Annotated in this window: 58 protein-coding genes (1 of these 58 cut by a window edge); 25 read left to right on the top strand and 33 right to left on the bottom strand. The window is 61.3% G+C overall.

Features of this window, described 5'->3' with window-relative positions; all coding sequences use genetic code 11:
• The 5 genes from pyrC to ACXAC3_RS01355 all read left to right on the top strand — a co-directional run.
• Positions 1–375: the 3' end of a dihydroorotase gene (gene pyrC / locus ACXAC3_RS01335; RefSeq protein ID WP_475154822.1), read on the top strand. It extends 906 nt beyond the left edge of the window; the window shows 375 of its 1,281 coding nt (coding positions 907–1,281); its start codon lies beyond the left edge, outside the window; the stop codon is at positions 373–375.
• Positions 375–980, top strand: a complete 606-nt coding sequence (gene plsY / locus ACXAC3_RS01340) for a glycerol-3-phosphate 1-O-acyltransferase PlsY (protein ID WP_475154827.1) — start codon at positions 375–377, stop codon at positions 978–980. The genes pyrC and plsY overlap by 1 nt, the downstream gene beginning before the upstream one ends.
• Positions 977–1,267, top strand: coding sequence for a hypothetical protein (locus tag ACXAC3_RS01345; protein ID WP_475154832.1), 291 nt, complete (start codon positions 977–979; stop codon positions 1,265–1,267). Before plsY ends, ACXAC3_RS01345 begins: the two co-directional genes overlap by 4 nt.
• A 174-nt stretch (positions 1,268–1,441) precedes the next feature.
• Positions 1,442–1,918, top strand: coding sequence for a YHS domain-containing (seleno)protein (locus ACXAC3_RS01350; RefSeq protein WP_475154838.1), 477 nt, complete (start codon positions 1,442–1,444; stop codon positions 1,916–1,918).
• Between the two features lie 271 nt (positions 1,919–2,189).
• Positions 2,190–2,723 carry an outer membrane protein gene (locus ACXAC3_RS01355; RefSeq protein ID WP_475154840.1) on the top strand — a complete coding sequence of 178 codons (534 nt, stop codon included), beginning with the start codon at positions 2,190–2,192 and terminating at the stop codon, positions 2,721–2,723.
• A gap of 50 nt (positions 2,724–2,773) precedes the next feature.
• On the opposite strand, the gene ACXAC3_RS01360 is transcribed toward ACXAC3_RS01355, so the two are convergent.
• Positions 2,774–3,760: a quinone oxidoreductase family protein gene (locus ACXAC3_RS01360; RefSeq protein ID WP_475154843.1), complete on the bottom strand. Its 987-nt coding sequence runs from the start codon at positions 3,758–3,760 to the stop codon at positions 2,774–2,776.
• 192 nt (positions 3,761–3,952) lie between these two features.
• Here ACXAC3_RS01360 and ACXAC3_RS01365 point away from each other — a divergent pair, with 192 nt between their 5' ends.
• On the top strand, positions 3,953–4,810 hold the full coding sequence (locus ACXAC3_RS01365) for a DUF2189 domain-containing protein (protein WP_475154848.1): 858 nt from the start codon (positions 3,953–3,955) through the stop codon (positions 4,808–4,810).
• 34 nt (positions 4,811–4,844) lie between these two features.
• Here ACXAC3_RS01365 and ACXAC3_RS01370 read toward each other — a convergent pair whose 3' ends face one another.
• Positions 4,845–5,831, bottom strand: coding sequence for an NAD(P)H-quinone oxidoreductase (locus ACXAC3_RS01370; protein WP_475154852.1), 987 nt, complete (start codon positions 5,829–5,831; stop codon positions 4,845–4,847).
• 64 nt (positions 5,832–5,895) lie between these two features.
• Entirely contained in the window at positions 5,896–6,588 is a 693-nt protein-coding gene (locus ACXAC3_RS01375) for a COQ9 family protein (RefSeq protein WP_475154856.1), read from the bottom strand.
• A 111-nt stretch (positions 6,589–6,699) separates the two neighbouring features.
• On the opposite strand from ACXAC3_RS01375, the gene rpsU reads away from it, so the two are divergent.
• The 3 genes from rpsU to ACXAC3_RS01390 all read left to right on the top strand — a co-directional run bounded on the left by rpsU (position 6,700) and on the right by ACXAC3_RS01390 (position 9,687).
• Positions 6,700–6,906: a 30S ribosomal protein S21 gene (gene rpsU, locus ACXAC3_RS01380; RefSeq protein ID WP_005614280.1), complete on the top strand. Its 207-nt coding sequence runs from the start codon at positions 6,700–6,702 to the stop codon at positions 6,904–6,906.
• A gap of 300 nt (positions 6,907–7,206) precedes the next feature.
• Positions 7,207–8,310, top strand: a complete 1,104-nt coding sequence (locus ACXAC3_RS01385; protein WP_475154863.1) for a CAP domain-containing protein — start codon at positions 7,207–7,209, stop codon at positions 8,308–8,310.
• A 231-nt stretch (positions 8,311–8,541) separates the two neighbouring features.
• Positions 8,542–9,687 carry a CAP domain-containing protein gene (locus tag ACXAC3_RS01390; protein WP_475154867.1) on the top strand — a complete coding sequence of 382 codons (1,146 nt, stop codon included), beginning with the start codon at positions 8,542–8,544 and terminating at the stop codon, positions 9,685–9,687.
• Positions 9,688–9,744: 57 nt separating this feature from the next.
• Here ACXAC3_RS01390 and ppk2 read toward each other — a convergent pair whose 3' ends face one another.
• Together ppk2 and ACXAC3_RS01400 are read right to left on the bottom strand one after the other, a co-directional pair.
• Positions 9,745–10,662, bottom strand: coding sequence for a polyphosphate kinase 2 (gene ppk2, locus ACXAC3_RS01395; RefSeq protein ID WP_475154871.1), 918 nt, complete (start codon positions 10,660–10,662; stop codon positions 9,745–9,747).
• A 306-nt stretch (positions 10,663–10,968) separates the two neighbouring features.
• Entirely contained in the window at positions 10,969–11,427 is a 459-nt protein-coding gene (locus ACXAC3_RS01400; protein WP_475154876.1) for an Lrp/AsnC family transcriptional regulator, read from the bottom strand.
• Between the two features lie 136 nt (positions 11,428–11,563).
• Here ACXAC3_RS01400 and ald point away from each other — a divergent pair, with 136 nt between their 5' ends.
• Positions 11,564–12,682 (top strand): alanine dehydrogenase, encoded by a 1,119-nt coding sequence (gene ald, locus ACXAC3_RS01405; protein ID WP_475154879.1) that lies wholly within the window; start codon positions 11,564–11,566, stop codon positions 12,680–12,682.
• A gap of 190 nt (positions 12,683–12,872) precedes the next feature.
• Here the strand turns inward: ald and ACXAC3_RS01410 are convergent, their stop codons facing one another.
• Positions 12,873–13,697: a mechanosensitive ion channel family protein gene (locus ACXAC3_RS01410; protein WP_475154883.1), complete on the bottom strand. Its 825-nt coding sequence runs from the start codon at positions 13,695–13,697 to the stop codon at positions 12,873–12,875.
• Between the two features lie 198 nt (positions 13,698–13,895).
• On the opposite strand from ACXAC3_RS01410, the gene ACXAC3_RS01415 reads away from it, so the two are divergent.
• On the top strand, positions 13,896–14,594 hold the full coding sequence (locus ACXAC3_RS01415) for a glutathione S-transferase family protein (RefSeq protein WP_475154887.1): 699 nt from the start codon (positions 13,896–13,898) through the stop codon (positions 14,592–14,594).
• Positions 14,595–14,661: 67 nt separating this feature from the next.
• Here ACXAC3_RS01415 and ACXAC3_RS01420 read toward each other — a convergent pair whose 3' ends face one another.
• Both ACXAC3_RS01420 and ACXAC3_RS01425 read right to left on the bottom strand, forming a co-directional pair.
• Positions 14,662–15,111 (bottom strand): YtoQ family protein, encoded by a 450-nt coding sequence (locus ACXAC3_RS01420; protein ID WP_475154892.1) that lies wholly within the window; start codon positions 15,109–15,111, stop codon positions 14,662–14,664.
• Between the two features lie 88 nt (positions 15,112–15,199).
• Positions 15,200–15,835, bottom strand: a complete 636-nt coding sequence (locus ACXAC3_RS01425; RefSeq protein ID WP_475154896.1) for a class I SAM-dependent methyltransferase — start codon at positions 15,833–15,835, stop codon at positions 15,200–15,202.
• An 84-nt stretch (positions 15,836–15,919) separates the two neighbouring features.
• Here ACXAC3_RS01425 and ACXAC3_RS01430 point away from each other — a divergent pair, with 84 nt between their 5' ends.
• Complete coding sequence (locus ACXAC3_RS01430; protein WP_475154902.1) at positions 15,920–16,804, top strand: LysR family transcriptional regulator; 885 nt, start codon at positions 15,920–15,922, stop codon at positions 16,802–16,804.
• Positions 16,805–16,849: 45 nt separating this feature from the next.
• Here ACXAC3_RS01430 and pheT read toward each other — a convergent pair whose 3' ends face one another.
• The 8 genes from pheT to ACXAC3_RS01470 form a co-directional block, all read right to left on the bottom strand.
• Positions 16,850–19,246 (bottom strand): phenylalanine--tRNA ligase subunit beta, encoded by a 2,397-nt coding sequence (gene pheT, locus ACXAC3_RS01435; protein ID WP_475154907.1) that lies wholly within the window; start codon positions 19,244–19,246, stop codon positions 16,850–16,852.
• Positions 19,247–19,324: 78 nt separating this feature from the next.
• Positions 19,325–20,116: a CE1 family esterase gene (locus ACXAC3_RS01440; RefSeq protein WP_475154910.1), complete on the bottom strand. Its 792-nt coding sequence runs from the start codon at positions 20,114–20,116 to the stop codon at positions 19,325–19,327.
• 251 nt (positions 20,117–20,367) lie between these two features.
• Complete coding sequence (locus ACXAC3_RS01445) at positions 20,368–20,664, bottom strand: hypothetical protein (RefSeq protein WP_475154916.1); 297 nt, start codon at positions 20,662–20,664, stop codon at positions 20,368–20,370.
• A 38-nt stretch (positions 20,665–20,702) separates the two neighbouring features.
• Complete coding sequence (gene pheS / locus ACXAC3_RS01450; protein ID WP_475154921.1) at positions 20,703–21,776, bottom strand: phenylalanine--tRNA ligase subunit alpha; 1,074 nt, start codon at positions 21,774–21,776, stop codon at positions 20,703–20,705.
• Between the two features lie 82 nt (positions 21,777–21,858).
• Complete coding sequence (locus ACXAC3_RS01455; protein ID WP_475154926.1) at positions 21,859–23,229, bottom strand: glutamate--cysteine ligase; 1,371 nt, start codon at positions 23,227–23,229, stop codon at positions 21,859–21,861.
• 64 nt (positions 23,230–23,293) lie between these two features.
• Positions 23,294–23,821, bottom strand: a complete 528-nt coding sequence (locus tag ACXAC3_RS01460) for a hypothetical protein (RefSeq protein WP_475154930.1) — start codon at positions 23,819–23,821, stop codon at positions 23,294–23,296.
• Positions 23,818–24,666 carry a GNAT family N-acetyltransferase gene (locus tag ACXAC3_RS01465; RefSeq protein ID WP_475154934.1) on the bottom strand — a complete coding sequence of 283 codons (849 nt, stop codon included), beginning with the start codon at positions 24,664–24,666 and terminating at the stop codon, positions 23,818–23,820. Before ACXAC3_RS01465 ends, ACXAC3_RS01460 begins: the two co-directional genes overlap by 4 nt.
• The gene (locus ACXAC3_RS01470; RefSeq protein ID WP_475154937.1) at positions 24,663–25,388 is read right to left on the bottom strand and encodes a 16S rRNA (uracil(1498)-N(3))-methyltransferase; all 726 of its coding nucleotides are present in this window, start codon (positions 25,386–25,388) and stop codon (positions 24,663–24,665) included. The genes ACXAC3_RS01465 and ACXAC3_RS01470 overlap by 4 nt, the downstream gene beginning before the upstream one ends.
• Before the next feature lie 12 nt (positions 25,389–25,400).
• On the opposite strand from ACXAC3_RS01470, the gene ubiA reads away from it, so the two are divergent.
• From ubiA to ACXAC3_RS01485, 3 genes are all read left to right on the top strand, one after another.
• Positions 25,401–26,363, top strand: coding sequence for a 4-hydroxybenzoate octaprenyltransferase (ubiA, locus tag ACXAC3_RS01475; RefSeq protein WP_475154940.1), 963 nt, complete (start codon positions 25,401–25,403; stop codon positions 26,361–26,363).
• A 65-nt stretch (positions 26,364–26,428) separates the two neighbouring features.
• Positions 26,429–28,348 (top strand): OmpA family protein, encoded by a 1,920-nt coding sequence (locus ACXAC3_RS01480; protein ID WP_475154943.1) that lies wholly within the window; start codon positions 26,429–26,431, stop codon positions 28,346–28,348.
• A 1-nt stretch (position 28,349) separates the two neighbouring features.
• Entirely contained in the window at positions 28,350–28,670 is a 321-nt protein-coding gene (locus ACXAC3_RS01485) for a hypothetical protein (protein ID WP_170327275.1), read from the top strand.
• Between the two features lie 2 nt (positions 28,671–28,672).
• Here ACXAC3_RS01485 and ACXAC3_RS01490 read toward each other — a convergent pair whose 3' ends face one another.
• Genes ACXAC3_RS01490 through pgsA form a run of 3 tightly spaced genes read right to left on the bottom strand, consistent with a single transcriptional unit; the run spans position 28,673 to position 30,038 of the window.
• A complete protein-coding gene (locus ACXAC3_RS01490) occupies positions 28,673–29,116 on the bottom strand; it encodes a molybdenum cofactor biosynthesis protein MoaE (protein ID WP_475154949.1) in 444 nt (147 codons plus the stop codon).
• A 4-nt stretch (positions 29,117–29,120) separates the two neighbouring features.
• Positions 29,121–29,366 carry a molybdopterin converting factor subunit 1 gene (moaD, locus tag ACXAC3_RS01495; RefSeq protein WP_475154954.1) on the bottom strand — a complete coding sequence of 82 codons (246 nt, stop codon included), beginning with the start codon at positions 29,364–29,366 and terminating at the stop codon, positions 29,121–29,123.
• A gap of 3 nt (positions 29,367–29,369) precedes the next feature.
• On the bottom strand, positions 29,370–30,038 hold the full coding sequence (pgsA, locus tag ACXAC3_RS01500; RefSeq protein ID WP_475154957.1) for a CDP-diacylglycerol--glycerol-3-phosphate 3-phosphatidyltransferase: 669 nt from the start codon (positions 30,036–30,038) through the stop codon (positions 29,370–29,372).
• Between the two features lie 188 nt (positions 30,039–30,226).
• On the opposite strand from pgsA, the gene ACXAC3_RS01505 reads away from it, so the two are divergent.
• The gene (locus ACXAC3_RS01505) at positions 30,227–31,111 is read left to right on the top strand and encodes a DMT family transporter (RefSeq protein WP_475154961.1); all 885 of its coding nucleotides are present in this window, start codon (positions 30,227–30,229) and stop codon (positions 31,109–31,111) included.
• On the opposite strand, the gene uvrC is transcribed toward ACXAC3_RS01505, so the two are convergent.
• The 6 genes from uvrC to ACXAC3_RS01535 all read right to left on the bottom strand — a co-directional run bounded on the left by uvrC (position 31,108) and on the right by ACXAC3_RS01535 (position 37,803).
• Positions 31,108–32,982, bottom strand: coding sequence for an excinuclease ABC subunit UvrC (uvrC, locus tag ACXAC3_RS01510; protein WP_475163318.1), 1,875 nt, complete (start codon positions 32,980–32,982; stop codon positions 31,108–31,110). The two genes, ACXAC3_RS01505 and uvrC, sit on opposite strands and share 4 nt — an antisense overlap.
• A 290-nt stretch (positions 32,983–33,272) precedes the next feature.
• Positions 33,273–34,052: an SDR family oxidoreductase gene (locus ACXAC3_RS01515; RefSeq protein ID WP_475154964.1), complete on the bottom strand. Its 780-nt coding sequence runs from the start codon at positions 34,050–34,052 to the stop codon at positions 33,273–33,275.
• 21 nt (positions 34,053–34,073) lie between these two features.
• Complete coding sequence (locus tag ACXAC3_RS01520) at positions 34,074–35,036, bottom strand: calcium/sodium antiporter (protein ID WP_475154968.1); 963 nt, start codon at positions 35,034–35,036, stop codon at positions 34,074–34,076.
• 168 nt (positions 35,037–35,204) lie between these two features.
• On the bottom strand, positions 35,205–36,002 hold the full coding sequence (locus tag ACXAC3_RS01525; RefSeq protein WP_475154972.1) for a S49 family peptidase: 798 nt from the start codon (positions 36,000–36,002) through the stop codon (positions 35,205–35,207).
• A gap of 113 nt (positions 36,003–36,115) precedes the next feature.
• Positions 36,116–36,877, bottom strand: a complete 762-nt coding sequence (locus tag ACXAC3_RS01530) for an ABC transporter permease (RefSeq protein WP_475154976.1) — start codon at positions 36,875–36,877, stop codon at positions 36,116–36,118.
• Positions 36,874–37,803 (bottom strand): ABC transporter ATP-binding protein, encoded by a 930-nt coding sequence (locus tag ACXAC3_RS01535; RefSeq protein WP_475154980.1) that lies wholly within the window; start codon positions 37,801–37,803, stop codon positions 36,874–36,876. The genes ACXAC3_RS01530 and ACXAC3_RS01535 overlap by 4 nt, the downstream gene beginning before the upstream one ends.
• Positions 37,804–38,107: 304 nt before the next feature.
• On the opposite strand from ACXAC3_RS01535, the gene ACXAC3_RS01540 reads away from it, so the two are divergent.
• Positions 38,108–39,196 carry a CaiB/BaiF CoA transferase family protein gene (locus ACXAC3_RS01540; protein ID WP_475154983.1) on the top strand — a complete coding sequence of 363 codons (1,089 nt, stop codon included), beginning with the start codon at positions 38,108–38,110 and terminating at the stop codon, positions 39,194–39,196.
• A 78-nt stretch (positions 39,197–39,274) separates the two neighbouring features.
• Here the strand turns inward: ACXAC3_RS01540 and hemE are convergent, their stop codons facing one another.
• The gene (gene hemE, locus ACXAC3_RS01545; protein WP_475154988.1) at positions 39,275–40,309 is read right to left on the bottom strand and encodes a uroporphyrinogen decarboxylase; all 1,035 of its coding nucleotides are present in this window, start codon (positions 40,307–40,309) and stop codon (positions 39,275–39,277) included.
• A 107-nt stretch (positions 40,310–40,416) separates the two neighbouring features.
• Between hemE and hemC the strand changes: the two genes are divergently transcribed.
• Positions 40,417–41,376, top strand: coding sequence for a hydroxymethylbilane synthase (gene hemC / locus ACXAC3_RS01550; RefSeq protein WP_475154993.1), 960 nt, complete (start codon positions 40,417–40,419; stop codon positions 41,374–41,376).
• Positions 41,377–41,604: 228 nt separating this feature from the next.
• On the opposite strand, the gene ACXAC3_RS01555 is transcribed toward hemC, so the two are convergent.
• Genes ACXAC3_RS01555 through ACXAC3_RS01585 form a run of 7 tightly spaced genes read right to left on the bottom strand, consistent with a single transcriptional unit; the run spans position 41,605 to position 50,300 of the window.
• Positions 41,605–42,852, bottom strand: a complete 1,248-nt coding sequence (locus ACXAC3_RS01555) for an aspartate aminotransferase family protein (RefSeq protein WP_475163320.1) — start codon at positions 42,850–42,852, stop codon at positions 41,605–41,607.
• Positions 42,853–42,883: 31 nt separating this feature from the next.
• On the bottom strand, positions 42,884–43,987 hold the full coding sequence (locus tag ACXAC3_RS01560; protein WP_475154998.1) for a mandelate racemase/muconate lactonizing enzyme family protein: 1,104 nt from the start codon (positions 43,985–43,987) through the stop codon (positions 42,884–42,886).
• The gene (locus tag ACXAC3_RS01565; RefSeq protein WP_475155002.1) at positions 43,984–45,090 is read right to left on the bottom strand and encodes a mandelate racemase/muconate lactonizing enzyme family protein; all 1,107 of its coding nucleotides are present in this window, start codon (positions 45,088–45,090) and stop codon (positions 43,984–43,986) included. The genes ACXAC3_RS01560 and ACXAC3_RS01565 overlap by 4 nt, the downstream gene beginning before the upstream one ends.
• On the bottom strand, positions 45,087–46,193 hold the full coding sequence (locus tag ACXAC3_RS01570; protein ID WP_475155004.1) for a mandelate racemase/muconate lactonizing enzyme family protein: 1,107 nt from the start codon (positions 46,191–46,193) through the stop codon (positions 45,087–45,089). Before ACXAC3_RS01570 ends, ACXAC3_RS01565 begins: the two co-directional genes overlap by 4 nt.
• Positions 46,190–46,768 (bottom strand): dimethylsulfonioproprionate lyase family protein, encoded by a 579-nt coding sequence (locus ACXAC3_RS01575; protein ID WP_475155008.1) that lies wholly within the window; start codon positions 46,766–46,768, stop codon positions 46,190–46,192. Before ACXAC3_RS01575 ends, ACXAC3_RS01570 begins: the two co-directional genes overlap by 4 nt.
• On the bottom strand, positions 46,765–47,847 hold the full coding sequence (locus tag ACXAC3_RS01580; RefSeq protein WP_475155010.1) for an alcohol dehydrogenase family protein: 1,083 nt from the start codon (positions 47,845–47,847) through the stop codon (positions 46,765–46,767). Before ACXAC3_RS01580 ends, ACXAC3_RS01575 begins: the two co-directional genes overlap by 4 nt.
• Positions 47,847–50,300, bottom strand: a complete 2,454-nt coding sequence (locus ACXAC3_RS01585) for an FAD-dependent oxidoreductase (RefSeq protein WP_475155013.1) — start codon at positions 50,298–50,300, stop codon at positions 47,847–47,849. The genes ACXAC3_RS01580 and ACXAC3_RS01585 overlap by 1 nt, the downstream gene beginning before the upstream one ends.
• Before the next feature lie 68 nt (positions 50,301–50,368).
• Between ACXAC3_RS01585 and ACXAC3_RS01590 the strand changes: the two genes are divergently transcribed.
• From ACXAC3_RS01590 to ACXAC3_RS01620, 7 genes are all read left to right on the top strand, one after another.
• The gene (locus ACXAC3_RS01590) at positions 50,369–51,256 is read left to right on the top strand and encodes a MurR/RpiR family transcriptional regulator (RefSeq protein WP_475155018.1); all 888 of its coding nucleotides are present in this window, start codon (positions 50,369–50,371) and stop codon (positions 51,254–51,256) included.
• Positions 51,253–52,344: an aromatic ring-hydroxylating oxygenase subunit alpha gene (locus tag ACXAC3_RS01595; RefSeq protein ID WP_475155021.1), complete on the top strand. Its 1,092-nt coding sequence runs from the start codon at positions 51,253–51,255 to the stop codon at positions 52,342–52,344. The genes ACXAC3_RS01590 and ACXAC3_RS01595 overlap by 4 nt, the downstream gene beginning before the upstream one ends.
• Positions 52,337–52,741 (top strand): GFA family protein, encoded by a 405-nt coding sequence (locus ACXAC3_RS01600; protein WP_475155026.1) that lies wholly within the window; start codon positions 52,337–52,339, stop codon positions 52,739–52,741. Before ACXAC3_RS01595 ends, ACXAC3_RS01600 begins: the two co-directional genes overlap by 8 nt.
• Before the next feature lie 2 nt (positions 52,742–52,743).
• Entirely contained in the window at positions 52,744–53,559 is an 816-nt protein-coding gene (locus tag ACXAC3_RS01605) for an aspartate racemase/maleate isomerase family protein (RefSeq protein ID WP_475155031.1), read from the top strand.
• Between the two features lie 27 nt (positions 53,560–53,586).
• Complete coding sequence (locus tag ACXAC3_RS01610) at positions 53,587–54,327, top strand: sulfotransferase-like domain-containing protein (protein ID WP_475155037.1); 741 nt, start codon at positions 53,587–53,589, stop codon at positions 54,325–54,327.
• Between the two features lie 17 nt (positions 54,328–54,344).
• The gene (locus tag ACXAC3_RS01615; RefSeq protein WP_475155041.1) at positions 54,345–54,728 is read left to right on the top strand and encodes a carboxymuconolactone decarboxylase family protein; all 384 of its coding nucleotides are present in this window, start codon (positions 54,345–54,347) and stop codon (positions 54,726–54,728) included.
• 525 nt (positions 54,729–55,253) lie between these two features.
• Entirely contained in the window at positions 55,254–55,442 is a 189-nt protein-coding gene (locus ACXAC3_RS01620) for a hypothetical protein (protein ID WP_475155047.1), read from the top strand.
• Positions 55,443–55,504: the final 62 nt, after the last annotated feature.

The raw sequence follows: 55,504 nt of genomic DNA on the forward strand, positions 1-55,504 counted from the left end.
ACGATCAGTTCCATGCACACGCCGCAGGATGAGGAAAGCAAACGCCTGCCGTTTGAAGAGGCCGCCTCGGGCGCGGTGGCGCTGGAAACGCTGCTGCCGGCGGCGTTGCGCCTCTATCATGCGGATCAGCTGGACCTGCCGACGCTGTTCCGCGCCATGGCCCTGAACCCGGCGAAACGGCTGGGTCTGGAAAGTGGCCGCCTGTCCCAAGGTGCGCCTGCCGATCTGGTGCTGTTCGACCCGGATGTGCCCTTTGTGCTGGACCGGTTCTCGTTAAAGTCGAAATCGCAGAACACACCGTTTGACGGCCAGCGGATGCAGGGTAAGGTCACCGCAACCTATGTGGCAGGACAAGAAGTTTACCGGAGACCCTGATGCCGCCCTTTGACAGTTCCATGACCCAGCTGATCCTCTGGGCTGCGATTGGCTATCTGATGGGATCGATCCCCTTTGGCATGATCATTGCCAGGGTCATGGGGCTGGGCAATCTGCGCAAGATCGGATCGGGCAATATCGGTGCCACCAACGTGCTGCGGACCGGCAACAAGGCCGCCGCCGCGCTGACCCTGATATTTGACGCCGCCAAAGGCGCGGTCGCTGTTCTGCTGGCGCGCGCGCTGGCCGGGGAAGATGCCACCCAGATCGCCGCGCTGGCCGCGTTTCTAGGCCATTGCTTTCCGGTCTGGCTGGGGTTCAGGGGCGGCAAGGGCGTTGCCACCTTTCTGGGCCTGTGGCTGGCGCTGGACTGGCACGTGGGCGTGGCCTGCTGCCTGACATGGCTGGTGGCGGCGGCGATCTGGCGGATCTCTTCACTGGCCGCGCTGGCGGCAGCGGCGCTATCAACCATCTGGGTCATGATCCTGACGAACAGTTCAACCTTTGTGCTGGGGATCATCCTGACCCTGCTGGTCTATTGGCGGCACAGTGAAAACGTCGCGCGCATCCGGGCCGGAACCGAACCGAAAATCGGACAGTCTTGAGTCTGCCCCAACCGTTCCTGCCGGCGTTTTTCGCCATCCCGCCGGGCACATCCACCGGGCGCACCGGGCAAAGGCGATACATTGTCTCGCGCACGGAACTGGCCGGCGGCAAATCCCACAAGCTGGTTGCGCAGGAACTGGGTGGCGGTGATTACATCAGCCTGAACCTGTATCTGACAGAAAACAGCGGCGCGGTCCTGCGCCCGTGCGAGATGCCGGTGCAGAAGGTGATAGATTTCGTCATCGCGTTCCGGAGCGACCGCGACGGCCACACTCTGCAAATCTGAACACGACCTATTCACCCCCGCACAATCACGATTGATTGTTTTGAACGTGAATGGCGGTCTGCCCACTTCGGTGTCGTGACGACCAATTGCCGGTCGCACGGACCAAAATCACTAGGGTCGGCTGGGCGTAATTACGGCGTCGTTGGGTGGCCCGTTTCACGAAAGGTGAAAACAATGAACAAGATCAAATCCCTTATTGGCGGCGTCGCGCTGTCCGTCGCAATCGCAAGCTCGGCCATCGCTGCGGGCGTAGAACTGAACACCTCGACCACTGGCCTGGCGCTGCAGGGCTATGACCCGGTCGCCTATTTCACCGAAGGCGCGCCGACCAAGGGTGACTGGCAGATCACCACGATCCACGATGACGCGATGTACCGCTTTGCCAACGAGGAAAACAAAGCCGCGTTTGAAGAAAATCCCGAAGCCTACCTGCCCGCATATGGTGGCTATTGTGCCTTTGGTGCCGCAATGGGCTTCAAGTTCGACGGTGACCCGAATTACTGGAAGATCGTCGACAACAAGCTGTACCTGAACCTGTCGGAAGGCATCCAGAAACGTTGGGAAGGTGACATCCCCGGCTTTATCGAGCAGGCCAGCACCAACTGGGAAACCATCGCCGAAAAAACACCGGCGGAACTGCAAGCGCAATAATTCGCTCACACAAACTCCCGGGTCGGCGGCAGATCACTCTGCCGCCGATTGCCGTTTGAAACACCCTGCGGGGAATCCTACATTTTCAGGAAACAAAGTGTCCGGACTTCACGGACCGGTGCTGCCGGATGTCATGCCGGGGCACGTCATTTCGGGTCGGAATGTGCAAAGGAACTGTGATCCGGTCGTCAGGCCGGGCCGTAGTGCTCAGTAATAACAACAAGGGCAGCACGGGTCTGCTGCAGACCATTTCGATCGAAAGGAAAATAGGATGACAGGTAAAATTATTCTCGCCTCTGCTATCGCAACCTTGGCCGCAGGGACCGCGATGGCGCAATCGTCAGGCAACTGGACCGGGTTTTATGGCGGTCTGCAGTTCGGCTACGCCGATATCGACACCAACGTATCGGGTGTCGACGGCGATGGCGCGATTGGCGGTATCATCCTCGGATATGACTACGACCTGGGCGACTGGGTCGTTGGTGCAGGGCTGGATTATGACTGGACCGGCATCGAGCTGACCCCCGGTGTCGAGGTCGAGGATGTCTGGCGCATCAAGGCACGCGCCGGTTACAAGGTCACATCACAGGGGCTGCTATACGGTATCGGCGGATTTGCCGACGCCGGAACCGACAACCTCGGCAGTGACGATGGCTGGTTTATCGGCGCAGGCTATGAACAGATCGTGGCCCCCAATATTAGCGTCGGCGGTGAAATCCTGTATCACGAGTTCAACAACTTCAATTCCACCGGCATCGACGTGGATGCGACCACCGTTCAGCTGCGCGCGGCCTATCGGTTCTGAACGGACGAAACTGCAATCAGGCGGACCCGGCGCAATACCGGGTCCGACCGTCAGGCAAGTTCCAGAACAGTGCTGCCGGTTGTTTGGCGGGCCTCAAGCGCCCGGTGCGCATCGGCCACCTGGTCCAGCGGAAAGCGCTGGTCGATATGGATCTTGACCTCGCCGCCCTCGACCTTGCCGAACAACCGCCGCGCCATGGCCTGACAGACGGTGTGATCCGAGATATGGGTAAACAGTGTCGGCCGGGTAATCTTGAGCGAGCCTTTCTTGGCCAGAATCCCGATATCCATGAGTGGCACCATCCCCGACGCATTGCCGAATGAGATCATCATGCCCAGCGGAGCAAGGCTGTCCAGCGAACCCTCAAACGTATCCGCGCCAATCGAATCCATCACCACATCCACGCCCCGGCCCTTGGTGATTTCGGCGACGCGTTCGGCGAAATTCTCGGTCCGGTAGTTGATGCAATGCGCCGCGCCGTTGAATTGGGCCAGACTGCATTTTTCATCTGTTCCCGCGGTTCCGATCAACGTGATCCCCTCGGATTTCGCCCATTGGCAGGCGATCAGGCCAACGCCGCCGGCGGCCGCGTGAAACAGCACGATATCGCCGCGTTTCAGAGGCGTGGTGCGGTGAAACAGATACTCAACCGTCATCCCCTTGAGCATCATCGCAGCCGCCGCATCAAAGGAAATCCCGTCCGGCAACGGGCATACCTGCGCCGCCGGCATCACCCGGGCTTCGGAATACGCCCCGGCGGGCGCCGTGGCATAGGCGGCGCGCTGGCCGGGTTCCAGATGGGTCACGCCTTCGCCGACGGCTTCGATCACGCCTGCGGCCTCCATGCCCAGCGCATGCGGCAGGTCCATCGGGTAAAGCCCGGTGCGCTGATAGACATCGATGAAATTCAGCCCGCAGGCATGATGTCGGATGCGAACCTCGCCCGGCCCCGGATCGCCAAGAGGGCGGTCTTCGATCTTCAGAACTTCGGGGCCGCCGTGTTCATGGATGACGACGGTTCGTGCCATTTGCTGCATGCTGACCTCCTGTTGCCTGACGCCAAGCTAACACGCCTGAAAATAAGGGCAATCGGCACGATTCGGCGTGGCGCAACCACAACGCGAAAATTTGTGCTATACTGCTGTTCGGGCGTTGCCGGCTGGTCCGGCCAAGGGCAACCAAAGCCGGATTTACTCCGCTGCGCTGATACGCAAAGGGAGGGGAAGAAGATGGCCAAGACTATAGGAAATCCGATCAGCTGGGCGGCCCGGAATATCGGCGCGACCAGCGATCATGTCGCCGAAAGCGTCACCCGAATCGGCAGTGCGGACACACGGCACCTGCCGATGGTGCAAACGCTGACCCTGAATGATCTGCGTGCCTGTTTGCGGGCCGGATATCAGGATTTTCTGGAAACGCGGGCCGACGCAATATTCATAGTGCTGATTTACCCGATTGCTGGGTTGCTGATGTTCGGCTTCGGGCTGAACCGGAACATGGTGCCGCTGCTGGCGCCGCTGATCGCGGGTTTTGCCCTGATTGGTCCGGTCGCCGCGGTGGGCCTTTATGAAATCAGCCGCAAACGCGAAAAAGGGGACGAGGTGCACTGGCTGGACGCTTTCGGCGTGTTCCGGTCGCCGTCATTCGGCGCGATTCTGGCGCTTGGCTTCTATTTGGTGATGCTGCTGCTCATCTGGCTGATGGCCGCGCAGAGTATCTACGAACACACGCTTGGACCCGAACTGCCCACCTCATTCGGTGCCTTCGTCACGCAGGTGTTCACGACCGGCGCAGGCTGGACGATGATCATCTTCGGAAACGCCGTAGGGTTCCTGTTTGCCCTTGTCGCACTTGCGATCAGCGTCGTCAGTTTTCCGCTGCTGCTGGACCGCAAGGTTGGGCTGCCGGTCGCCGTGGTGACCTCGGTGCGGGTGCTGCGTCACAACCCCGGCGTCATCCTGGCCTGGGGGTTCATCGTGGCGGCGATGCTGGTTATCGGTGCGATCCCGATGCTGCTGGGCCTGATCGTCGTCATGCCGGTTCTTGGCCACGCAACCTGGCACCTGTACCGCCGCGCGGTTGCCTGATCGGCACAGCGCGGACCGGGCCCGCGCAGATGTCCTAACCGGCCACGTTCAGGACGATCTTGCCGATATGACCCGAGCTTTCCATCCGCGCGTGCGCCGCCGCAGCATCTGCCAGAGCGAACTCGCTGTCCATGACGGGGGCAACCTTCCCGGCCTCCAGTAACGGCCAGACCGCCTCGTGCAGATCCTGCGCAATCTTCGCCTTGGCCAGATCGCTTTGCGGGCGCAGCGTGCTGCCGGTCAGGGTCAGGCGCTTGACCATCATCAGGGCAAAGTTCAGTTCGACCACCGGACCCTGCAGGAAGGCGATCTGAACCAGACGCCCATCCTCGGCCAGAGCTTTGACGTTGCGCGGGATATAGTCGCCGCCGACCATATCGAGGATCAGGTTCGCGCCCCCTTCGGCGCGCAGGACACCGACAAAATCCTCGTCCCGGTAGTTGATCGCCTTCTCGGCCCCCAATTTAACGCAGGCCTCGCATTTCTCATCCGACCCGGCCGTCGCAAAGACGCGGGCCCCGAACGCATTGGCCAGCTGGATCGCCGTGGTGCCAATACCGCTGGACCCGCCATGCACCAGAAACCGCTCACCAGCCTTCAGCCCGCCGCGCGTGAACACGTTGGACCAGACCGTAAAGAAGGTCTCCGGCAGGCAGGCGGCCTCTTTCATCCCCATGTCCTTTGGAACCGGCAGGCAATGCGCGGCGGGCGTCGCCACGTATTCGGCATAGCCACCACCCGGCAGCAAGGCACAGACCCGATCGCCGGGTGTCAGCCCTTCGACCCCCGGCCCGACGGCGACAACCTCGCCCGAAGCCTCCAGACCCGGCAGATCGCTGGCACCCGGAGGCGGGTCATACGCCCCGGCCCGCTGCAACGCGTCCGGACGATTCACCCCTGCATAGGCCACTTTAAGCACCACCTGACCCAATTGTGGTTCGGGCATCGGGCGTTCGGTCAGTTGCAGAACGTCCGGGCCGCCGGGCTGGGTGATTTCAACGGCGCGCATCATCTGGGTCATGGGCAAATCTCCTTTGCGCAAGGCCTAACAGGCAATCCGCCAAAGGCCCAGCGGCAAGACGGGTCTACTTTCGCGGGTTCAATACACCGGGCAGATCGCCCCGCATTTTCATCGGTGGTTTGACCTGACCGGCCAGCCAGTTCGGCACCGCCAGAAACGGTTTCAGCAACGGGTTGCCGTTGACCTGCGCCTTGAGCTTCTCGAACAGCATGACGTCACCGATGCGGCGGTCCAGAAACTCCCATGTCTTCTGATGACCCGGCGAATCGTCGCCCAGCCAGAACAGCAGGGTCGAAGAATAGACCCCCGACAAAGTCGCCCGCTTTGTGTACCAGTTCACATCGTCCGAAGTGTCGCCCAGCGTATCCCAGATCAGGTCGCAGGTCTGCCACAGCGCCCTGGCCCCGTCGGCCGCATGCGTTGGCAGGGAAAACAGGGTCATGCCCCGGCGCACCAGTTCCTTGTCCGGAACGGCCTCAAGACGGAACCGCACAGCCGTCGCGATGCGGTCGCGGAATTTCAGATCGCTCAGGTCGGCAGAATCTAGGCGCTCTGCCATGGCGGCATCCCCTTGCGCATGAAACACCAGCGCCAGATCCACCGCGCCGCGCGGGCAGATCGCACGCGCCAGCGCCGCATCCATGGCGCAATCATCAATGGCGGCACGAAAGCTGGTTTCCGACCAGCCGTCAAACGGCACATGCGTCAGCATCGCGTCCAAAAGCTGCTGTTTGGCGTCTTCATAAGTGGTGGTCATGGCGGTCCTCCGGTTCTCGGGGCCAGTACTAGACAAGATAGAGACGCTTTGCTATACGGCCAACTCCTGCAATTTCCTTGCAACTCTATCTAGAAAGGTGGTGACAACCACATGCAGGTTAGTGTTCGCGACAACAATGTCGATCAGGCGCTTCGTGCCCTGAAGAAAAAGCTGCAGCGCGAAGGCGTGTTCCGTGAAATGAAGCTGAAGCAACATTTCGAGAAACCGTCCGAGAAAAAAGCGCGCGAGAAAGCTGAAGCGATCCGCCGTGCCCGTAAACTGGCACGTAAGAAAGCACAGCGCGAAGGTTTGCTCTAAGAGCTTACCAAGTCTCGTCCAGCTTTGGATGACACTATTTGACGACCCCCGAGGCCCCGCCCGGGGGTTTGTCGTTTTCAGGGCCGGTTGCATTCCGCCGACACGAAGGCGCCCCTGTGCGACAAGCCGCCATTTCCGCCTTAGCAACATTTTGCCCGGCATTTTGCAGCGCAGCGAATCCCGTACAGGTAGCGCGGCACTGCCAGAATTCGCCTGATGTTCGTCAGCCTCTATCAGCCCTGCCGATGCCCCCTGTAACTGGCCCCGTCTACACAGACGACCACTCAAAACGGAGGCATCATGTCCACTGCAAGTACATACGAACAGGAAATGCTGGCGCTGATCAATGCAGAGCGTACAGCACGGGGGCTGAACCCGCTGCAGCTTGAAACCCGCCTGAACGATTCGTCCGAAGATCACAGCACCTGGATGCTGGACACCGACAGGTTCAGCCACACCGGAGCAAATGGATCAAGCGCAACAGAGCGCATGGAAGATGCCGAGTTTGATTTCTCGGGCAACTGGCGATCCGGCGAAAACATCGCCTGGCAATCGGAACGCGGCGCACCGGGCATCAGCGACGATGTCGAGCAGTTGCACCAGAGCCTGATGAACAGCCCCGGCCACCGCGCAAACATTCTGAACCCCGATTACGAATATATCGGGATCGGGATCGAGGAAGGCAACTATAACGGCTGGGATGCCGTGATGGTGACCCAGAACTTTGCCGCAACGGACGCAGCGGTTGTTTTGGACAACGGCAATACGCCCACCCCGCCCGCGGATGTCGTTGAAGACCCTGTGTCGGAAGACCCGGATACCGACGTAACCGACACCGAGGACTCGACACCGGATACCACTGAACCCGATGTCACCGATACTGCAGAGCCGGATACGGACACGCCAGACACCGACGTCACCGAGACCGAAGACCCGGATACGCAAATGCCGGACACGGTTGTCACCGAGACCGAAGACCCTGACACGGAAGCACCGGAAACGGACGTAACTGAGACTGAGGAGCCTGATGCAGAGACACCCGATGTCGACGAAACCGACACGGACGAGACGGACACGGATACGCCTGAAACAGAGGTGACCGACACCGACGAAACGGAAACGCCCGATACCGACGTGACGGACGCCGGCACGCCCGGCAGTGAATGCTTCGACGTCGCAGATTTTCTTGCGGCGATCGAGGACTTCGTGAACGATCTGCTGGTTCTGGTGGACGATTTCAGGATGGACGACTCACCGGTGACGGATGACTTCATGCTGGCCTGGGACGGTTGCAGCGACGCCCCGGACGAATCCGAGACCCCTTTGGATTCGGGTACCGACCCGGTCGACACCAACCTCTACTTTGGGTTTGTCGATGACGGGTGCGCGATCGACTTTGTCTAAGCCCACCCACCGCCGCGGAGCGCCATCCCGGTGCCCCGCGGCACCTACGCCCATGTCTGCGCAAGTTTTCGCACATATGGGGTGAATCCGGCGGTGACAATTCGCCTAAAAGGCCAGTGGCGTCCAGATTGCGGCTATATCCCGCCAAATTCTCGCCATTAATGTCGCCCCAAAATTACACAACCTTTTGGAGGCAGAATCATGTCAACGGCCAGCGACCTTGAAAGGCAAATGCTCGCATTGATTAATGCAGAGCGCGCGCAAGTCGGGCTCCCCCCTGTACATTTGGAACTCCGGCTCAACGATGCAGCCGAAGACCACAGTCAATGGATGTTGAACGTAGATCAGTTCAGTCACACCGGGGCCAGCGGATCCCAACCCTGGGACCGTATGGAAGACGCCGGGTTCAATTTTAGCGGCAGTTGGCGCGCGACTGAAAATATTGCGTGGCAAAGCGTTCGCGGAGCACCCGGTCTGTCCGACGATGTCCAGGATCTGCATAACAGCCTGATGAACAGCCCTGGACACAGGGCCAACATTCTGGACCCGAATGTCACAGTCGTCGGAATCGGAATCGAGGTTGGCAACTTCGACGGCTGGAACGCGATCATCGTGACGCAGAACTTTGCCAAGACTTCGGCGCCGTTGCAGTTGGACACCGGTGGATCGAATCAGGGTGGCGGCGGCGCAAATAACACCGGACCAGAGGTAGTCACTGCGGGCACAATTGGAACCGCGGCGGATGACTGGTTCGTTCTGCAAGCGGGACAAGCCGGCAAGCTGGAAGGTAAGGGCGGCGACGATATTCTTGTCGGCCAGAACCTGCGGGACATCCTGATTGGCGGCGGCGGAGAGGATGAGCTTACCGGGCGTGGCGGCAACGACTCCCTTCGCGGCGGAACCGGCAACGATACGATTAACGGCGGCGGCGGAAACGATGTCGTCAAAGGCCAGGGTGATAATGACCGGCTGATCGGCGCGGGTGGAAATGACCGCGCGTATGGCGGCTCGGGCGACGACTATGCGCATGGCGGCGCAGGCCGGGATATTCTGGCCGGTCAGGATGGCAATGACCGTCTGGTTGGCGCTGACGGCAATGACCGACTGATTGGCGGTAACGGAAATGATACCATGACCGGCGGCCAAGGCGCGGACGATTTTGTGTTTGCAACCGGCACCGACCTTGTAACCGATTTCTCGGGCAGGGATCAGATCAACTTGCGGTCCGCGCAGGGCATTACGGACTTTGCCGACCTGATGCAAAACCACATCACCCAGTCGGGCAGCGATGTCCATATTAGCGACAGTCTGGGAAATACGATGATCCTGGAAGACACTTTGCTAGCCAGCCTGGATAGCAACAGCTTTATCTTCTAAGGCAAACGCCCAATCAGAAATTCAGCAAATGCCCCCGATCCGGGGGCATTTTCCGTTTCAGAATATCTTTGGCACATGCAGTTCATCCGGCAGGATGCGCCGTTCGTATTCCGGGTTGTACCTGCGATCCGGCAGGTTGACCTTTTCCTGCGGCACATCCGTATAGGGGATCATGGTCAGCAAATGCTCGATACAGTTCAGGCGTTCACGTTTCTTGTCGTTGCCTTCAACAATGTACCAGGGCGCCTCAGGAATGTTGGTGCGGAAGAACATGTCTTCCTTCGCCTTGGTATAGGCCTCCCAGCGAATGCGCGATTCCAGATCCATCGGGGACAGTTTCCACTGTTTCATCGGGTCGTGAATGCGCATGAGGAATCGCAGCTGCTGTTCTTCATCGGTGATCGAGAACCAGTATTTCAGCAGGATGATGCCCGAACGGACCAGCATGCGTTCAAATTCGGGAACGTCCTGAAAGAACTGCTCAACCTGATCTTCGCTGGCAAATCCCATCACTCTTTCGACCCCGGCCCGGTTGTACCAGGACCGGTCGAACAGAACGATCTCGCCTGCTGCCGGCAGGTGCGGGACGTAGCGCTGGAAATACCACTGGCTCTGTTCCCGGCGGCTCGGTGCCGGCAGCGCCACCACGCGGGCAACCCGCGGATTCAGGCGCTGGGTGATACGTTTGATCACGCCCCCCTTACCGGCACTGTCGCGGCCCTCGAACAGGATGCAGACCTTGGCGCCGGTATGCTGCACCCAATCCTGCACCTTGATCAGTTCGGCCTGAAGGCGCAGCAGATTTCGAAAGTAGACCTTGCGGTCCAGCATGTCGGGATGCTGATCCTTGTAAATCTTGCGGATTTCCATTGAAAGCATGGGTTCGCTGAACTCGATTTCGAAATCCTCGTCCAGCGTGTCTTCCAACTCGGCTTCCAGCCAGTCTTTGGGGACGTCGTCGTTTTCGTAAGCCAAGGTCTTTTCCTTATCGTCTACCGGGTCCGGACCGTACAGGGCGAGTGTAACCGCCTGATGTCATCGGAAAAATTGATGACAACCCATTCCAACAGGAATCCGCCCAGAGCCGCAAAGTCAGGGCGATGCAAAACAGAGTTCGGTCGTCCCCCATATTTGGACCCGCAGGCGACAGGATACAACCGTCAGAATTGCCGCATTGCCAACGGGTTGGCGTTATTCCGCCTTGGCCCGGCACCTCATTGCACGCGTTGTCACGGTTCCGGAGCTCGCCGGACACCCAGCCATCAGAACGTCAGGGGCAGGTCACACAGGCAAAGCCGTGGTCTTGAACACCGTGCGCAATGCAAAGGAACTTTGCATTTGCGCCACCCCCGGCAGGCGCGACAGGTACTGGCGATGGATGCGAGCAAAATCCTCGGTGTTTTCGGCGACGACCTTCAGGATATAGTCCGCGGTTCCGGCCATCAGGTGGCATTCCAGAACGTCCGGAATGCGCGCGACCGCCTTTTCGAACGCATCCAGAACCTCTTCGGCCTGCCCCTGCAACGTGATCTCGACAAACACAGTTGTCGGCACGTTCATCTTGCGCGCGTCCAGCAGCGCGACATAGTTCCGGATAAACCCATCGGCTTCAAGCCGCTGCACCCGCCGATGACAGGCAGAGGGTGACAGATTCACCTGTTCGGACAGTTCCGCGTTTGACATTCGCCCGTTTCGCTGAAGGGCGGCCAAAATCTTTCTATCTGTCGTGTCGACGCTCATGCGCGCAAGTCCATTGCAAGTTCTTCACATTCTATCGAAGATTATCCCGAAGAAAAGCCTGTTTCCGGGCAGAGTTTCACAGAAATTGCACTGCCAATTGCACATAATTTGAGCAGTTTATAAACGGAGAGCCAAAATGAAAATCGGTTGCCCCAAGGAAATCAAGCCACAGGAATTCCGCGTCGGCATGACCCCCAATGCGGCTCAGGAGGCCGTTGCCCGCGGCCACGAGGTCATCATCGAGACCGGAGCCGGGCAAGGGTCCGGCTTTGACAACGATGCCTATATCGCCGCAGGCGCGCAGATCGTGGACACCGCGGCCGAAGTGTTCGCCACCGCGGACATGATCGTGAAGGTCAAGGAACCTCAGGCGGTCGAGCGCAAGATGCTGCGCGAAGGTCAACTACTGTTTACCTACCTGCACCTGGCACCGGATCCGGACCAAACTCACGATCTGCTGGCCTCGGGCTGTACCGCGATTGCCTATGAGACGGTGACCGACGAAACCGGCGGTCTGCCTTTGCTGGCGCCGATGTCCGAGGTTGCGGGCCGGCTGGCCCCGCAGGTCGGGTCGTGGACCTTGCAAAAGGCCAATGGCGGGCGCGGTGTCCTGATGGGCGGTGTGCCCGGTGTCGGGCCTGCGAAGGTTGTTGTCATCGGCGGCGGCGTCGTCGGCACGCATGCGGCGCAGGTTGCGGCCGGAATGGGCGCGGACGTTACCGTGCTGGATCGGTCCCTGCCCCGCCTGCGCTATCTGGACGATGTGTTCGGCCGCCAGTTCAAGAACCAGTATTCGACAGCCGGCGCGACGGCCGAGCTGATCCAGACCGCGGATATGGTGATCGGGGCGGTTCTGATCCCCGGCGCGGCAGCCCCCAAGCTGGTGACGCGGGCACAGCTGTCCACCATGAAACCCGGCGCGGTGCTGGTCGATGTCGCCATCGATCAGGGCGGATGCTTTGAAACCTCGAAGGCCACGACCCATGCCGAGCCGATCTACGAGGTGGATGGGATCATGCATTACTGTGTCGCCAATATGCCGGGCGCTGTTGCGCGCACCTCGACCATCGCGCTGGGTAACGCGACGATGCCCTTCATGCTGGCGCTGGCGGACAAGGGCTGGAAACAGGCCTGCCAGGACGACCCGCACCTGCTGGCCGGTCTGAACGTGCATGCCGGGCAACTGACCTACTACGCGGTCGGCAAAGCGCTGGGGCTCGACGTGGTTTCGCCCAATGTGGTGATAAAGTCCTGACCGCTCCCGCCTCTGAAAGCGCTCTTGCGCAAGAGCGCTTTCCAGCGTTGGGCCAGGCGCCGCACCTACGGCGCGGCGCGGTCGCGCCTGTGCAGACGGTTTCACAAGGGTAGCAGCGCCGCGCGATCAGCGCGGCGCCGGGCCCAACCGGAGGCGGGCATTTCAATGCCCGGCCAACGGGCAGGAGGCTTTACGCCTTTTTCTGAATTTCCACCGAATGCGGATAAGGGATCGAAACGCCCTTGTCGTCGAACGCCTCTTTCACCGCCTTGGTGACTTCGAATTTGACATCCCAGTAATCTGCCGCCGCACACCACAGCCGCGCGGTCAGGTCCACCGAGCTGTCGCCCAGATTGGTCACACGGACCCAGGGTTCCGGGTCGTCGTGGATGCGACTGTCCGATTGCGCGATCTCCAGAATGATCTGCATCGCCTCATCGGCGCTGTCGCCATAATCGATCCCAAAAACCAGATCGACGCGCCGCGTCTCATGGGCCGAATAGTTTGTGATGATCGACCCCCAGGATTGCCCGTTCGGGACGATGATCTGGACATTGTCCGGCGTCACCAGTTCGGTCGTGAACAGGTTCAGGTCCTTCACCGTTCCCGCAGTCCCGCCGATATCCACATACTGGCCCAGCTTGTAGGGGCGGAAGACAACCAGCATCACACCGGCGGCAAGATCGCTGAGCGTCCCCTGCAGTGCCAGACCGATGGCCAGAGATGCCGCACCCAGAATAGCGACGATGCTGGTGGCCTCGATCCCGAAGATACCCAGCACCGCAACCAGAACCATGGCCAGGATCGCCCATTTGACCAGGCTGGCAACAAAGTTTCCAAGCGTCTGGTCTATATGCGGCGTCGCATTGATCCGGCGGCGCGCCATGCCACCGATTGCACTGGCCACGATCCAGCCGGCGATCAAAACGATCAGCGCCTTCAACGCATTCATGATCAGCGGGGCATAGGCACCCACCTGTGTTACGACCTCATCCACGCGCATCTCCTTTCGCATAACACTCTTCCTGCATCGTCGCCGCAGGCTTTGCCCGAACCTTGGGCGATATCCGGCCTGCAATCCAGGTGTGAGATGCCCGGGTTTTCCCCGTTGTTCCAAATCACACAGGCCCTGACCGGGAATGCACATCTCAGACACTGGCAGGATCGCCCCTGCGCGCCTACCTTCTGAGGGCAGCCCAAAAAGGAGCGCCCCATGCTGGATATCACGTCCCATCCGATCACGGCCCGCTGGCCCGCGAAGTTCCCGGAAAAGATACAACTGTATTCCTATCCCACGCCGAACGGGGTCAAAGCCTCGATCATGCTGGAGGAAACCGGCCTGCCGTATGAAGCGCATCTGGTCACCCTTGCGGATGCCGACGTCAAAAGCCCGGAATTCCTGTCGCTGAATCCGAACAACAAAATCCCCGCCATCATCGACCCCGATGGCCCGGACGGAGAGCCCATCGGTCTTTTCGAAAGCGGCGCGATCCTGCTGTATCTGGCCGAGAAAAGCGGCAAGTTTCTGGGCAGGACCAAGGCGGATAAGCACAGTGTCACCCAATGGCTGATGTTTCAGATGGGCGGCGTTGGCCCGATGTTCGGCCAGCTTGGGTTCTTTCACAAATTCGCGGGCAGCGAGATCGAAGACCCCCGCCCCCGCGAACGTTATGTCAACGAGGCCAAACGCCTGCTGAACGTGCTGAACCAGCAGTTGGACGGTCAGGACTGGATCGCCGGTGACTACTCAATTGCTGACATGGCCATCGCGCCCTGGCTGCGCGGGTTGGATTTCTATGGCGCCAAGGAGCTTGTCGGCTGGGACGATCACACCAACCTGGGTGCGTATCTGGAGCGTTTTCTGGACAGGCCCGCCGTGCAGAAGGGCCTTGTGACGCCGCCACGGGACTGAGCAGGTTCATGAACTCGGCCGGGCCCGCGACCACCGAAGATCGCGGACCTGGTTGTTCTTACCGCAACTAACCGGGCAGCTTGCCGGTCAGCACATAACGCAGAACCTCGACCACCTGAGACGGGTGTTCCGCCACTGCCAGCGCGGCGGCGTCGACCTCTTTCAGCGCGTGCTGGTGATCCGGGCCGTGCAGGACGATCAGCGATTTGCCCAGCGCGGCGGCATAGCCCGCATCGAAGGCCGCGTTCCATTGTTTGTACTTGTCGCCGAACCGAACGACGACGACATCCGCGTCCGCGACGCCCTTACGGGTGCGGATCGCGTTGACCATCGCGCCCTTGTGGTCATGCCAGTAATTATTCGGTTCCGCGCCCAGAATGGCCACGCCGCAATCGTCGCTGGCCTCGTGATCGGTCACCGGGCTGCTGAACGTGATGTCCAGCCCGTTCGCCCCGTCGATGATCTGTTCGCGCCAATCGGTGTGGATTTCTCCGGAAAGATAGACATTCAGGCCCATGGCAAACTCCACTGTTGCTTCGGGGCCTGTTTAAGCCGCATTGGACCGCAGCCCAATGCGGAATGTGCAGAAAAGCCTGTGACGGATATCAAATCTTGCGGGCGACCAGGTACCGCGACGGTGGCGTGGCCGGAAAATTCCCGCATTCGATCACCTCGAACCCGGCATTGGTCACAGCGGCTTCCAGAGTTTCGACATTGAACAGATTGACATATGGCGCTTTGCCCAAGAACTGCATCAACGGCAGCATGAGCTTGAGAAGTCCAAACTTGAAGCCCAAGCCGCCCTCGGCAAGACATGGCGTTTTGGAGATGAACAAGCCGCCCAGGGACAGTTGCGCGTGAATGTCCGCAAAGACACTTTCGATATCCGACGCAAGGTGGAACAGGTTGAAACCAAGTATGGCGTCATAAGTCTGCCCATCATTGGGCCTGGTGATATCAATTGTTCTGAACGAAATATTGTCGAGCCCTTCCGCCTTCGCCTTCTCGCGGCCAATCTCCAGCATGGCTTCGGAGAAATCGCTGGCGGTTATGTGGGCGACCGAAGGCGCAAGCAGCAGCGCCGTTGAACCCGTACCGCAGCCAAGTTCCAGAACCTTTTGGCCCTTGGACAGGTAGGAGCGTGTCCGGCCCAGAGTGTATTCATAGGACTCCACGTCGCGGATCGGCGAGCGCGAATATTTCGCGGCGATACCGTCCCAGAAAGTTGCAGCTGTTGTCATGGTCGATCTCCTTTGCGCGCAAAGTATTCATGCATGGATCGAATATAAATTGCCGAAATTCGCAGAGCGCTTATACATATTTGCATGACCGATCTGGGCGAGTTCGACTGGAATCATATCCGTGCCTTTCTGGCGACAGCCGAAACCGGAACGTTTTCCGCCGCCGCGCGGCAACTGGGGCAAACGCAACCGACACTCAGCCGCCAGATCGCCGCGCTGGAAGAGGATCTGGGCGTGATGCTGTTCGAACGCGTCGGTCGCGCGCTTGAGATCACTCAGGCCGGCCTGGAGCTGCTGGACCACACCCGCACTATGGGCGAGGCCGCCAATCGCATCGCGCTGACTGCGTCAGGTCAGGCGCAGTCGATCGAAGGCCGGGTCCGGATCACTGCCAGCGACGTGATGTCCGCCTATTTCCTGCCGGATATGTTGCGCGAAATCCGGGCGCAGGCGCCGCGCCTGCGGATCGACGTCATAGCCTCGAACGACATCCGTGACCTGATGCGGCGCGAGGCCGATATCGCGATCCGGCATGTCCGCCCCGATCAGCCGGATCTGATCGCCAGGCTGGTGCAGGAGGCGTCGGGCCATTTCTACGCCACCACCGAATATCTGAACCGCGCCGGGCGCCCCACATCCAAACGCGCCCTGTCACGACATGAGTTCATCAGCTTTGGCGGCACCGACCAGATGATTGCCTATCTGAAGCCGCTTGGCATCCACCTGACGGGCGACAATTTCCGGCTGGGGTCGCAAAACGGGATTGTGGCCTGGGAATATGCCAAGCAGGGCTTTGGCATAGCGCCGATGTCGCAGGTGATCGGCGACGCGACCCCCGGCGTCGAACGGGTGCTGCCCGGGATGGAGGCCATCAGCTTCCCGATCTGGCTGACCACCCATCGCGAGTTGCACACCAGCCGCCGTATCCGGCTGGTCTATGATCTGCTGGCCGAGTTTCTGTCGAAATGAAAAACGCGCCCGAAGGCGCGTTGTTCCGATCGTATCGTGCAAGAATTAGCCGCGCAGTACGCCGCCAGTGGCTTTGGTGACCTTGGCGATGATCTTCTCGGCCACAGCCTCGATGTCTTTTTCCTTCAGCGTCGCGTCGGTCGGCTGCAGGCGCACAGTGATGGCCAGGGATTTCTTGCCTTCGCCCAAGCTGCCACCGATGAATTCGTCAAAGACGCGCACATCCTCGATCAACGCCTTGTCGGCCCCTGCTGCGGCATTCACCAGTGTCAGCGCCTCGACATCGGCATCGACGACAAAGGCAAAGTCACGCTCGACCGCCTGCAGATCGCGCAGTTCCAGCGCGGCCCGGGTCGCCCCCGACTTGCGGGGCAAAGGCACCTCGTCCGGCCAGATGGTGAACGCCATCGCCGGGCCCTTGATGTCCATCGCCTGCAACACGCGCGGGTGCAGTTCCCCAAATACGCCCAGCACCTTTTTCGGACCCAGACAAATCCTGCCGTGACGGCCCGGATGCCACCAGGCATCACCGTCGCGCAGAATCTGCACCTTGGCGGGCGCGCCGATGGCGGCCAGAACCGCCTCGGCATCGGCCTTGACGTCGAACACATCGACCGGGCGCGAGGCGCCATGCACGTCCTTGGGCCCATTGCGGCCCACCAGCAGGCCGGTGATCTGGGTTTTCTGGTCGCCGGGCTCGCCATCGTGGAAGACCGGGCCGACCTCGAACAGCGCGACATCCGCATAGCCGCGCGCCTGATTACGGGCGGCAGCCTGCAACAAGCCGGGCAGCAGATCGGGGCGCATATGGCTCATCTCGGAGGAAATCGGGTTTTCCAGCTGAGTCGCCTCGTCCCCGCCACCAAACAGCGCCGCCGCGGCCTGATCGATGAAAGTGTAGGAGACACATTCATTGTACCCCAGTGCCGCGCAAGTGCGCCGCGCCATCGACTGACGGCGCTGTGTCGGGGTCATCACCGGTTTCGGGATGCCGTCGGTTACGCGCGGCAGCGGTTTGCCCTGCAGCTTGGTCAGCGACGCAATCCGCGCGACCTCTTCCACCAGGTCGGCCTCGCCCATGATATCCGGACGCCAACTGGGCACATGCGCCATCTCGCCTTCCAGGCGGAAGCCAAGGCGCGTGAGGGTCTGGCGCTGCTCACTTTCGGGAATATCCATCCCGACCAGCGACTGCACCCGCTCGGCATCCAGCTTGAAAGCACGGGAATGGTTCGGTGCCTTGCCGGCCTGAACCACATTCGAGGCTTCGCCGCCGCAGATATCCAAAATCATCTGCGTCGCGTGTTCCAGCCCTTCCAGCGTGTATTCCGGGTCCACCCCGCGTTCGAACCGGTACCGCGCATCCGAGTTGATCTTAAGCGCCCGGCCCGTCAGTGCAATCTGCACATGATCCCAGAACGCGCTTTCCAGAAAGACATTCACGGTATCCTCGGTGCAGCCGGTCGCCTCACCCCCCATGATGCCGGCAATGGATTCGGGGCCTTCGTCATCGGAAATCACCATCATGCCGGGCTGCAGGGTGTATTCCTTCTCGTCCAGGGCCACCAGCGTTTCACCGCCCTTGGCGCGGTGGACCCGCAGGTTGCCGCGCACCTTGTCCGCATCGAACACGTGCAGCGGCCGGTTATGGTCGAAAGTCATGTAGTTGGTGATGTCCACCAGTGCGGAGATCGGGCGCAGACCGATGGCTTTCAACTGATCCTGCAACCATTGCGGGCTGGGACCGTTCCTGACGCCTTTGATCAGACGACCGGTGAAATGCGGCGCACCGTCCAGTGTATCCTCGTCGATGGTCACCTTGATCGGGCTTTCGAAATCACCCGGCACCGGCACATAGTCACGCTCTTTCAACGTACCCACCCCGCGCGCCGCCAGATCACGCGCGATGCCAGCCACGCCCAGCGCATCGGGGCGGTTCGGCGTAATTGCGATCTCGATCATCGGGTCGACCTTGGATGGCTCATTCTCGGCCAGCCAGTCGACGAACCGGTCACCGACCTCGCCCGAGGGCAGTTCGATGATGCCGTCATGTTCATCCGACAGCTCCAGCTCGCGCTCGGAGGCCATCATACCAAAGCTTTCGACGCCGCGGATCTTGCCGACACTTATGGTCAGGTCCAGACCGGGGATATACATGCCCGGCTTGCAGACCACGACCGTAATGCCTTCGCGCGCATTGGGGGCACCGCAGATGATCTGCAACTCGCCCTCATCCGTTTCGACCTTGCAGACGCGCAGCTTGTCGGCATCCGGGTGTTTCTCGGCATGTTTTACGTAACCGAGGGTAAATTCCCCGAGCCGGTCCGCCGGATTCACGATCTCTTCGACCTCAAGCCCGAGATCGGTCAGAGCTTCGGCAATCTCATCAACCGAGGCGTCAGTGTCGAGGTGGTCTTTCAGCCAGGAAAGGGTGAATTTCATTGCACGGGGCCTTTTTTGGCAAACAATCGGTCGGCACAGGCAATGGCAAAGATTGCGCCAAGGTGCAAGCGCTGCGCGTCAGGGATAGGTGGGTGTGCGACCCAAAAGCTCGTCCAGTTGCCAGCCGATCCAGCCGTGGGGGATAAAGTGGCCACCCGGATGCGTGTCCAGCGTCACGCGACCGGTGGCGCAATCGGTCCATTCCACGCGGCTGAGGGTCAGGAACGGCTTTACGCTCCAATCCCCGCGCGGGGTCGCGCCGTTGCAATGGAACTTCTCGCGCCACAGCGCCACCGGATAGGTCATGTCACCGCCTGGGCCAAAGGGGAAATCCATCACTCTGTCATCCGTGCCATGCACATGCCGCACCTGAGCCGGGGCCTGCGGGCAGTCTTCGGTCTGACGGATCGACCCGGCGATGGCCAGCAGCGCCGCCGCCCTGTTCCCCGACTGGCAAACATAGCGCCACGCCATCGCGCCGCCATAGGAATAGCCCGAGACATAGATGCATTGGCGGTCAACGGGATAGCGCGTGGCAACGTCCGCCAGCACCTTGTTGGCAAAACCCACGTCGCCGGTGTCAGAAGTCCAGAAATCCCAGCTTTTGCGCAACCCGTTCGGGGCCACCAGCAGCACGCCGCGCAGCTTTGTCGCCCCGGCGATGCGTTCGTGATTGACCACCACATCCCCCTGCCGCGCCCATCCGTGGAAATGCAACAGCACCGGCAGAGGCGTTTCGCCATCCCACCCGTCCGGCTCCAGCACATGATACGAGCGGTCGCCCAGCGGGCAGGCGATATCGCCATGGCAGCCATTTGCAGCAGCTTGGAACGGGAGGAGAAACAACAGGCAGGTCAGAATCCGGAACATAGGTCGGAGCCTACCCGGCTTGCGCCGCAAGTCACGTCACAACCCCGTGGGAGTGTGTAACAAGCCGCGCCATCGCCAGACCGCGGGGTGGCGATCCTCGGGCCGTAGTGGGCAGTTTATGCTGGCCAAATCCGAGTGCTGTTCGAGCGTTGAACTGGCGGGAACAAATCGCCAGCCCGTGCGGGCGGTCTGGCGATAGCGCGGCGGCCTATCGGCCTTTGCTCCGCGTCATTATTTCGAAACGAGTGCCGTTAACCCCATCCCATCACTTTTGAGAGAGCAATTATCGCCAAAGATGAACCTACGCCTTTGATTATTTCATAGGCTTCTTTTGGCGCGGCATTTCGAAGCTTCTTCCAAGTCTCTGGTCTTTCAATTGCCTCCACAGCATCGTGACCAAGCGGTGTTAGCCGATATCCGTGCCGGCCCTTCTCGGCGACCAAACCTTCATCCATCAAAAGATCAAGATGATGGTCGAGTTTGAATTCTTCATCGCTTGGATTCAATACCAACTCGTGCAGGATAATTCCTGTTCGACTGGATTGCATTTCTAGTAACAACTCTCTGGTGTAGTCCCGGTCTCGCTTCACCGCGACAAGCCACCATGCAGGTTCGGCATGTCCAGCGCTGCAAACCCGTAGTGCCTCAGCCAGCGCAGGTCTGAATCAAAAAACGCCCGCAGGTCAGGAATGCCGTATTTCAGCATCGCCAGACGGTCGATGCCGATGCCAAAGGCAAAGCCCTGATAGACCTCGGGGTCGATACCACCGGCGGCAATGACCTTAGGGTGGACCATGCCCGAGCCCAGAATCTCCATCCAGTCGTCGCCCTCGCCGATCTTCAACTGACCATTATCCCAGGAACAACGGATATCGACCTCGGCCGACGGCTCGGTGAAGGGGAAGTGCGAGGCGCGGAAGCGCAGTTCTACATCGTCGACCTCGAAGAACGCTTTCACGAACTCTTCCAGAACCCATTTCAGGTTCGCCATCGAGATGTCCTTGTCGATGGCCAGCCCCTCGACCTGATGGAACATCGGCGTGTGGGTCTGGTCATAATCGGCGCGGTAGACGCCGCCCGGGCAGATCACGCGGATCGGCGCGCCCTGCAGCTCCATCGAGCGAATCTGCACTGGCGAGGTATGGGTCCGCAGCACGTGCGGCGGGCGATTGTCGCCTTCGGCGCGGCGCATATAGAACGTGTCCATCTCGGCCCGCGCGGGGTGGTGGCCGGGGATGTTCAGGGCGTCGAAGTTATGCCAGTCGGTCTCGATCCGCGGTCCTTCGGCCACCGAGAAGCCCAGTTCGGCAAAGATCGCGGTCAGTTCCTCGGTCGCCTGGCTGACCGGGTGGATCGAGCCCTGACGGCGCGCCCGGGTCGGCAGGGTGACGTCCAGCCATTCGGTGCGCAAACGCTCATCAAGTGCTGCATCGGCCAGCGCGGATTTCTTGGCGGTCAGGGCCGAGTTGATCTCGTCCTTCAGGGCGTTCAGGGCGGGGCCTGCGACCTGACGTTCCTCGGGCGTCATCTTGCCCAGTTCGCGCATTTTCAGCGCGACTTCGCCCTTTTTGCCCACGGCGGCGACGCGGATTGCCTCAAGCGCGTTTTCGTCGCCCGCATCGGCGATCTGCCCCAGATATTTTGCCTTTAGATCGTCCATGACGCTTTCCGAAACTGGCCTCTGAATTGGTCTGGAACCTGCTATCGGTCAATCCCTGCGAATGCAAGCCGGACGGGTCCGATCAATAGCTGTATTCGGGATAAATCCGGGTCAGGTCACCTTGCCAGTCTCCGTTGTAGCGATCCAGCAATTCATCCGCCGGAACCTGTCCGGTCTCGATGCTGTCCTTCAGCGCGTTCAGGAAATGGGTTTCATCGGGCACCAGCCCACCCGCGCCGGGGAAAGCGCGGGATTTCAGCCCGGCTTCGGCGATCGAGACCACCTCGCGCGCCAGATCGTGCATCCTGATCTCGCCGACCCGGGCCTGCAACCCTTCCTGCGCCGCACCAACGCGCAGCGCTTCGCGGGTTTCCGCATCCCAGCCCTTGACCAGATCCCAGGCCGCATCCAGCGCGCCCTGATCATAGGTCAGACCCACCCAGAATGCGGGCAGCGCACACAGACGCCGCCAGGGGCCGCCGTCGGCACCGCGCATTTCCATGAATTTCTTGATCCGCGCCTCGGGGAAGGCGGTGGTCAGGTGATCGGCCCAGTCGGACAGCGTCGGCGTCTCGCCCGGCAGCGCGGGCAGCTTGCCCTTCAGGAAGTCGCGGAAGGACATGCCCAGCGCGTCGATATATTGCCCGTCGCGATAGACGAAATACATCGGCACATCGAGCGCATATTGCACGTAGCGTTCAAAGCCAAATCCCTCTTCGAACACGAAAGGCAGCATGCCGGTGCGGGCATCGTCCAGATGCCGCCAGATATAGCTGCGCCAGCTTTTCTGGCCGTTCACCTTGCCTTCGAAGAACGGAGAATTCGCAAACAGCGCCGTTGCCACAGGTTGCAATGCCAGCGCCACGCGCAGTTTCTGCACCATGTCGGCCTCGGACCCAAAGTCGATATTGACTTGAACGGTGCAGGTCCTGCGCATCATGGCACGACCCATGGTGCCGACCTTCTGCATATAGTCGTTCATCAGCCGGTAACGCCCCTTGGGCATCAGCGGCATCTGGTCATGGGTCCAGATCGGGGCCGCGCCCAGACCGATGAAGCCCACACCGATCTCATCGGCGATGTCCTTCACCTCGCGCAGATGGGTGTTTACCTCGTCGCAGGTCTCGTGAATGGTTTCCAGCGGAGCACCCGACAGCTCCAGCGCGCCGCCCGGTTCCAGGCTGACATTCGCACCATCTTTCTCCAGACCGATCAGATGACCCGCTTCGCGCACCTCGCCCCAGCCGTGACGGTCGCGCAGCCCTTCCAGCACCGCCACGATGGACCGGGTGCCCTCGAACGGCAGCGGTTTCAGGGTGTCCTTGCAATAGCCGAACTTCTCATGCTCGGTGCCGATGCGCCAATCCTGTTTGGGCTTGCAGCCCGATTCCAGATATTCGGCAAGTTGCTCGTGGCGTTCGATCGGTCCGCCGCCAGACTGGGGAATGGACATGAACCGTGCTCCGATCCTGATGTGTCTCTTGTTGGGTCAGTCGTGGTCGGAAACCGCGTCAGTGTCAATGCAGGCGGGCGTGCGGCGGCCGCATCGGGTGGCGCTCCCAGATCACCACCGGATGCGGCGATCCGCCGTTCAGTTCCGCCAGCATTTGCTCGGTTTTCAGCCCCGGCAGGGCCGAGAACACATCAAACAGCGCTTCTGCCCCTTCTGCATTCACAGGAATGTGAAGCGTCGGCTGACCCGGCTGGTCCAGCACCCAAAGCGCCGGGTTCGAGGTCGGGTCCAGCGCCAGACGCTCAATCTCGCGGGTGGCGATCATGCCGCCGTCCAGCGGACCGAGATAGGTGATCTGCCCTTCGTCAATCGTGACGACGCCGGGACCACCGGTGCCGGTGCGAAACCGGGCGCGCTGAACCCCGATGACGGCAAGGGCAACTGAGACCAGGACAAGTACCCAGCCCAGCCAGCCCAGCAACCCGCCGGGGCCGCTGATCCAGCTGAGGCCGACAAGCAAAACGGCTGCGGCCACCAGAACCTCGCGCCAGCGCCACAGGGCCAGTTTGGCCTCGGGTCGGATGAAACTCATGCTGTGTCTCCGGGGTTGGTGAACAGGATCAGCGAATACTGACCCGCCGGTTTAAATCCGATGGCCCGATAGGCCCGCGCGGCAGCTTCCGTTGCGGCGAACAGAACCGCGCGCGCAGCACCTCTGTCGCGGGCTTCACGCAGATGCAGGGCCACTGACAAGCGGGCATAGCCGTTCCCGCGCAGCGCGGGCGGGGTGTAGACGCCACCGATCTGAACGACCTCGGGCAAGCGGGCATTGAACCCGGTCACTCCCACCGGCTGGCCATCCACCAGCAAGGCCCGGTGCGAATCACGTTCGAGATAGGCCGCAACATCCTTTCTTGCCTGCTGCCGCGCCCGGTCGGCATTGAAATCCATCGCTTCGGTCAGATAGCTCTGGCGCCAGTTTTCGGCCAATGTCCGGTCAAGTTGGCCCAGCGGCACCAATTCCGCCCCGGCGATGTCGGGCACGATCATCTGGGACAGATCCAGCGTGAAACCGGGCTCATCGCTGTTCAGGGTTGCGGGCCTGTCCTCCCAGCCGGCAAGGCGCATGATCCGGCGGGCCTGCGTGGCCTCGGCGGCGAGGCCGAACAGGTTGCGACCGCGGATCAGGTTGATCGCGTCCGTCAGATCCTGATCGGAACAATCCGGGCATTGCGGCAGGACCATACCTTCATTGGTGATGGCAAAGACAGCACGGGGACCGTCACCCAGCACCCAGGCATTCACCGCGCGCGGATCAGAGCCCCGCAATCCGAAATCCCGCAGATTTGCCAGCGGAAACATCGAGGTCTGGATGTGCCGGGACAGAAACCTGTCGATATCCGGCACGTCCCCTTCCTGCGCCAGCCGCCAGGTCACGACCAGTCCCCCAAGGCCTGTTGCCACATGGTAAGCGCCGCAACGGCCGCGGTATCCGCGCGCAGGATGCGCGGGCCAAGACTGACCACATGGGCAAAGGGCAATCCGCTCAACCGTGCGCGTTCGCGTTCGGAAAACCCGCCCTCCGGCCCGATGAGAATGGCCCAGGGCTGGCCTTTGTCCTGCGCCGCCAGACGCAGGGCCGAGCCTACTTCGGCCTCATTGCAGAACATCAGCTGCCGGTCGTCGGGCCATGCATCCAGCACCCGGTCGAGCCGTTGCAGGTCAGCCACCTCGGGCACAAATGTCCCGCCGCATTGCTCGGCCGCCTCAACCGCGTGGGCTTGAAGCCGATCCTGACGGATGCGTTCGGAGTTGGTGTATTCCGTCTGCACCGGCATGATCCGTGCTGCGCCCATTTCCGCCGCCTTTTCAACGATGAAGTCGGTGCGCGCCTTTTTGATCGGGGCGAACAGGAACCACAGATCGGGCGGCAGTTGCAGCACCTTGGTCTGCTTCTGACAGGTCAGCGCCCCGCCGCGCTTGCCCGCCTCGGCCACCTCTGCCAGCCATTCGCCGTCCCGCCCGTTGAACAGAGCCACCTGCCCGCCCACGGCCAGACGCATGACACCGAACAGGTAATGCGCCTGCTCGCGCGTCAAAGGAACCGATTGCCCCTGACCCAGAGGGTGCTCTACATACAGTCTGATCTTTGCACTCATGAGACCTTACATATGCAAGGCAATGCCCCAACACCAGACGGTCAGGTCGCCGATGCCGTCAGCGGCAACTGGGTCGACACCCACGCGCCTGCCTTCGCGCGTCCCTACCTGCGTCTCAGCCGCGCAGACCGGCCCATCGGCACCTGGCTTTTGCTGATTCCCTGCTGGTGGGGTCTGGCGCTGGCCATCCTCAGTGACGGCGCGCCCCGGTGGGAGGATCTGTGGATCGCCATCGGCTGCGCCGTCGGGGCCTTTCTGATGCGCGGCGCAGGCTGCACCTGGAACGACATCACCGACCGGGACTTTGACGGGCAGGTCGAACGGACCCGGTCGCGCCCGATACCCTCGGGTCAGGTCAGCGTGCGGCAGGCGGTGATCTGGATGGGCCTGCAATGTCTGCTGGCGCTGCTGATTCTGCTGACGTTCAACCGGGCAGCCATCGCCATGGGCGTGCTGTCGCTGCTGCCGGTGACGATCTATCCCTTTGCCAAGCGGTTCACCTGGTGGCCGCAGGTGTTTCTGGGGCTGGCCTTCAACTGGGGCATCCTGCTGGCCTGGGCCGCCCATAGCGGCACCGTGGGGGTTCCGGCTATCACCCTGTATCTGGCCGGCATCGCCTGGACGCTGTTCTATGACACGATCTACGCCCATCAAGACGTCGAGGATGACGAGCTGATCGGCATCAAATCCACCGCCCGGCTGTTTGGCACCGATACTGCAAGGTGGCTGAAGTACTTCCTTGTGGCCACGGTCGCCCTGATGGGGCTGGCCATCATTGACGCGGCAACGACTCAGGCGTCGGTCATCGCACTGGTGATTGCGCTGGGCGGACCCTGGGCGATGGGCTGGCACATGGCATGGCAATTGCGCGGTCTGGACATCGAGGACAACGCGAAACTGCTGCAACTTTTCCGCGCCAACCGGGACACTGGCCTTATTCCGCTGATCTTCCTCTGCGTCGCTTTGCTGCTCTGATTGCACCTCGGCGCGGGCCTCTGTAAGAGTTCTGCTCAACCGCCTGAGGAGTCGATTGCCCGCACATGCGCCTGCCCTATTTCTTTGCCGTTGCCCTTATTTTCCTCGTGTCGGCCGGGCTGTGCCTGCTGGCGGCCAGCTTTGCGGTGACGAAGGTGGAAGAGACCTCGGAATTTGCCGTCCGGCGCGCGCTGGACCTGAAAGGGCATGACTGGGCCGAGGTCCAGTCCGACGGGTTGCGGGTGGTTCTGACCGGAACTGCCACGGACGAAGCGACACGGTTCAACGCGCTGACGGCGGCCGGAACCGAAGTCGACACCTCGCGCGTGATCGACGAGATGCAGGTGGCCCCGACAACACGTCTGGCCGCCCCCCGGTTTTCCGCCGAAATCCTGCGCAATGACAGTGGTATTTCCGTCATCGGTCTGGTCCCGGCCAGCGAGGATCGCGACGCGCTTATGGACCGGCTGAAGACCCTGGACGGCGACGCGCAGGTCTCGGACCTGATGGAAACCGCCGACTATCCCAAGCCCAAGGGGTGGGACGAGGCGATCAGCTATGCGACCGAGGCGCTCGCCCGGTTGCCCCGCGCCAAGATTTCCGCCAGCCCGGGCCTGGTGCGGATCACCGCGATTGCTGACAGTCAGCAGGAAAAGGAAAGGCTGGAGCAGGAACTGACCCGCGCCGCGCCGCCAAGCCTGCGGATCGGTCTGGCCATCTCGGCCCCGCGGCCGGTGATCACGCCCTTTACCCTGCGCTATCTGATCGACGAGGACGGCGGGCAGTTCGATGCCTGTTCCGCGCAGGATGAAAAGGCCCGCGATGCCATCATCGCCGCTGCGCAAGCGGCGCGCCTGACAGGCCCCTACTCCTGCACCATCGGTCTTGGCGTACCATCGCCCCGCTGGTCCGAGGCCGCCACGCTGAGCATCGGTGCCTTGTCGGAAATCGGTCAGGGATCGGTTACGATCTCGGATGCGGATATCACACTGGCGGCGGCGCAGGGAACCGATGCCGGGACCTTTGACCGCGTGATCGGAGAGCTTGAAAATGCGCTGCCCGATGTCTTTGCCCTGCACGCGATATTGCCCGAGCCGGAAACCGAAACGCAAACCGGCCCGCCCGAGTTTTCGGCCACGCGCAGCCCCGAAGGGCTGGTACAGATGCGTGGACGTGTGGGCGGCGAAACCCAGCGCGACATGATCGACAGCTATGCCCGCGCGGCTTTTGGGTCCGAGCAGGTCCACACCGCAACCCGAAGCGCCCCCGATCTGCCTGCCAACTGGCCGGTGCGGGTTCTGGCCGGGCTCGAAGCGCTGTCGCAATTGCATAACGGTGCTCTGACGGTCACGCCCGACGATGTGATGCTGAGCGGTGTCAGCCACGATCCCAAAACGCGGGCGCATATCGCGGGGCTGCTGTCGGACAAGCTGGGCGATGCGCAGGAATTCACCCTGTCGATCACCTATCAGGAACCGCCCGAACCCGCCGACAAACTGCCTGATCCCGAGGTCTGCGAGGAGCGCATTGCCGACGTTCAGGCCGGCGGCAAGATCGCGTTCGAGCCGGGCTCGGCCACTGTTGCCGCGGATTCGCGGGATACGGTTAACCGGATCGCTGACATTCTGCGTGAATGCGGACCGATCCGGATGGAAATTCAGGGTCATACCGACAGCCAGGGCCGGGAAGAGATGAACCAGCAGCTCAGCCAGGCGCGGGCGCAGTCCATTCTGAACGAGCTGCGCGGCCGTCGCGTGCCGACCGCCAGCTACTCGGCCGTGGGCTATGGCGAAACGCAGCCCATTGCCGATAACGGCACCGAAGAAGGCCGGGAAGAGAACCGGCGCATAGAGTTCCATCTAATCCGGCCGGAACCGCTAACCAATACGGAAACCGGACTGGAGGCAATGGAAGCCCAGTCAGAACCGACAGAAGCCGAACAACCGGACGCGACCGCACCGGACGCGGAAGCAGGGGATCAGTAAGTTGAACAGAATCGAATTCATCATCGCCACCGCCATCATCCTGTTCGCGGCCTTCTGCATGGGCTGGTTCGCCAACTGGCTGGCGCATCGTTTGTCGCGCGTCCGTCAAAGCGACGTGGCCGATCTGGACCGCATGAGCCAGGAACTGCACGAGGCCGAAGAAACCCGCGATCAGGCGATCACCTATCTGCAACAGCGCGAGGCGGAACTGACCAACCAGCTGACCCAGGCCGAGGCCGAACTGGCGGCGGCAATGGACGGTCTGCGTGCCGCCCGGCAAGAGGCCGAGGAACTGCGCGGGCGCATCAACAACGCCGACTGACGCTACCAACGGGTCAGCGCGTCTTCGTCTTCGTCCTTAGCAGCCACCCATTCGGCACCGGATGAGGTGATTTCCTTTTTCCAGAACGGCGCGCGGGATTTCAGGTAATCCATCAGGAATTCCGCCGCCTCGAACGCGTCCTTGCGATGCCGCGCGGCGGTGGCAACCATCATGATCCGATCCCCGGGCGCCAGACGCCCGTGCCGATGGATTACCAGCACATCCCCCAGCGACCAGCGCTGCTGCGCCTCTTCGGCAATCCTCGTCAGCGCTTGTTCGGTCATGCCCGGGTAATGTTCGATCTCCATCACGTCCAGATCCCCCGAAGCCAGATCGCGCACAATGCCGGTGAAGGTCACAATCGCGCCGTTGGCCGCGTCACCCAAGGCAAATGCATTGGCTTCCGCGCCCAGATCGAACTCTTCTTCCTGAACCGCGATGCGCATGGCCTCAGCCGCCGGTCATGGGCGGGAAAAACGCAACCTCGCGCACCCCGGCCAGAGGGGCATCAAAATCCGACAATTCCTGATCCAGCGCGACGCGCAGCGCCGAAAGATCGGCAAAGGCCGCGGCATAGCGGTCTTCGCGCGCGCTGAGTTCGGCCACCAGATCTGACACCGTGGCAGCCCCGGTTTCGACCCGCTCTTTCGGCAAGCCGATCCGTTCACGCACCCAGGCAAAATACAGAACGTCCATCCCTTAGCTCTCCTTCAGATGGGGCATGGCTTTACGTAGGTAGTCATAGCCGGTGATCAATGTCAGCGTCGCGGCAATCCACAGCAGCCACAGACCGATCCGACCCGACCAGAACATCCCTTCCAGATGCCAGCGCACGCCGGTCAGGTCCTCGACTTCGCCAGTCAGAATCTGATCAATGATCGTAGCGTCCATGCCGAATGTGGCCATCACGAAATAATGTTCGAATATCCCTTGCGAGAAGAGAATGGCAATCGCCACCATCTGCGCGGTGGTCTTCCACTTGGCCAGCTTGGTCACCTTCAGCGTCCCGGCCACATCGCCCAGATATTCGCGCAGGCCCGACACAAACACCTCGCGAAACAGGATCACGGTGGCCGGCAACACCAGCCACGGTGTCCAGTGTTCGGCGGAATAGCCCACAAGGATCATCAGCGCGATTACCACCATCGCCTTGTCCGCAATGGGGTCCAGCATCGCCCCGATCTTTGTTTCCTGCTTCCACGCGCGCGCCAGATAGCCGTCGAACCAGTCAGTGATCGCGGCGGACAGAAACAGGATCAGGGCAAACCAATCCGCATAGGGGCGGGTGAAATACAGAAACATAACGGCCAGACCGGGTGCCGCCAGCAGGCGCAGAACGGTCAGAATATTGGGCAGGTTCCATTTCATGGTTTGACACTACATCGCCGGTTCGGGACAGAAAAGACGGCCAGTCAAAAAACTGACCCGATCACAGGCAGTTGCGGCACCGGCGGTCAAAGGGTCGCAGCGCGTCGATTGCCGCCAGATACAGCTTGGCGCAGGGGCGCTTTGGCGTCAGATTGGCGCACGGCCCGGCCCAAAAGCGATTGCAACGAATGACAGCCCATATTCAGACAGACCCCCGGTCAAACCTGATCGGCAGCGGATGGATGATCGCCGCAATGGCGCTGTTCGCGCTGGAAGACGCGTTTTTGAAAAGCGCCTCGGCCACCTTGCCGATCTGGCAGGTTCTGGTCCTGTTCGGTGCGGGCGGCGCGGCGATATTTGCCGCCGCGGCAATGGTACGGGGCACCCGGCTGTTTCAGCCGGACGTGCTGTCGCGCCCGATGAAAGTGCGGGTGCTGTTCGAAATCCTTGGACGGCTGTTCTACGTGCTGGCCATCGCGCTGACACCGCTGTCGGCTGCAACCGTCATCCTGCAGGCGACCCCTTTGGTCGTGGTCGCAGGCGCAGCGCTGTTCTTTGGCGAAACCGTCGGGTGGCGCCGGTGGAGCGCAATTCTGATCGGTATGATCGGCGTTGTCGTCATCATCCAACCGACAGGGGACAGTTTTTCCACCCTGTCGATCCTGGCCGTTCTGGGCATGTTGGGATTCGCCGGGCGCGATCTGGCCAGCCGCGCGGCCCCGGCCTCGCTGGGGACCGAGGTGCTAGGGTTCTACGGCTTTCTCTGCATCGTCGTCGCGGGCATCGCCTATCGCTTTTGGGAGGCCGCGCCGCTTGCGCCGTTGACGCCTCAGGTCAGCCTTCACATGGCCGGGGCCATCCTCATGGGCACTGTTGCCTATGCGTCGCTGATGAAAGCCATGCGCACCGGAGAGGTCTCGGCCGTCACACCGTTCCGGTATTCCCGCCTGCTGTTCGGCATCGGGCTGGGGGTTTTTCTGTTTGACGAGCGGCTGGACCAGACCATGTGGATCGGCAGCGCGCTGATCGTGGCCTCGGGGCTTTACATTCTGTGGCGCGGACGGCGGGTTTAGCCCTTGTCGTGGAAGAAATCGTAAACCTTCTGCGCCAGCCCTGCGGAAATCCCTTCGACCGCTTTCAGATCGGCCAGATTGGCCCGGCTGACAGCCTTGGCACTGCCGAAATGGGTCAGAAGTGCCCTCTTTCGCGCGGCGCCCACACCCGGAATTTCGTCCAGTGGCGTCGCGCCAACCGCCTTGGCCCGTTTGGCGCGATGGGTGCCGATCGCAAAGCGGTGCGCCTCGTCCCGTAGCCGCTGAATGAAATACAGCACCGGATCGTTGCGTTTCAGCGCAAAGGGGCGCTGGCCGATGCGGTGAAACTCTTCCTTGCCGTGATCCCGGTCGACACCCTTGGCAACGCCGATCATCGGAATGTCCTCGACCCCATGCGCCTGCATGATCTCATGCACCGCGCTCACCTGCCCGGCGCCGCCGTCAATCAGCAGCAGATCGGGCCACATACCTTTGTCGCGGTCCGGGTCTTCCTTTTGCAGACGGGTGAAGCGGCGGGTCAGGACTTCTTTCATCATGCCGAAATCGTCGCCGGGGGTCAGGTCGTCGCCACGGATGTTGAATTTGCGATAGGCGTTTTTCATGAACCCTTCGGAGCCGGCGACGATCATGCCGCCGACGGCGTTGGTGCCCTGAATATGGCTGTTGTCGTAAACCTCGATCCGGCCCGGCGGGCTGTCCAGATCAAACGCTTCGGCCACACCCCGCAACAGCTTGGCCTGCGTGGCGCTTTCAGACATGCGCCGGGCCAGCAACTCACGGGCATTGCGCAACGCGCCCGCCACCAGTTCCTGTTTCTCGCCTCGCTGAGGCACCAGGATTTCAACCTTGCGCCCGGCTTTTTCGGTCAACGCCTCCTGCATCAGATCGGCGTTTTCGATGGCGTCTGACAGGATCAACTGCCGGGGCGGTTCCTTGTTGTCGTAGAACTGGCCAAGGAAAGCCTCCATCACCTCGGCCGCCGCGACATCCGGCCCCACGCGCGGATAGAAGTCCTTGTTCCCCCAGTTCTGGTTGGCGCGGATGAAGAACACCTGAACGCAGGCCTGCCCGCCATCCATATAAAGGCCGATCACATCCGCCTCGGCCACGCTACGCGGATTGATGCCCTGAGAGGTCTGCACCTGCGTCAGCGCCCGGATACGGTCGCGCAGGCCGGCGGCGCGTTCGAACTCCATCGCCTCGGAGGCGGCCATCATCTGTTCGGCCAAATCCTCCTGCACCTTGGTCGAGCGGCCCGACAGGAACCGCTCTGCATCCTTGACGCTGTCGCGGTAATCGCCTTCCGAGATCAGCCCGACACAGGGCCCGGAACACCGCTTGATCTGATAGAGCAGGCAGGGCCGTGTGCGGCTGTCAAACATGGAATCCGAGCAGTTGCGCAACAGGAACGCCTTCTGCAACTGGTTCAGCGTCCGGTTCACCGCACCCGCACTGGCGAAGGGACCGAAATAGGCCCCTTTTTCCTTTTTGGCCCCCCGATGTTTCTTGATCTGGGGAAAAGCGTGATCCTTGGCGACCAGGATATTCGGAAAGCTCTTATCGTCGCGCAGCAGCACGTTGTATTTCGGCTTGAGCTGCTTGATCAGGTTCTGTTCCAGCAGCAGCGCCTCGGTCTCGGTGCGTGTGGTCAGGAACATCATCGAGGCGGTCGCGGCGATCATCTTCTCGATCCGCCCGGAATGGCCGGGACGCGCATAGTTCGACACCCGCGCCTTCAGGTTCCGCGCCTTGCCGACATACAAAACCCGACTGTCGCCATCCAGCATCCGGTACACACCGGGCGAGCTGTCCAGCGTCTTCACATAGCGCTGAATGCAGGCATAGCCGGTGGGCTGGGTGTCAGAAGTTGATTCGTCGCGGGTGGTCATGGGCCTGAGATATGATTCTCTGACCATGGCTGCAATCTTGAGCGCCTCAGTTCAAGAGAAAACAAATCCACCGTTTCTGTGGATAAGTGTGCAGATAAGTTTTGGGGCATCGCGATTTTCCCTTAATTCATTAAGGATTCCTTGATTTGCACAAAAAATAGGCACTACTGCAATACATTGTTTTTAAATGTTATTTTTTCCTACACAAGACAAGTGTATGAAAAAAAAGACAATTTTGTAACGGACAGGTAACGGCGTCGAGAGCGGTGCAAAACTTGCACCGGATTCACCTATTCAACGCCCAGAACGTCCGGCGTCTGCCAGCCCAGATGTTGCCCGCCATCCACGCATAAAAGCTGCCCGGTGACGGCATGGGCATCCAGAAAATAGCCCAGCGCGGCGGTGATATCCGACGGGTTGGCACCGCGCTCCAGCACCGTGTTCGCGCGCTGTGCCCTGAAATGCGCCGCGCTCTGCCGGTGGCCCTGCATGGTGGGACCCGGTCCGATGGCGTTGACGCGGATCGCCGGTGTCAGCGCTTGCGCCGCAGTGCGCGTCAGCGCCCACAGACCCATTTTGGCAATGGTGTAGGACATGAATTCGGGCGTCAGCTTGCGCACCCGCATGTCCACCATGTTGACGATCAGACCGGTGGCGACCGGTTCGCCATCCGGGTCAACAGCCGGTTCCAGCCCCTGCCCGGCCATGGCCTGCGTCAGCACGAAAGGTGCGCGCAGGTTGCTGTCCAGGTGACGATCCCAGCTTTGGCGGGTCGCCGTGCGGATGTTGTCATATTCAAAGATCGAGGCGTTGTTGACCAGGCAGGTGATCGGACCGCCCAGAGCCTCTGCCGCGCGGGGCAGCAGGGTTTCAACCTGCGCTTCGTCCAGCAGATCGGCCTGCAACGCAACCGCCTTGCGCCCCATGGCCTGAACCTCGGCCACGGTTTCCTGTGCGGGTTCGCGGGACGTTGCGTAGTGGACTGCCACATCATAGCCCCGCTGTGCAAGATAAAGCGCCATGGCGCGGCCAAGGCGAATTCCGGCTCCGGTCACCAATGCTCGGGTCATGACGGCTCCTTCTTTGTCAGATCACGCCAGCAATGAGATGACGTAGATTGCATACAGAAGTGTCAACAGCATTCCCCAGCCACGGGTGATGTCCCGTTTGAAAAATACAAACGGGATCAGCAACAGCGAGGCGCCCAGCATGACCCACAGATCAAACCGCAGGAATTCCGGGTCTACCGGGATTCGGCCGAACAGCGTGGCGATGCCGACAATGGCCAGCAGGTTGAACATGTTCGACCCGATCACGTTGCCCAGCGCCACATCGGCCTGACGGCGCAATGCGGCCATCACGGTCGTCGCCAGTTCGGGCAGAGACGTCCCGACTGCCACAAGGGTCAGCCCGATAACCGTTTCGCTGACGCCATAGGTGCGCGCGATGACGGTGGCGTTGTCGACCAGCAGATGCGCCCCCATGGGCAGGCCGATCAGACCCAACACCAGATAGATCGAGACCTTCCAGTAGGGCATGTTCGGATCGGCCTCTTCCAGACCCTCCAGTTCCTCATCCTCGGCGCAGGCCTGGCCACAGGCCTTTCGATGCGCATGTGCTTCGCGAAAGGCGTTCCACAGCATAAGGCCCAGAGCGGTCAGCAGGATCGCGCCGCTGAACAGGTTGAACACACCACAAAAGGCCAGCCCGATGAACAGAACCGAGGCCAACAGCATGAAGACATAGTTTTTGCGGCTGTCGCACTCGCTGGTGTGCAGGGTCGCCAACAATGCCGGAATGCCCAGAACCAGCAGGATATTCGCCGTGTTCGACCCCACCACATTGCCCAGCGCGATGCCTGGCGCGTTTTCTTTGATCGCGCTGATCGCGATCAGAAGCTCGGGTGCCGAGGTGCCAAAGGCCACAATGGTCAGGCTGACGATCAGGGCCGGCACGCCCAGACGCAGGCTGAGGTTTACCGCGCCGCGCACCAGCGCATCCCCCGCCAGCAGCAGGATCAGCAATCCGAGGCCGGATAACAGCCATGCCGTCATGTGCGGCCTCCTTTTTCGCAGGCGCAGGGACCTTTGCCGATCCGGAACCGCCCGCAGCGCGGACATCGGGTCGATTGCAACCGTTTCTGCCCCGGAAACCGCAGCTTGCCGAACATCGCCAGGACTCCCATGGCGATCAGAAACAGAGTGACAACCTTGATAATCACGTCACAAACCGAAACGCGCGTAGGCCGCCCGCTCCTCGAGCCCGGCGATGGCGTCCTGCGCCAGCGCGGCCCCGAACCGGGACCAGATCGGTTTGCGCAGCCCATAGCGGCGGAATTTGACCTTTTCGCCAAACCGCTCCTGCATTTTCGGTTTCAGATGTGCAATGCCGTCGATCAGACCCAGCTCCTGCGCCCGCCGGGCCAGCCAGATCTCACCGGTGAACAGGTCCTGGCTGTCGTCCAGCTTTGGTCCGCGCCGGGTTTTGACATGGGTGATGAAGTTTTCGTGGATGTCGGCCAGCAGGCGTTCCAGCCGTTCGACATCTTCCTTCTTTTCCGGCGCAAACGGATCCAGCATGGATTTCGACTGACCCGCCGTATGCACTCGCCGTTCGATCCCCTGCCGTTTCAGCAGGACATGCGCACCGAATCCCGACGAAATCACGCCGATCGAACCCAGAACCGAACTGTCATCGGCGTAAATCTCGTCTGCCGATGCAGCCAGCCAGTACCCGCCCGAAGCCGCCACATCCTCAACAAACGCGATGACCGGCACATTCAGTTCCCCGGACAGCCGCCGAATACGGGCTCCGATCAGGGAACTTTGCACAGGCGATCCGCCGGGCGAGTTGATCTCAAGCGCGACGGCGGCGGGTTTGCCCTTGCGAAAGGCTTTCTCCAGCACCGGAGCCAGCGCGGTGTCGGACATCGAAGCACGCCCGGCCATTCCGATGGCGCCGGACAGGCGCACGACGGCCACGCAGGGTTGCTTGTTAAGAAACGGCAGGCTGAGTTTCATGGGTGCCGATGTAGAGTGCGCCCAAGCCGTAAACAAGGGACCGCTTGGACCTTAGACGTGACGTGAACACATTTCCTGAGGTCGGTGGGCAAAAATGCAACGCCCGATACCCCCTAACTGCGGATGCGCCAGCCGGTTTTGAAAATCCATCCGATGATGCCCAGGCACAGGCCGGTAAAGGCCAGAATGGCCAGCAGGCTGAAAACGATCGGAACGTCCGCCAGCCCGTAGAACGACCACCGGAAGCCCGAGATCAGATAGACCACCGGGTTGAACAGGGTGATGGTCTGCCAGACCGGCGGCAGCATCGAAATCGAATAGAACGTGCCGCCCAGAAAGATCAGCGGAGTGACCACCAGCTGCGGCACCAGCGACATCTGTTCGAAATTGCTGGCCCAGATACCGATAATGAACCCCAGCAGCGAAAAGCTGAGGCAAGTCAGCACCAGAAACGTCACCATCGCCAGCGGATGTTCGATCCGTAAGTCCACAAAGAACGTGGCGGTGATCAGGATGACCACCCCCACGAACAGCGCCTTGGTCGCCGCTGCCCCGACATAGCCGATCACGATCTCGATAAAGTTCACCGGGGCCGAGAGAAGCTCGTAAATCGTGCCCAGAAATTTGGGAAAATAGATGCCGAATGATGCGTTGGAAATCGCCAGCATCACCACCGACAACATGATCAGGCCCGGCACGATGAACGCGCCATAGGACACGCCCTCGACCTCCTGTATGCGGCTGCCGATGGCGGTTCCGAAGACGACGAAATACAACGAGGTAGACAGGACAGGTGACAGGAAACTCTGCGCCAGGGTACGAAAGAACCGGGCCATTTCGAACCGGTAGATGGCGGCAATGGCGGACCAGTTCATGCGGGCTCTCCGGACACGAGGTTCACGAAAATTTCTTCAAGGCTCGATTGCCGGGTCTGCACATCGCGCAGCACCAGCCCCGCCTGCGCCACATCGTTCAGCAATGTGGTGATGCCGGTGCGGTCGGCATGGGTGTCATAGGTGTAAACCAGCGCATCGCCGTTTCCGTTCAGTGACAGGTTGTGCCCCGACAGGCTTGCGGGGATCTGTGCGATGGGTTCGGTCAGCATCACCTCGATCTGTTTTTTGCCCATCTGGGCCATCAGCGTGTCCTTGTCCTGCACCAGCAGCAATTCGCCCTTGTCGATGACGCCGATGCGGTCGGCGATGGCCTCGGCCTCTTCGATGTAATGGGTGGTCAGGATGATGGTGACACCGGCCTGCTTCAGTTCGGCCACGATCTCCCACATATCCTTGCGCAGTTCGACATCGACCCCGGCGGTGGGCTCGTCCAGAAACAGAACGCGCGGCTCATGCGCCAGCGCCTTGGCGATCAGAACCCGGCGCTTCATGCCACCGGACAATTCCTTGATCGCGTTCTTGCGCTTGTCCCACAGGGACAGCTTGCGCAGAATCTCCTCGATCCGGGCATTGTCGCGGCCCAGTCCGAACAGCCCGCGCGACAGGCGAACCGTGTTCCACACCTTTTCAAACGGCTCCAGTGCGATCTCCTGCGGCACCAGCCCGATCATCCGGCGCGCGGCGCGGAAATCGGTCTGCGTGTCGTGACCACCAACGGTAACTGTGCCCGATGTCGGGGTCGTGATGCCACAAACGGTCGAGATCAAGGTCGTCTTCCCCGCCCCGTTCGGGCCCAGCAGCGCCAGAATTTCGCCTTGCCGGATGTCCAGAGACACGCCCTTCAGCGCCTCGAACCCGTCGGCATAGGACTTGCGCAGATCCTTGATGGAAAGAATGGTGGTCATGCAATTTCCCCGTTGTGACCGGGACACTACCCCGCCCGACGGGCACAGAACAGGTCAATTTCGCACAAAGCCCTGCGCTTTTTTGTAGAGAGGAATCAACCCCGGTTCCGACCACGGTTGCTGAATCTCAGCGATACGCATGAGGCCAGCAAACACACCGGGATTTGCAATGACGGCCCGCACTGCTGCCGCATTCCCCTCTCCTTCAATCGCCAAGGGCCGGCACCGGGGCTGGCATGCCACCCGAATCCGGGCTTGCAATTCTCACGCGACCCCGAAAACCTGCGCGGCAGGGAGGCGCATGATGCTCAAAGGAATTCGGATCATCGAGATCGAGGGGCTGGGCCCCGGCCCTTTTGCGGCCATGCTGTTGGCGGATCTGGGGGCGGATGTCATCACCATCCATCGCAAGGGCCAGGCCGCCGTACCGGGCATGCCGGAACAATCCGTTCTGGACCGTGGCAAACGGTCGATTGATCTGAACCTGAAGGACCCCGCCGATCTGGACGTCGCCAAACGTCTGATCGCAACGGCCGATGCGCTGATCGAAGGGTTCCGGCCGGGCGTGATGGAGAAGCTGGGCCTGGGCCCGGAACCCTGCCACAGCCTGAACCCGAAACTCGTCTATGGCCGCATGACGGGTTGGGGGCAGGACAGTCCGCTATCGGACACAGCGGGACATGACCTGAACTACATCGCCCTGTCCGGTGCGCTCTGGTACGCCTCCGCCCCGGATCAGGCGCCGCAAACCCCGGCGACGCTTGTCGGTGATATCGGCGGCGGGGCCATGTATCTGGTCGCCGGCATTCTGGCGGCACTGATAAGGGCGCGGAGAACCGGCAAAGGTACGGTGGTCGATGCCGCCATCTATGACGGCTCGGCCCATATGATGAACCTTCTGATGAGCATGCGGCAGACCGGCAACCTTTCGGACAGGCGCGGCCAAAGCCTGCTGGACGGCCCACATTGGAGCCGCACCTACACCTGCGCCGACGGCGGCTTTGTGACGGTGCAATGCCTCGAAGCGAAATTCTATGCGCAGTTCCTGAACATCCTGGGGCTGTCGGATGATCCCGATTTCCAAAAGCAACATGACAGGTCGGCCTGGCCGGAACTCACCCGGCGCCTGACCCGGATCTTTGCAGGCAAACCCCGCGACCACTGGGCGGCTCTGTTCGAAGGCACGGATGCCTGCGTTGCGCCCGTGCTCAGCCCGGAACAGGCGCGCACCCACGCGATGAACGCGGCGCGACAGACGTGGCTGGAACCCGGCGGAACCCTACAGGCCGCCGCGGCACCACGGTTTGCCGACACCCAATGGCATCCCAAACCCAGCCCCAAACGCGGTGAACACACCAACGAAATTCTTTCGGCACTTAACAATCAAAGCTGATCCGCGCTTCATCTGGCCCAAAATACCTCGGGGGATGAATTGGCCAAAGGCCAAGAAGGGGGCTGGCCCCCTTCCCCTCTACCGCCCGCGCACCGTGTCGATCATCAGTTGCACGTTCTCCGGGTCCGCATCCGGCGTGATCCCGTGGCCGAGGTTGAAAATATGCGGCCCCTTGGAAAACGCGTCCACAATGCGCCGCGTCTCATCGACCAATGCCTGCCCGCCGGTGACCATATGGGACGACGCCAGATTGCCCTGCACGCAACCGTCGATCTGCACATGCTCCGCTGCCCAATCCGGCGACACCGAGTTGTCCAGCGCAACACAGTCCACTCCGGTGGCATCGGCAAAGCCGACATAGCCATCACCCGCCTCACGAGGGAAACCGATCACGGGTATACCCGGGTGGCGCTCTTTGACGGCCTGCGTAATCACCCGGCACGGCTCGACCGCGTATTTCCGGAATGCCTCGCCTTTCAGCGAGCCGGCCCAGCTGTCGAAGATTTTGACCACTTCAGCCCCGGCCTCGATCTGGGCCGAGAGGTATTCGATGGTCGCCAGCGTGATCCGGTCCAGCAGTGCCTCGAACAGCGCCGGGTTTCCCTCGCGCAGCGCATGGGCCGGGCCCTGATCCGACGTGCCCTGCCCGGCGATCATGTAGGTGGCCACGGTCCAGGGCGCACCTGCAAATCCGATCAGCGTGGTCTCGGACGGCAATTCCCGCGACAGGATGCGCACCGTTTCATAGACCGGCGAAAGCGTCTCGTGGATGGCTTCGACCGGCTTGAGCGCATCGAACTCGGATTGCTGCGTGATGGTCGACAGTCGCGGGCCCTCGCCGGTGACAAACCACAGATCCGCACCCAGCGCCTGCGGCACCAACAGAATATCGGCGAACAGAATCGCGGCATCGAACCCATAGCGGCGAATCGGCTGCAAGGTGACCTCGGCGGCGAGTTCGGGGTTATAGCAGAGCGACAGGAAATCCCCGGCCTGCGCCCGCGTCGCCCGGTATTCCGGCAGATACCGCCCGGCCTGACGCATCATCCAGATCGGCGGCACATCCTGCACCTCGCCCGCCAGCGCCCGCAGCAGTTTCTTCGTCTCGGCCATCTTTGCCCCCAATCGTCAGGTTTGCCGCAACGGGTCTGCCTTCGGCGGCAATTTGTCAAGCCGTGCCCCCATTGTCAGGGCAATGTGACGCGACTAAAGCTGTGCGCATGACACTGACCCTGCCCACACCCGCCTCACCGCTGAAGATCGGCACCCGTGGTTCGCCTCTGGCACTGGCGCAGGCCCATGAAACCCGCCAACGGCTGGGTGCGGCCTTCAACCTGCCCGAGGATGCGTTCGAGATCGTGGTGATCAAGACCACCGGCGACAACCGGGCCATGATCGACGCCGACCGTCCGCTGAAGGAAATCGGCAACAAGGGCCTGTTCACCAAGGAAATCGAAGAGGCGATGCTGCGCGGCGATATCGACATCGCGGTGCATTCCACCAAAGACATGCCGGTCGAACAGCCCGCGGGGCTGGTTCTGGACACGTTCCTGCCGCGTGAGGATGTGCGCGACGCCTTCATCTCGCCCGGGCTCAGCGCAATCAGCGAACTTGCACAGGGTGCCGTGGTCGGCACTTCGTCTCTGCGGCGCCGGGCGCAACTGCTGAACCGCAGGCCGGACCTGAACGTGGTCGAGTTCAGAGGCAATGTTCAGACCCGACTGAAAAAGCTGGCCGACGGCGTCGCCGACTGCACCTTTCTGGCCATGGCTGGCATCCGCCGCTTGAACATGAACGAGGTTCCTGCCACCGCCATTGCACCCGAAGACATGCTGCCGGCCATTGCACAGGGCACAATCGGCATCGAGCGTCGCAGCAACAATTCCCGCGCTGCTGGTATGCTCGAAGCCATTCATCACGCCGAAACCGGGCAGCGGCTGGCGGCGGAACGGGCGCTGCTTGCCGCTTTGGACGGGTCCTGCGAAACACCCATTGCCGGGCTGGCTGAACTACAGAACGGGCGGTTGCGCCTGCGCGGTGAGGTGCTGCGCCCTGACGGTTCCGAGGCAATCGCCGAAGATCAGGTGGCCCCGGTCGAGGACGGTCCCGAAATGGGACGCGCCATGGCGGACACGCTGCTGAAACAGGCCGGGCCGGGTTTCTTCGATTGGAAAAAATGAAAAAAGATTGCGTAATGTGAATTACTTCACTGTCGCGCGCGCGCCGATCGGGCAATAAGGTGTCATACCGATCAAAAAGTCGGGTTGGTCTCGAATAAGTCGAAAGATTAGGTCTGTTTGTTCGTTTAAGTGGTATTCGAGGGGGCGAGACCAATTCCCGATCTCTGATCAGTTAGGGCCGCTGTCATCGGTTGACAGCGGCCCGCATGTTTTCCGCGCCACAGAAATTCAGCTGTTGCTGATCGCCTGCACCGCCTGTTCGACCGCATATCTTGTCTGATCGAGATCGGCGTCCGTCACCGCCAAGGACGGGTAGAGCTTGCCCGGGGATTTGAAAATCCCGTTCGCGCGCAGGTTGTCGTTGTAGATGGCGTTGCGCTGTGGATCATCATGTTTGGCACTGCGGTAATCGCGGCAGGCAGCATCGGTGAAATAGATGTCGAACAAGGTTTCGTCACCGCAAATCCTGTGCGGTATGCCGGCGCCGGTCAGGGCGTCCGCCTGCATCCGCTGCAAATCCGAACCGATTGCGCGAAGCCGGTCGTAAACGCCGTCGCGCCGCAGCACCTCCATGGTTTTCAGCCCGGCGACCGAGGCCACCGGATTGCCGGACAACGTCCCCAGTTGCATCAGCCAGCCTTCCGCACCGACCTTGGCCTTGTCGAAATGTTTCATGATCTCGGCGCTGGCCCCCGTAGCGGCCAGGGGGAAGCCGCCGCCGATGATCTTGCCCAGCGTGCAGATGTCGGGCGTAACGCCGTATTTCTCCTGCGCGCCTCCATAGGCTAGACGGAACCCAGTGACGATCTCATCGAAGATCAGAAGGACGTTATGCTTGTCGCACAGATCGCGCAGCCCTTGCAGGTATCCGGGCAGGGGCGGGATTATCCGCTGCAACGGCTCGACCATGATCGCGGCGATGTCTTCGTGTTCGTCCAACAGGGCTGCCACGGCCTCAAGGTCGTTGAACGGCGCGATCAGCATTTGTTCGGCCACGCCGGCCGGGATACCAGCGCTGTCGGGCACCGCTTGCGGGAAATTGACCTGCCGACTGGGGGCCAGGCTCATCTGCGCCTCGGCGCTCATGCCGTGATAGCCACCTTCGAATTTCAGGATCTTGTTGCGGCCGGTATAGGCGCGGGCCAGACGGATCGCATACATATCCGCCTCGCCGCCCGAGGCGACAAAGCGCACCTGTTCGCAACAGGGCACCGCATCGACAATGGCCTCGGCCAGTTCGATGCCCCTGGCGTTATTGGCAAAAAAGGTCATGCCTCTGGGCAATTGTTCCAGCACCGCCTCCACCACCTCGGGGTGGCCATGGCCCAGCAGCATGGGGCCGGATCCGATCAGGTAGTCGATATATTCGTTGCCGTCCTCATCCCAGACACGGCTGCCTTCGCCGCGGGCGATGATGATACCGGGATCGAAATTGCCGAAACCCCCGGCGGGCAGAACCTCGTTCGCGCGGACGATCCATTCGGATTAAGTCTTGATTTTCAGCATTTCAAACGATCTCCAATATCGGGGTGCCAAGTATCTGTGGGTCGGGCACCACACCTAACCCCGGACCTTCAGGCGGGGCAATCCGTCCGTTTTCACGGTTTGGTGCGTCCGGGCAGAGGCGCGGCGACACGTAAGAGGACAGATCGCAGGTGTTCAGCAACGACCCGTGCGGGGTCGAGGCCGCGAAATGCAGCGACGCGGCGGTCACGATATCCGACCCCCAGGTGCATTCGGCACAAATCTCGGCCCCCAGATGCACCGTCAGATCACGCGCCCGGCGCATCGCGGACAACCCGCCGAATTTCGACAGTTTCAGCGCCACCGCATCCATGCAGCCCAACGCGTGCGCGTGCAGCAGCGAGGCCGGATCATGCGCGCTTTCGTCCAACTTCATCGGCAGCCCGGTTGCCTGCCGGACAGCGGCGCAGTCTTCCAGCGTTTTGCACGGCTGTTCCAGCATCACGTCCAGATGCGCAACCGCCCGCCCCGTGCGGGTGGCCTGCAGACGGGACGCACCGCAGTTCCAGTCGCCATAAACCACAGGCCCCGGCCCCACGGCCTCGCGCACTTTGATCAGGCGTTCGGCATCAGCCTGCCAGTCGCCTTCCACCCCCAGTTTGACCTGAAACTGGCGAATGCCGGTCTGATAAGCGGCCTTGGCGATCCGCGCCATCTCATCCGGTGCGACGCAGGTGATCGAGTGATAAAGCGGCATGTCCTTTCGTGTCCGCCCGCCCAGCAGCGCATAGACAGGCTGACCTGTTGCCTTCCCGAACAGGTCCCACAACGCGATATCGACGATGGATTTGGCATAGGGATGACCTTGCAGAAAACCTTCCAGCTTGCGCATCGGCGCGTCGACGCCAAACGGGGACATGCCCAGAATCTGCGGCCCCATTTCCGCCATCGCGCTTGGGACACCGCCTGCATAGGCGGGCAGATAATGCGGGATCGGGCAGACCTCGCCCCAGCCCTTCAAGCCGTTATCCGTTTCGAGGCACAGCACATGAGAGGTCACGGTCGCGCAGGTCTTGCCCTCGGCCATGTGATAGGTCTCATGACTGGTCAGATCGACAGCCCAGAGCGTTATCCTGTTGATCCTCATCGGTATACTCCAACCGGATCGCCCAGTGCGTCCTCATCCGGGTGCACGCCAAGCCCCGGTGTTTCCGGCAGATGCAGATGGCCGTCGATGTTGCGCGGTCCGCGCCCGCCGGCGATATCGACGGTGATCATGTCCTGACAGGCCCAGACGGCATGGCAGTTGTCATCCGGTATCGTGGCGGCCAGATGCAACGCCTCGGCATCGGCCAGGACCGAACCGCCCGTGGCCATGACAAACATGTCGATCCCATGCGCCAGCGCGATATCCCGCATCCGCGCCGCCTTGGTCAGCCCGCCGACGCGGTTCAGCTTGATCCCGAACACCTCGGCCAGCCCGTCCCGGGCGATCCGGGCGGCGTCCTGCAAGGTCACCAGGCTTTCATCCACGGACAAGGGTGAGGCATGGCGGCCCGAGATTGCCGCAATGTCGTCCAGCGACTCGCAGGGCTGTTCGAAGATCACGTTCAGGTCCTCGCAGCTTGTCATCACCCGCAGGGCCTGTTGCCGGGTCCAGCCGCGATTGACGTCGTAAAGAACAATCTCACCCGGTCGCCGAATGCTTTCGACATCCCGCACACGGGCGATGTCACGTTCGACATCGCCGCCGATCTTGACCGAATGGGCAACGTAGCCGCGGCTGCGATACCTTTCCATCACCGCGCGGGTTTCTTCCACGGTTTTGGCACCGACCGAAGAGGCGATCGGACGCGGCGTCCTGGATCCACCGCCCATCAGATCTGCAATCGGCACCCCCGCCGCCTGTCCGGCGATATCCCAGCAGGCCATGTCGACCGGGCCCTTGGCGTAAAGATGGCCCGGCAGCGCGATATCCATCGCGCGTTCCACATCCAGAACCCGGCGTGGGTCAAGACCCAGAACAAAGGGGGCCATCGTTTCAATCCCGGCACGGATGCCGGGCCCGTGTGCCGGAACATAGGTGTGCCCCCAAGGGGTGCCTTCGCCCCAGCCGGTCAACCCCGCATCGGTTTCGATCTTCACCAGCGTTGCGTCGAGCGTTTCAAACTTCAGCCGCCCGCCGGACAGCCAATAGGGATGCTCCAGCGGCAGGTCGAGATGGTAAACCGTGATGGTCGTGATCTTCATATAGTGTACTCCGCCACCGGCGCGCCGAGGCTTTCGAAATCAGGGCTCGCCCCCAGTCCAGACGTGTCAGAGGCATAAAGCTTGCCATCCCGCGACACCGGCCCGCCGATTCCGGTGGACCGGGTGTTGTAATTCATCAGATCGGTGGTGTTCTGCAAAAACGCCGCAGGGGTCGAGGCTGCGAAATGGGCAACCGCTGCGGTTGCGATCTCTCCGCCCCATGTGTCCTCGCTGACCACCGGAATGCGATTTTCGATCAGAAAATCCCGCACTCGCCGCGCCTTGCTGAGCCCGCCGAGATTCGAGATTTTCAGGCAGCAGACCTCAGCCCCCCGATCCGCAACGATCCGCTGCGCCACATGCATACCGGTCAGACATTCATCCAGCTTCATCGGTTGCTCGGCGACACGGCGCACCTGCTGGCATTCCTCGTAAGTGCGGCAGGGCTGTTCCAGAATGAAATCCAGATCGCGCGTGGCGCGGGCCACCCGGATCGCGTCGTCCACGCGCCATCCCTGATTGGCATCAGCCATCGCCGTTTCACCCGGCTGCATCAAAGGCACCGTTGTGCGGATACGCTCGATATCGCGGGCCCAGTCGCCGCCGACCTTGATCTGAAACTGTCGGTAACCCTGATCGCGATGGCGGTTCAGTTCAGCCACGGTTTCATCGACCGCTTTCTGTGGCGCAACCCGGTACATCGGCGCGCCATCGGTCAGCTTGCCGCCCAGCAGCATCCAGACGGGCTGATCGCAGGCCTGCCCCAGAATGTCCCAGCACGCCGCATCGAAGGGCGCCTTGGCATAACCATGCCCTTGCACCATATGGTCCAGCGCCTGTTCGATGCGCCCGACCTGCCGCGGGTCTTCACCCAACAATGCAGGCGCGACCAGACGCGCCAGCGCCACAACGCCTTGGGAATGGGCGACCATGTAATTCTCACCGCAGGGCGTGAATTCCCCACAGCCTTGCAACCCCGCGTCGGTATCGATCACGACAACCGAGGCTGTCGCCGTCTCAATCGCGTTGCCCGCGCCCCAGACATAGGCCTCGTCAGTATAGGGCAGCCCGGTCTGGTAAATGCGGATGCGGGTGATCTTCATGCGGCATCCATCCGGGGTACATCGCCCATGCCTTCACCGCGCCAGAGGACGAAGGTCAGGATCGGCCGATCCGTCGTGGTCATCGCGTGGCTCTGCCAGCTGCGATGCCAGCGCGTCTGATTGGGGCCGACATGGGTCTCCTCTCCGGGGACGCGGAACACCGCCCCTCCGGCCAATGTCAGATACAGTTCCTCGGCTTGATGGCTGTGCCAGCCATAATTCAGTCCGGCCCCCCAATAGGCCACATAGCCACGCAGTTGGGTCGAATGGAAATGTCCGGTCGGGCCAAACAGCTCGTAATAGCCGTAGCGGTTCAGGAAATCCGCGCCGACCTCCTCTTCGGTATAGGTGTGCTTCCAGTGCGCCAGATGCGCCGTATCCCGGATTGCCACAATCATGTTACGTGTTGGCGCGCCACCATCCGGATCAAGGTCACGCACCAGACACAGGGCGGGTATGGGCGCAGGGTTCAGGTCAGTCGGTGTCAGATCATCGGGCCATGGCGCAAAGGCCGACAGATCGGGATGTGTCCGATGCAGATGCCGCGCGGCTTCCAAAACATCATCCAAAGTCATGGGACCACCACGATATTGCCGGTGTGCTGTTTTGCGATGAAGGCGGCCTGTGCCTCGCGCAGCTCCTCCAGCGGATAGGTTGCGGCAAGGGCAGGCTTGATCTCACCGGCCTCGATGTATTTCACCAGGTTCCGCATCACCTGCGGGTCGATCACTGTCGAGCCGGTGAAGGTCAGATCCCGCAGATAGAATGTCCGCAGGTCGAACTCGACCATCGGACCCGCGATGGAACCCGAGCAGGTATAGCGCCCGCCGCGTTCCAGGATGTCGATCAACTGCGGCCAGTACGGGCCGCCCACCACATCCGCCACCGCTGTGATCTTTTCACCGCCCAGCGCCGCGCGCAGGTTTTCGGGCGCGCGGGGCAGGATCACGTCGGGGCCAAGCGTCGCCACGTCGGCATGCTTGGCCTCGGACGCCAGCGCGATCACCCGCGCACCGCGTCGTTTCGCCAGTTGGACCAGAGCGCCGCCGACCCCGCCGGACGCGCCAGGAACCAGAACCGTGTCGCTGTTGGTCACGTTGGCACGGGTCAACATCCCTTCGGCGGTGGAGTAGGAGCAGGAAAAGGTCGCCAGTTCTGCGTCCGACAGGTCCGAATTGATCGGCACCGCGTTCACCGCCAGCGTCGTCGCATATTCCGCAAAGCCGCCATCCCGTTCCGAACCGTAATAGCCGGTCTTGTCCTTGTTGTCGGGGTCGGCCGGATCGCGCAGCCAGCCGTCTGTGATCACCCGCTCGCCAATGCGGGCGCTGTCCACGCCCTCGCCGACGGCCACGACATGGCCACAGACATCCGCGCCCTGAATGCGCGGAAAGGTAATCGGCGCGCCGCCCCATGTGGGATCGTCCTCACCAACCTCATCAAAGGCACCGCCGGTTGTCGCGTCGGTCACGGTCTTGGAATACCAGCCGGACCGCGTGTTCACATCCGTGTTGTTCAGACCGCAGGCGGCAACTCTGATCAGCACTTCCCCCGCCGCCGGATCAGGCCGCGGCCAGTCCGTGTGCAGCACCATCTGCTCCAAACCACCATGGCCCATGGTGACCATGGCTTTCATCGTGTCGGGCAGGCGCATCACGCGGTCTCCAATGCGGCGTCAGTGCGCGGCAGCAGGCTTTGCGGATCATAGGCTGGTTCCCCCAGCACGCGGGCCGCGCGGGGATTGCTGTGGATCACCACTTGCAATTCGGTGCCTGGGACAGCGGCCTCGGGCTTGATATAGGCGAAGGCGAGAATTTTACCGACCGTGTGTCCGTAGGCGACCGAGGCGGTAGAGCCCACGACACGTTCGCCCAGCATCACAGCTTCGCCGCCATGGCTGTCAATCTCGCCATCCGGCTCGATTTCCAGATAGGCACAGATCCAAGGCAGGTCTGCATTCAGAGTCTTGTCCTTACCCAGATACTCTTTGTCAGTGCGGGCAAAGCGCAAAACGTTGGCCTCGGCCAGCGTCACTTCGTTGGTCAGCTCGCCCGCGCCTCTGAAGCCCTTCTCCATCCGCATCACGTTCATCGCAAAGCTGCCATAGTCGGTGATGCCATGCGGCTCACCCGCAGCCCAAAGCGCATTGTAGACGTCGAGGCACGCGGCGTTGGGCATGTGCAGCTCCCAACCCAGCTCGCCGGCATAGGACATGCGGAAGGCCCAGACTTTGTGACCGGCGATGGTGATCTCCTGCGCCGAGAGCCAGCGGAAACCTGCATTGGTCAGATCGGCATCGGTGCATTGTCCCAGCACGTCACGCGAGCGGGGGCCGTTCAGCGACAGGGCCGACCAGTCGGCGGACAGAGCGGTGATCTGCACATCCTCATCCGCGCGCTGTTGCGCCAGATGATCCAGCAGGCGTTGTTCGAAGAAGGCTGCGCAGACCAGATAGAAACGATCTTGGGCCATACGAACGATCGTGATCTCCAGCTCGATCCGGCCACGACGGTTCAGCATATGGGTCAGCGTGATCGAGCCAACTTTCTGCGGCATTCGGTTGGCGGTCAGCCGGTCCAGCAAGGCATAAGCGTCCAGCCCCGAGACCTGGACCTTGGTGAAGGCGGTGACATCCATGATGCCGACGCGCTCGCGCACGGCTTTGACCTCGGCTGCGACCATGTTGTCGGCAGGGGTCCGGCGGAAGGAATAGTGGTCGCGCTGCTCGACCCCATCCCGCGCGAACCAGCGGGGGCGTTCGAACCCGTAGACCTCTTCGTGCACCGCGCCCTTGGATTTCAACAACTCATACAGAGGCGAGGGCTTGATGGGCCGCCCCGCCAGCCGATTAAAATGCGGAAAGGGGATTTCGTGGCGCAGGCAATAATCTTCCTCGGCCTTGATCACCTGCCAGTCCTTGGTGGCATAGCTGCCGAAGCGGCGCGGATCGAACTCGCGCATCGAGATATCGGCAGCCCCATGAACCATCCAGCGCGCCAACTCACGCGTCAGGCCCGGCCCCCAGCCGATCCCGATCTGCGTGCCGCAACAGCACCAGTAGTTCCGCACGCCGGGCGCAGGCCCGATCAGCGGGTTCCCATCCGGCGGATGCGAAATCGCCCCGTGCACATCGCGCTGAATGCCCAGTTCGGCAAAGATCGGCATCCGGTTCAGGCTTTCCTCAAGCCATGGCATCACCCGGTCGTAATCCGCATCGAACAGCCAGTTCTCGTATTCCCAGGGGCAATGATCATGCCAAACCGAGTTCGGGTTCTCTTTCTCGTAAATCCCGATCAGCCCGCGTTGCTGCTCCATTCGGATGTAACCCGAAACCTTGCGGTCATCGCGGATCACCGGCAGTTCCTTATCCAGGTTCTGGAATTCAGGCACCGGTTCCGTCACGAAGTAATGGTGCGTCATTGAGGTCATGGGCAGTTGCAGCCCCGACCATTCACCCATCTGGCGGGCATAGGTGCCGCCTGCGTTCACCACATGCTCACAGGTGATGGTGCCCATCTCGGTTTCAACCACCCATTCGCCATTTTCGGCCTGCGTTATGTTGGTCGCGCGGCAATTGCGGAAGATGCGCACGCCCTTCTGACGCGCGCCGGCCGCCATCGCCATTGTCACATTGGTCGGGTCGACATGCCCGTCATCGGGTGTGTGCAGCGCGCCCAGCACGCCGTCGAGATTGTAGAACGGATGCAGCTCGGCGACCTTCCCGGGACCCACCAGTTCGATGTTGAACCCCAGCGACCGGCCCACCGACAACGTGTGGCGCAGCCAGTCCATCTCGTCCTCGGTATAAGCCAGCCGGAAGGACCCGCAGCCATGCCATGTCACTGGTTGACCGGTTTCGGCCTCCAACCCGCCGGAATACAGGCCGATATTGTAATCGACGCATTTGCCCAGACCAAAGCTGGACGTCGAATGCGTGATCTGGCCCGCCGCGTGCCAGGTGCTGCCGCTGGTCAGTTCGGCTTTTTCCAGCAGGACAGTGTCATCGCCCCAGCCTTCATGCGCCAGATGATAGGCCAGACCGACCCCCATGACACCTCCGCCCACGATGACAACGCGGGCATGTGACGGCAGCTTCTTCTCGGACATGACATTTCCTCTTCCCGAGTCGTTTTTCTGCTCGACAGGCTAATTCCACATTTGTACCATCGTCAATCATGAATGACACAAATGTATCATCAAACGTCCTCGACCGGCTGAGCCAGGAATGGGACGCGCTGACGCCCGAGGCCCAGAAAGCCGCGCGCTACGTGCTGGAAAACCCAACAGATGTGGGGGTTTCAACGGTGCGCGAGATTGCCGAAGCCGCAAACGTCAAACCCAACACCTTCGTGCGCATGGCGCGTCAGGTGGGTTTTGGCGGGTACGAGGATTTTCGCGCGCCGTTTCGGGACGCGATCCGCAAGGGCACCGCGTCATTTCCGGACCGCGCCCGTTGGTTGCAAGATATCGGCAAGTCCGGGGAACTGGGTGGACTCTACGCGGACATGATCGGGGCCGCGATTCGCAACATCGAAGAGACATTTGCCAGGATCGACGCCGGGCGCCTGACTGCGGCGGCCGAGGATATCTGGAATTGCCGTCAGATCTTCACCCTGGGTGTCGGCGTCAACAATTCGAACGCGCGCAACTTCACCTATCTCGCTTCGACGGGAATGAAGCAGTTTCACGCCATCCCCCGCCCCGGCTCGACCCCCGTCGACGATCTGGCCTGGGCCGATGAACAGGACGTGCTGATCGCCATCACCTGCCACCCCTACCGGACCGAGGTGATCGACGCGATCAAACTGGCGCGGCAACAGGGGCTGACCGTCATCGGCATATCCGACAGCCCGGCCAGCCCGGTCATCCTGAACGCGCAACACGGCTTTGTCGTCGCTGCGGACACACCGCAATTCTTCCCCTCCTCCGTCTCGACCATCGCCTTGCTGGAAACGCTGCTGTCCTTCGTGATCGCGGTGTCAAGCGATGAGATCGTCGAAAGGGTGGAGCGGTTTCATCTTCGTCGTCACCAACTTGGCCTCTACGCGGAGGAGCCCGAATGAACGCCCCCCTCACCCATTCACTGGACGCGCGATACTATACCGACCCCGCGATATTCGCGCACGAGATGCAGGGATTGCTGGCCCGGACATGGCAGTTTGCCGGGCATGTGGCGCAGGTGCGCGAGCCGGGGGATTACTTCGCCTTCGAAATTGCCGGTCAGAACCTGTTCTGCATCCGGGGCCGCGACGGAGATATCCGCACTTTCTACAATGTCTGCCAGCACCGCGCGCATGAGATGGTAACCGGCGCAGGCAACACCCGCGTCGTCGTTTGCCCGTACCATGCCTGGACCTATGAACTCTCCGGCCAGCTGCGCGCCGGGCCGAATATCAAATCTGTCCCCGGTTTCGACCGCAGCGCGATCTGCCTGACATCGGTTCGGACCGAGGTATTCAACGGGTTCATCTTCGTCAACCTCGACGATGACGCCGCGCCGATGGACGAATGGTATCCCGGCGTGCGCGAGGAAATCCGCGCCTTTGTCCCGCATATCGACGATCTGGAGCCGCTGGAATGGGTCGAGATCCCGGAAAACTGCAACTGGAAGGTCAGTATTGAAAACTACTCGGAATGCTATCACTGCCCGAGCAACCACCCGACCTTTGCCGAAGGCGTGGTCAAGCCCGAGACCTATGACATCCAGCCCGACGCGGGTGGCGGCTATGTGCTGCGGCACATGACCGAATGCCAGAGCCTCGACAAGATGACCTACCCCATCGACCTGTCGGTGCCCCATGCAGGCGACTACCAGTCGTGGTTCCTGTGGCCGATGTTCTCGTTCCAGTGCTATCCGGGCAATGTACTGAACACCTATCACTGGCGCGCGGACGATGCCGATCACTGCACCGTCTGGCGCGGCTGGTACACCGAGGGCGGCTCGGATAGTGCGGTGATCCGGCAACTGGCGGTGCAGGACCGCGAAACCACGGTCGAGGAAGACATCCGCCTCGTGGAATCCGTCCACCGTGGCCTCAAATCCCGCGGCTACCGCCCCGGCCCGCTGGTGCTGGACCCGGGATGCGGCGTGATGTCGGAGCATTCGATCGCAAAGCTGCAACAATGGATGCGGGAGGCTGTGGATGGCTGAGTTCGAAGGAGGCTGCCTGTGCGGCGCCGTACGATACAGCGCGTCCGGGACGCCGATCTGGACCGCGCATTGCCATTGCGCAAGCTGCCGCCGCGCCACGGGGTCGCCGATGACAAGCTTTCTGGGCATGGCGCGGGACATTGTGACATGGCAGGGCCAGCGCGCCCTGCGGGAATCTTCACCGGGTGTCATGCGCGGGTTCTGCGCCGAATGCGGCACGCCGCTTAGTTATGAAAGCCACCGCTGGCCGACCGAAACGCATCTTTACGCGGCCACTCTGGATCATCCCGAGAACTATGTGCCGCACGCGCATGTCTATTGGTCCGAGCGCCTGCCATGGATGACCATTGAGGACGATCTGCCCAAATATGCAGGCGGCAGCCCGGGAGCGTCCTGACAATGATGCCCCACGACTGGCGTCCGGAACATAAACTGTTCCCCTATCAGGTGGGCTTTACCAGCCCGCCGTTCGACTTCGACGCGGCGCCGTCGGATTTCCTGCGCATTTGTCCCGAAACCGTCGGCGTGCATGGCTGGATGCTGCACGTGCCCGATTATGCGCATGGGCTGGATCAGCGAAAACAGAATTTCGGCATGCTTGAAGACTTCGTACATTGCATGTCCCGCAACGGCGTCGATGTCTGCGGACAGGTCGGGTCGAACTGGGTTCATGCGTGCGGGCTAGGCGTTGAAGGCTTGCGGCAGCATTGTCAGGATCTGTCGGACAAATACGGCATCCGCTTTCACATGGCGGGATACGCCATGATCGAAGCGCTGCGCGAGATGAATGTCGAAAAGGTTGCGCTCAACGCCGCCTATCACTGGCCTGAATGGTGGCAGGGCACCGTCGCGTTTCTGCAAGAGGCCGGGTTCGACGTTCTCTGGGCGGGCAATTTTCACGATCAGGGCTGGTTCGACAGCCAGCAGGCCGTCAATTCCTGCCGCTGGGTATTCGATGGTGATCTGGCATTGAAAAGCTTCGAATACGTGGCGGACAAGGCCCCGCGGGCCGAGGCGATCCTGATCAACGGCATGTGCAACTTTCGAACCGGTCCGGATGGTCTGCCGCAGCGCCCCTTGCATCTGGCTGATCAACTGGAACGCGCTTTGGGCAAACCCGTGATCGGCCACGACATCGCCCTGTTTTGGCGCATCTTCACGTCTCTGGGGATCGCGCCGCAGTCGCCGCAGGGGCAGCTGCTCAGACGTCTTTGACCTTTCACCAGCCGGAGAACTCACACCATGCACAAGATCCTCGCGTTATGGGCGGTGCCCCGGTCCACCTCGACGGCATTTGAGTGGATGATGCGGCAGCGTGGCGATCTGGACTGTCTGCACGAACCCTTTGGCGAGGCCTGGTATCAGGGCGAAGACCCGCTGTGGCACAGGTTCAAACCCGGTGATGTCACAACACCCGGTCTGACGCTGGACAGCGTATGGGCGGATATTCGGGGCCGCGCGAAAACGGGCGCGGTCTTCATCAAGGATTTTCCGCATTACATCCACCATATGTGGGACGCGGATTTCCTGTCACATTTCACCCACGCCTTCCTGATCCGCGATCCGGCAAAGACGATCACCTCGATGTACAAACGCTGGCCGGACTTTGCCGAGGGCGAGGTCGGGTTTCCCGAACAGCGCGCACTGTTCGACTTGCTGACGGCGCTGAACGGGACTGCCCCGCCGGTCATCGACAGCGACGATCTGCTGGAAAACCCGCACGCGATGACACAGAGGTTCTGCGATGCCGTGGGCATTCCCTTTCTGCCGGACGCGTTGACATGGGAGGCCGGCGGCGATCCGTCGGCCCATAGCTGGTGGGACGGCGGATCCTTCCACGCCAGTCTCTCCAGATCGACGGGGCTGGCGCCTCAACCGCGGGAATATGTTTCCATCGCCGACGCGCCCGATCGGGTCAGACAGGTGTACCGCCGGATGAAGCCCCACTACGATCACCTGTACAAACACCGCCTTACCGTCTGATGAACCGGAGACTACCTATGGCTGACATTTTTGACGAAGACCTGTTTCTGAAGGGTCTTGAACAACGAAAGAACACGCTTGGCGCGGAGTATGTCGAAAAGAACCTGGCCGCTGCCGATGATTTTACCCGCCCGTTTCAGGAGGCAATGACCGCCTGGTGCTGGGGGTTCGGCTGGGGCGACGAAGTAATTGATGCCAAGACGCGTTCGATGATGAACCTGTCGATGATCGGCGCGCTGGGAAAGATGCATGAATGGGAAATTCACTGCCGAGGCGCAATCAACAATGGTGTGACCGCCGAGGAAATCCGCGCGATCATCCACGTGGTGGGCATTTACTGCGGAGTTCCGCAGGCGCTGGAATGTTTTCGGGTCGCGCGCAAGGTTCTTACGGAAGGGTAAACCGTGGTTTTGGGATGCGCGCCGGGTCGCCTGCGCGAAGACCAAAAACTTGTGGCCAGTTCAGCGGAGGGGCCGAGCAATCCACCCAACTGTTCAGTCCCGGTCCTGTGCCGTTCGAGCTGAGCCGGAAACGCCTGCGATTCGGACAGTCAATATGAACAAGAGGCCGAGCACTTATCGCGTTTCCACCTACATTTCAGCCCAAGCCGGCACGTCTCAACACGACCCGAACACTTCCAAGGAATTCCACGGCCAGACAGTCGAAATTTCAGCGGGCTAGCGGGTCGCCAGAAATTTTGTCTTAGTTTCCGCAGGTTACCGAAAGCCGGACTTCTGGCGGGATTGACCGGCGCGCGGAAACATTTGGCGAAACCGAACGCGGTTTTCGCGCTTTTTACGCCCGGGCAACAATATTAACGAAACATGAACAATGTATTCTCTGAGTGTTCAACAGCGCTCACGCATACTTATCCCCACAGGACCGGACCAGACCACAGGCAACCGGCGCCAATGAAAGGGACTCGCATGATCACAACTGCCATTGAGGCTGCGACGCACCGAAAGCCAGCAGAGATGCAGACGGTCAGCGCCGCGCTGCGCAGCAAACAATCTGACACCAAGAATTCGAGCAAAGGTCGCTTCCCTCCTATCGAAAACGCTCTGATTGATATTCTGAACAACAAGCGACTTGCTGAGGCGAAACCAGGCACCTGACTGTTGGTCACGGTGTTGGCGATCTTCCCTGTTGACGTCCTATTAAGGAAGACGCCAAAGCC

This window comes from Ruegeria sp. ABV4_181 (genome assembly GCF_056158465.1).

Excerpts from the sequence above, each read along its gene's own strand:
- pheT (WP_475154907.1), bottom strand. The coding sequence starts at position 19,246 with ATGAAATTCACCCTTTCCTGGCTGAAAGACCACCTCGACACTGACGCC.
- ACXAC3_RS01400 (WP_475154876.1), bottom strand. The coding sequence starts at position 11,427 with ATGAGCGTCGACACGACAGATAGAAAGATTTTGGCCGCCCTTCAGCGA.
- ACXAC3_RS01375 (WP_475154856.1), bottom strand. The coding sequence starts at position 6,588 with ATGACCACCACTTATGAAGACGCCAAACAGCAGCTTTTGGACGCGATG.
- plsY (WP_475154827.1), top strand. The coding sequence starts at position 375 with ATGCCGCCCTTTGACAGTTCCATGACCCAGCTGATCCTCTGGGCTGCG.
- ACXAC3_RS01370 (WP_475154852.1), bottom strand. The coding sequence starts at position 5,831 with ATGACCCAGATGATGCGCGCCGTTGAAATCACCCAGCCCGGCGGCCCG.
- ACXAC3_RS01355 (WP_475154840.1), top strand. The coding sequence starts at position 2,190 with ATGACAGGTAAAATTATTCTCGCCTCTGCTATCGCAACCTTGGCCGCA.
- ACXAC3_RS01525 (WP_475154972.1), bottom strand. The coding sequence starts at position 36,002 with ATGAAACTCAGCCTGCCGTTTCTTAACAAGCAACCCTGCGTGGCCGTC.
- ACXAC3_RS01455 (WP_475154926.1), bottom strand. The coding sequence starts at position 23,229 with ATGTCCATTCCCCAGTCTGGCGGCGGACCGATCGAACGCCACGAGCAA.
- ACXAC3_RS01605 (WP_475155031.1), top strand. The coding sequence starts at position 52,744 with ATGATGCCCCACGACTGGCGTCCGGAACATAAACTGTTCCCCTATCAG.
- ACXAC3_RS01385 (WP_475154863.1), top strand. The coding sequence starts at position 7,207 with ATGTCCACTGCAAGTACATACGAACAGGAAATGCTGGCGCTGATCAAT.
- ACXAC3_RS01415 (WP_475154887.1), top strand. The coding sequence starts at position 13,896 with ATGCTGGATATCACGTCCCATCCGATCACGGCCCGCTGGCCCGCGAAG.
- ACXAC3_RS01410 (WP_475154883.1), bottom strand. The coding sequence starts at position 13,697 with ATGCGAAAGGAGATGCGCGTGGATGAGGTCGTAACACAGGTGGGTGCC.
- pgsA (WP_475154957.1), bottom strand. The coding sequence starts at position 30,038 with ATGAAATGGAACCTGCCCAATATTCTGACCGTTCTGCGCCTGCTGGCG.
- ald (WP_475154879.1), top strand. The coding sequence starts at position 11,564 with ATGAAAATCGGTTGCCCCAAGGAAATCAAGCCACAGGAATTCCGCGTC.
- ACXAC3_RS01580 (WP_475155010.1), bottom strand. The coding sequence starts at position 47,847 with ATGCGCCTGCCCGACACGATGAAAGCCATGGTCACCATGGGCCATGGT.
- ACXAC3_RS01460 (WP_475154930.1), bottom strand. The coding sequence starts at position 23,821 with ATGAGTTTCATCCGACCCGAGGCCAAACTGGCCCTGTGGCGCTGGCGC.
- ACXAC3_RS01430 (WP_475154902.1), top strand. The coding sequence starts at position 15,920 with ATGACCGATCTGGGCGAGTTCGACTGGAATCATATCCGTGCCTTTCTG.
- ACXAC3_RS01535 (WP_475154980.1), bottom strand. The coding sequence starts at position 37,803 with ATGACCACCATTCTTTCCATCAAGGATCTGCGCAAGTCCTATGCCGAC.
- ACXAC3_RS01590 (WP_475155018.1), top strand. The coding sequence starts at position 50,369 with ATGAATGACACAAATGTATCATCAAACGTCCTCGACCGGCTGAGCCAG.
- ACXAC3_RS01505 (WP_475154961.1), top strand. The coding sequence starts at position 30,227 with ATGACAGCCCATATTCAGACAGACCCCCGGTCAAACCTGATCGGCAGC.
- ACXAC3_RS01600 (WP_475155026.1), top strand. The coding sequence starts at position 52,337 with ATGGCTGAGTTCGAAGGAGGCTGCCTGTGCGGCGCCGTACGATACAGC.
- ACXAC3_RS01480 (WP_475154943.1), top strand. The coding sequence starts at position 26,429 with ATGCGCCTGCCCTATTTCTTTGCCGTTGCCCTTATTTTCCTCGTGTCG.
- ACXAC3_RS01515 (WP_475154964.1), bottom strand. The coding sequence starts at position 34,052 with ATGACCCGAGCATTGGTGACCGGAGCCGGAATTCGCCTTGGCCGCGCC.
- ACXAC3_RS01490 (WP_475154949.1), bottom strand. The coding sequence starts at position 29,116 with ATGCGCATCGCGGTTCAGGAAGAAGAGTTCGATCTGGGCGCGGAAGCC.
- ACXAC3_RS01390 (WP_475154867.1), top strand. The coding sequence starts at position 8,542 with ATGCTCGCATTGATTAATGCAGAGCGCGCGCAAGTCGGGCTCCCCCCT.
- ACXAC3_RS01585 (WP_475155013.1), bottom strand. The coding sequence starts at position 50,300 with ATGTCCGAGAAGAAGCTGCCGTCACATGCCCGCGTTGTCATCGTGGGC.
- hemE (WP_475154988.1), bottom strand. The coding sequence starts at position 40,309 with ATGGCCGAGACGAAGAAACTGCTGCGGGCGCTGGCGGGCGAGGTGCAG.
- rpsU (WP_005614280.1), top strand. The coding sequence starts at position 6,700 with ATGCAGGTTAGTGTTCGCGACAACAATGTCGATCAGGCGCTTCGTGCC.
- ACXAC3_RS01560 (WP_475154998.1), bottom strand. The coding sequence starts at position 43,987 with ATGAGGATCAACAGGATAACGCTCTGGGCTGTCGATCTGACCAGTCAT.
- ACXAC3_RS01530 (WP_475154976.1), bottom strand. The coding sequence starts at position 36,877 with ATGAACTGGTCCGCCATTGCCGCCATCTACCGGTTCGAAATGGCCCGG.
- ACXAC3_RS01595 (WP_475155021.1), top strand. The coding sequence starts at position 51,253 with ATGAACGCCCCCCTCACCCATTCACTGGACGCGCGATACTATACCGAC.
- ACXAC3_RS01575 (WP_475155008.1), bottom strand. The coding sequence starts at position 46,768 with ATGACTTTGGATGATGTTTTGGAAGCCGCGCGGCATCTGCATCGGACA.
- uvrC (WP_475163318.1), bottom strand. The coding sequence starts at position 32,982 with ATGACCACCCGCGACGAATCAACTTCTGACACCCAGCCCACCGGCTAT.
- ACXAC3_RS01445 (WP_475154916.1), bottom strand. The coding sequence starts at position 20,664 with ATGCAATCCAGTCGAACAGGAATTATCCTGCACGAGTTGGTATTGAAT.
- ubiA (WP_475154940.1), top strand. The coding sequence starts at position 25,401 with ATGCAAGGCAATGCCCCAACACCAGACGGTCAGGTCGCCGATGCCGTC.
- ACXAC3_RS01520 (WP_475154968.1), bottom strand. The coding sequence starts at position 35,036 with ATGACGGCATGGCTGTTATCCGGCCTCGGATTGCTGATCCTGCTGCTG.
- ACXAC3_RS01565 (WP_475155002.1), bottom strand. The coding sequence starts at position 45,090 with ATGAAGATCACGACCATCACGGTTTACCATCTCGACCTGCCGCTGGAG.
- ACXAC3_RS01350 (WP_475154838.1), top strand. The coding sequence starts at position 1,442 with ATGAACAAGATCAAATCCCTTATTGGCGGCGTCGCGCTGTCCGTCGCA.
- ACXAC3_RS01610 (WP_475155037.1), top strand. The coding sequence starts at position 53,587 with ATGCACAAGATCCTCGCGTTATGGGCGGTGCCCCGGTCCACCTCGACG.
- ACXAC3_RS01425 (WP_475154896.1), bottom strand. The coding sequence starts at position 15,835 with ATGACAACAGCTGCAACTTTCTGGGACGGTATCGCCGCGAAATATTCG.
- ACXAC3_RS01470 (WP_475154937.1), bottom strand. The coding sequence starts at position 25,388 with ATGAGTGCAAAGATCAGACTGTATGTAGAGCACCCTCTGGGTCAGGGG.
- ACXAC3_RS01420 (WP_475154892.1), bottom strand. The coding sequence starts at position 15,111 with ATGGGCCTGAATGTCTATCTTTCCGGAGAAATCCACACCGATTGGCGC.
- ACXAC3_RS01540 (WP_475154983.1), top strand. The coding sequence starts at position 38,108 with ATGCTCAAAGGAATTCGGATCATCGAGATCGAGGGGCTGGGCCCCGGC.
- pheS (WP_475154921.1), bottom strand. The coding sequence starts at position 21,776 with ATGGACGATCTAAAGGCAAAATATCTGGGGCAGATCGCCGATGCGGGC.
- moaD (WP_475154954.1), bottom strand. The coding sequence starts at position 29,366 with ATGGACGTTCTGTATTTTGCCTGGGTGCGTGAACGGATCGGCTTGCCG.
- ACXAC3_RS01365 (WP_475154848.1), top strand. The coding sequence starts at position 3,953 with ATGGCCAAGACTATAGGAAATCCGATCAGCTGGGCGGCCCGGAATATC.
- ACXAC3_RS01440 (WP_475154910.1), bottom strand. The coding sequence starts at position 20,116 with ATGTTCCGGATTCTGACCTGCCTGTTGTTTCTCCTCCCGTTCCAAGCT.
- hemC (WP_475154993.1), top strand. The coding sequence starts at position 40,417 with ATGACACTGACCCTGCCCACACCCGCCTCACCGCTGAAGATCGGCACC.
- ACXAC3_RS01620 (WP_475155047.1), top strand. The coding sequence starts at position 55,254 with ATGATCACAACTGCCATTGAGGCTGCGACGCACCGAAAGCCAGCAGAG.
- ACXAC3_RS01570 (WP_475155004.1), bottom strand. The coding sequence starts at position 46,193 with ATGAAGATCACCCGCATCCGCATTTACCAGACCGGGCTGCCCTATACT.
- ACXAC3_RS01360 (WP_475154843.1), bottom strand. The coding sequence starts at position 3,760 with ATGCAGCAAATGGCACGAACCGTCGTCATCCATGAACACGGCGGCCCC.
- ACXAC3_RS01615 (WP_475155041.1), top strand. The coding sequence starts at position 54,345 with ATGGCTGACATTTTTGACGAAGACCTGTTTCTGAAGGGTCTTGAACAA.